The organism is Streptomyces sp. NPDC002566 (genome assembly GCF_042889585.1).
Classification (GTDB): Bacteria; Actinomycetota; Actinomycetes; order Streptomycetales; family Streptomycetaceae; genus Streptomyces.
Genome location: NZ_JBIARD010000001.1, coordinates 680936 through 737789, shown reverse-complemented (window position 1 = coordinate 737789; position 56854 = coordinate 680936). Strand labels below are relative to the sequence as shown.

47 protein-coding genes, 1 tRNA gene and 6 pseudogenes (2 of these 54 cut by a window edge) are annotated in these 56854 nt (G+C 72.2%); 25 read left to right on the top strand and 29 right to left on the bottom strand.

Annotated features, from left to right (window positions below; all coding sequences use genetic code 11):
* The 5 genes and pseudogenes from ACFYXA_RS03170 to ACFYXA_RS03150 form a co-directional block, all read left to right on the top strand.
* Window positions 1-443, top strand: partial view of a helix-turn-helix transcriptional regulator gene (locus tag ACFYXA_RS03170; protein ID WP_351093012.1) — the 3' portion only. It extends 1 nt beyond the left edge of the window; the window shows 443 of its 444 coding nt (coding positions 2-444); its start codon straddles the left edge of the window (only 2 of its three bases are visible, at window positions 1-2); its stop codon occupies window positions 441-443.
* 43 nt (window positions 444-486) lie between these two features.
* A pseudogene (locus tag ACFYXA_RS03165) lies at window positions 487-2875 on the top strand (ATP-binding cassette domain-containing protein).
* A 113-nt stretch (window positions 2876-2988) separates the two neighbouring features.
* On the top strand, window positions 2989-3579 hold the full coding sequence (locus ACFYXA_RS03160) for a TetR/AcrR family transcriptional regulator (RefSeq protein WP_352251067.1): 591 nt from the start codon (window positions 2989-2991) through the stop codon (window positions 3577-3579).
* A complete protein-coding gene (locus tag ACFYXA_RS03155; protein WP_389027734.1) occupies window positions 3576-5048 on the top strand; it encodes an MFS transporter in 1473 nt (490 codons plus the stop codon). The genes ACFYXA_RS03160 and ACFYXA_RS03155 overlap by 4 nt, the downstream gene beginning before the upstream one ends.
* Before the next feature lie 57 nt (window positions 5049-5105).
* Entirely contained in the window at window positions 5106-6335 is a 1230-nt protein-coding gene (locus tag ACFYXA_RS03150) for a serine hydrolase domain-containing protein (protein ID WP_389027732.1), read from the top strand.
* Window positions 6336-6446: 111 nt separating this feature from the next.
* Here the strand turns inward: ACFYXA_RS03150 and ribA are convergent, their stop codons facing one another.
* The gene (gene ribA, locus ACFYXA_RS03145) at window positions 6447-7106 is read right to left on the bottom strand and encodes a GTP cyclohydrolase II (protein ID WP_352250114.1); all 660 of its coding nucleotides are present in this window, start codon (window positions 7104-7106) and stop codon (window positions 6447-6449) included.
* Between the two features lie 38 nt (window positions 7107-7144).
* Between ribA and ACFYXA_RS03140 the strand changes: the two are divergent.
* Window positions 7145-7804: pseudogene (locus tag ACFYXA_RS03140) on the top strand (creatininase family protein); the annotation flags it as partial.
* On the opposite strand, the gene ACFYXA_RS03135 reads toward ACFYXA_RS03140, so the two are convergent.
* The 5 genes from ACFYXA_RS03135 to ACFYXA_RS03115 all read right to left on the bottom strand — a co-directional run bounded on the left by ACFYXA_RS03135 (window position 7777) and on the right by ACFYXA_RS03115 (window position 12920).
* Window positions 7777-9081 (bottom strand): YbhN family protein, encoded by a 1305-nt coding sequence (locus tag ACFYXA_RS03135; RefSeq protein ID WP_389027730.1) that lies wholly within the window; start codon window positions 9079-9081, stop codon window positions 7777-7779. The pseudogene ACFYXA_RS03140 and the gene ACFYXA_RS03135 sit on opposite strands and share 28 nt — an antisense overlap.
* Window positions 9081-10064 carry a hypothetical protein gene (locus tag ACFYXA_RS03130; protein ID WP_389027728.1) on the bottom strand — a complete coding sequence of 328 codons (984 nt, stop codon included), beginning with the start codon at window positions 10062-10064 and terminating at the stop codon, window positions 9081-9083. Before ACFYXA_RS03130 ends, ACFYXA_RS03135 begins: the two co-directional genes overlap by 1 nt.
* A gap of 101 nt (window positions 10065-10165) precedes the next feature.
* Window positions 10166-11404, bottom strand: coding sequence for a glycosyltransferase family 4 protein (locus ACFYXA_RS03125; RefSeq protein WP_389027726.1), 1239 nt, complete (start codon window positions 11402-11404; stop codon window positions 10166-10168).
* Complete coding sequence (locus tag ACFYXA_RS03120; RefSeq protein WP_130437707.1) at window positions 11401-11799, bottom strand: 6-carboxytetrahydropterin synthase; 399 nt, start codon at window positions 11797-11799, stop codon at window positions 11401-11403. Before ACFYXA_RS03120 ends, ACFYXA_RS03125 begins: the two co-directional genes overlap by 4 nt.
* Window positions 11800-11915: 116 nt before the next feature.
* Entirely contained in the window at window positions 11916-12920 is a 1005-nt protein-coding gene (locus ACFYXA_RS03115; RefSeq protein WP_389027723.1) for a zinc-binding alcohol dehydrogenase, read from the bottom strand.
* 108 nt (window positions 12921-13028) lie between these two features.
* On the opposite strand from ACFYXA_RS03115, the gene ACFYXA_RS03110 reads away from it, so the two are divergent.
* Window positions 13029-13790 carry a CDP-alcohol phosphatidyltransferase family protein gene (locus tag ACFYXA_RS03110; protein ID WP_352250122.1) on the top strand — a complete coding sequence of 254 codons (762 nt, stop codon included), beginning with the start codon at window positions 13029-13031 and terminating at the stop codon, window positions 13788-13790.
* 129 nt (window positions 13791-13919) lie between these two features.
* Here the strand turns inward: ACFYXA_RS03110 and ACFYXA_RS03105 are convergent, their stop codons facing one another.
* From ACFYXA_RS03105 to ACFYXA_RS03095, 3 genes are read right to left on the bottom strand one after another with little or no spacing between them, the layout of a single operon-like run.
* Window positions 13920-15722: an ABC transporter permease subunit gene (locus ACFYXA_RS03105; RefSeq protein ID WP_389027720.1), complete on the bottom strand. Its 1803-nt coding sequence runs from the start codon at window positions 15720-15722 to the stop codon at window positions 13920-13922.
* A 3-nt stretch (window positions 15723-15725) separates the two neighbouring features.
* Window positions 15726-17234, bottom strand: coding sequence for an ABC transporter substrate-binding protein (locus ACFYXA_RS03100; protein ID WP_389027718.1), 1509 nt, complete (start codon window positions 17232-17234; stop codon window positions 15726-15728).
* A 5-nt stretch (window positions 17235-17239) separates the two neighbouring features.
* Entirely contained in the window at window positions 17240-17755 is a 516-nt protein-coding gene (locus tag ACFYXA_RS03095; protein WP_389029023.1) for a GNAT family N-acetyltransferase, read from the bottom strand.
* A gap of 289 nt (window positions 17756-18044) precedes the next feature.
* Here ACFYXA_RS03095 and ACFYXA_RS03090 point away from each other — a divergent pair.
* Window positions 18045-18416, top strand: a pseudogene (locus ACFYXA_RS03090) (Tn3 family transposase); the annotation flags it as partial.
* A gap of 283 nt (window positions 18417-18699) precedes the next feature.
* Here ACFYXA_RS03090 and ACFYXA_RS03085 read toward each other — a convergent pair.
* Together ACFYXA_RS03085 and ACFYXA_RS03080 are read right to left on the bottom strand one after the other, a co-directional pair.
* Window positions 18700-19347, bottom strand: a complete 648-nt coding sequence (locus tag ACFYXA_RS03085) for a LuxR C-terminal-related transcriptional regulator (protein WP_389027716.1) — start codon at window positions 19345-19347, stop codon at window positions 18700-18702.
* Window positions 19332-20591 carry a histidine kinase gene (locus ACFYXA_RS03080; RefSeq protein WP_389027713.1) on the bottom strand — a complete coding sequence of 420 codons (1260 nt, stop codon included), beginning with the start codon at window positions 20589-20591 and terminating at the stop codon, window positions 19332-19334. The genes ACFYXA_RS03085 and ACFYXA_RS03080 overlap by 16 nt, the downstream gene beginning before the upstream one ends.
* Window positions 20592-20741: 150 nt before the next feature.
* On the opposite strand from ACFYXA_RS03080, the gene ACFYXA_RS03075 reads away from it, so the two are divergent.
* The 3 genes and pseudogenes from ACFYXA_RS03075 to ACFYXA_RS03065 form a co-directional block, all read left to right on the top strand.
* Window positions 20742-21182 (top strand): hypothetical protein, encoded by a 441-nt coding sequence (locus ACFYXA_RS03075; RefSeq protein WP_389027711.1) that lies wholly within the window; start codon window positions 20742-20744, stop codon window positions 21180-21182.
* A gap of 199 nt (window positions 21183-21381) precedes the next feature.
* Window positions 21382-22275, top strand: a complete 894-nt coding sequence (locus ACFYXA_RS03070; RefSeq protein ID WP_389027709.1) for an NAD(P)H-binding protein — start codon at window positions 21382-21384, stop codon at window positions 22273-22275.
* A 90-nt stretch (window positions 22276-22365) separates the two neighbouring features.
* Window positions 22366-22677 (top strand): annotated as a pseudogene (locus ACFYXA_RS03065) (LysR family transcriptional regulator); the annotation flags it as partial.
* Between the two features lie 44 nt (window positions 22678-22721).
* Here ACFYXA_RS03065 and ACFYXA_RS03060 read toward each other — a convergent pair.
* From ACFYXA_RS03060 to ACFYXA_RS03040, 5 genes and pseudogenes are all read right to left on the bottom strand, one after another.
* A pseudogene (locus ACFYXA_RS03060) lies at window positions 22722-22924 on the bottom strand (alpha/beta hydrolase); the annotation flags it as partial.
* A 128-nt stretch (window positions 22925-23052) separates the two neighbouring features.
* Window positions 23053-23256 carry a DUF397 domain-containing protein gene (locus tag ACFYXA_RS03055; RefSeq protein ID WP_352250132.1) on the bottom strand — a complete coding sequence of 68 codons (204 nt, stop codon included), beginning with the start codon at window positions 23254-23256 and terminating at the stop codon, window positions 23053-23055.
* Window positions 23253-24266 carry a helix-turn-helix domain-containing protein gene (locus ACFYXA_RS03050; protein WP_389027706.1) on the bottom strand — a complete coding sequence of 338 codons (1014 nt, stop codon included), beginning with the start codon at window positions 24264-24266 and terminating at the stop codon, window positions 23253-23255. The genes ACFYXA_RS03055 and ACFYXA_RS03050 overlap by 4 nt, the downstream gene beginning before the upstream one ends.
* 198 nt (window positions 24267-24464) lie before the next feature.
* Complete coding sequence (fusA, locus tag ACFYXA_RS03045; RefSeq protein ID WP_389027704.1) at window positions 24465-26510, bottom strand: elongation factor G; 2046 nt, start codon at window positions 26508-26510, stop codon at window positions 24465-24467.
* Window positions 26511-26869: 359 nt separating this feature from the next.
* Complete coding sequence (locus tag ACFYXA_RS03040; protein WP_389027702.1) at window positions 26870-27598, bottom strand: DNA polymerase beta superfamily protein; 729 nt, start codon at window positions 27596-27598, stop codon at window positions 26870-26872.
* Between the two features lie 314 nt (window positions 27599-27912).
* On the opposite strand from ACFYXA_RS03040, the gene ACFYXA_RS03035 reads away from it, so the two are divergent.
* The 8 genes from ACFYXA_RS03035 (at window position 27913) to ACFYXA_RS03000 (ending at window position 35909) form a co-directional block, all read left to right on the top strand.
* Window positions 27913-28845, top strand: a complete 933-nt coding sequence (locus ACFYXA_RS03035) for a hypothetical protein (RefSeq protein WP_352250140.1) — start codon at window positions 27913-27915, stop codon at window positions 28843-28845.
* 60 nt (window positions 28846-28905) lie between these two features.
* A complete protein-coding gene (locus ACFYXA_RS03030) occupies window positions 28906-30060 on the top strand; it encodes an NAD(P)/FAD-dependent oxidoreductase (RefSeq protein ID WP_389027699.1) in 1155 nt (384 codons plus the stop codon).
* Window positions 30057-30356 (top strand): (2Fe-2S)-binding protein, encoded by a 300-nt coding sequence (locus ACFYXA_RS03025; protein WP_352250144.1) that lies wholly within the window; start codon window positions 30057-30059, stop codon window positions 30354-30356. The genes ACFYXA_RS03030 and ACFYXA_RS03025 overlap by 4 nt, the downstream gene beginning before the upstream one ends.
* Complete coding sequence (locus ACFYXA_RS03020; protein ID WP_389027696.1) at window positions 30349-31776, top strand: FAD-dependent oxidoreductase; 1428 nt, start codon at window positions 30349-30351, stop codon at window positions 31774-31776. Before ACFYXA_RS03025 ends, ACFYXA_RS03020 begins: the two co-directional genes overlap by 8 nt.
* A gap of 95 nt (window positions 31777-31871) precedes the next feature.
* A complete protein-coding gene (locus ACFYXA_RS03015; RefSeq protein WP_389027694.1) occupies window positions 31872-32768 on the top strand; it encodes a dihydrodipicolinate synthase family protein in 897 nt (298 codons plus the stop codon).
* A 25-nt stretch (window positions 32769-32793) separates the two neighbouring features.
* On the top strand, window positions 32794-33795 hold the full coding sequence (locus ACFYXA_RS03010; RefSeq protein WP_351092967.1) for a proline racemase family protein: 1002 nt from the start codon (window positions 32794-32796) through the stop codon (window positions 33793-33795).
* A complete protein-coding gene (locus ACFYXA_RS03005) occupies window positions 33792-34490 on the top strand; it encodes a GntR family transcriptional regulator (protein WP_389027691.1) in 699 nt (232 codons plus the stop codon). The genes ACFYXA_RS03010 and ACFYXA_RS03005 overlap by 4 nt, the downstream gene beginning before the upstream one ends.
* A gap of 132 nt (window positions 34491-34622) precedes the next feature.
* Complete coding sequence (locus ACFYXA_RS03000; RefSeq protein ID WP_389027689.1) at window positions 34623-35909, top strand: flavin-containing monooxygenase; 1287 nt, start codon at window positions 34623-34625, stop codon at window positions 35907-35909.
* Window positions 35910-35977: 68 nt separating this feature from the next.
* On the opposite strand, the gene ACFYXA_RS02995 is transcribed toward ACFYXA_RS03000, so the two are convergent.
* From ACFYXA_RS02995 to ACFYXA_RS02960, 8 genes are all read right to left on the bottom strand, one after another.
* On the bottom strand, window positions 35978-37159 hold the full coding sequence (locus ACFYXA_RS02995; protein ID WP_389027687.1) for a tryptophan dimethylallyltransferase family protein: 1182 nt from the start codon (window positions 37157-37159) through the stop codon (window positions 35978-35980).
* Window positions 37160-37453: 294 nt separating this feature from the next.
* Window positions 37454-38797, bottom strand: coding sequence for a cytochrome P450 (locus tag ACFYXA_RS02990; protein WP_351092960.1), 1344 nt, complete (start codon window positions 38795-38797; stop codon window positions 37454-37456).
* Window positions 38798-38806: 9 nt separating this feature from the next.
* Window positions 38807-39400, bottom strand: coding sequence for an ATP/GTP-binding protein (locus ACFYXA_RS02985; RefSeq protein ID WP_130437729.1), 594 nt, complete (start codon window positions 39398-39400; stop codon window positions 38807-38809).
* Entirely contained in the window at window positions 39375-39752 is a 378-nt protein-coding gene (locus tag ACFYXA_RS02980; RefSeq protein WP_130437730.1) for a DUF742 domain-containing protein, read from the bottom strand. The genes ACFYXA_RS02985 and ACFYXA_RS02980 overlap by 26 nt, the downstream gene beginning before the upstream one ends.
* The gene (locus ACFYXA_RS02975) at window positions 39749-40150 is read right to left on the bottom strand and encodes a roadblock/LC7 domain-containing protein (RefSeq protein WP_130437731.1); all 402 of its coding nucleotides are present in this window, start codon (window positions 40148-40150) and stop codon (window positions 39749-39751) included. Before ACFYXA_RS02975 ends, ACFYXA_RS02980 begins: the two co-directional genes overlap by 4 nt.
* Window positions 40147-41328 (bottom strand): ATP-binding protein, encoded by a 1182-nt coding sequence (locus ACFYXA_RS02970; protein WP_352250159.1) that lies wholly within the window; start codon window positions 41326-41328, stop codon window positions 40147-40149. Before ACFYXA_RS02970 ends, ACFYXA_RS02975 begins: the two co-directional genes overlap by 4 nt.
* A gap of 439 nt (window positions 41329-41767) precedes the next feature.
* A tRNA-Leu gene (locus ACFYXA_RS02965) sits at window positions 41768-41852 on the bottom strand.
* 120 nt (window positions 41853-41972) lie between these two features.
* On the bottom strand, window positions 41973-42911 hold the full coding sequence (locus ACFYXA_RS02960) for a beta-ketoacyl-ACP synthase III (RefSeq protein ID WP_389027682.1): 939 nt from the start codon (window positions 42909-42911) through the stop codon (window positions 41973-41975).
* 199 nt (window positions 42912-43110) lie between these two features.
* Here ACFYXA_RS02960 and fdhD point away from each other — a divergent pair, with 199 nt between their 5' ends.
* Complete coding sequence (gene fdhD / locus ACFYXA_RS02955) at window positions 43111-43959, top strand: formate dehydrogenase accessory sulfurtransferase FdhD (RefSeq protein WP_351092951.1); 849 nt, start codon at window positions 43111-43113, stop codon at window positions 43957-43959.
* Between the two features lie 126 nt (window positions 43960-44085).
* On the opposite strand, the gene ACFYXA_RS02950 is transcribed toward fdhD, so the two are convergent.
* Entirely contained in the window at window positions 44086-44613 is a 528-nt protein-coding gene (locus tag ACFYXA_RS02950; RefSeq protein WP_351092949.1) for an isochorismatase family protein, read from the bottom strand.
* A gap of 19 nt (window positions 44614-44632) precedes the next feature.
* A complete protein-coding gene (locus ACFYXA_RS02945; RefSeq protein ID WP_352250164.1) occupies window positions 44633-45688 on the bottom strand; it encodes a bile acid:sodium symporter family protein in 1056 nt (351 codons plus the stop codon).
* A gap of 141 nt (window positions 45689-45829) precedes the next feature.
* Here ACFYXA_RS02945 and ACFYXA_RS02940 point away from each other — a divergent pair, with 141 nt between their 5' ends.
* From ACFYXA_RS02940 to ACFYXA_RS02930, 3 genes are all read left to right on the top strand, one after another.
* Complete coding sequence (locus ACFYXA_RS02940; RefSeq protein WP_352250166.1) at window positions 45830-46696, top strand: LysR substrate-binding domain-containing protein; 867 nt, start codon at window positions 45830-45832, stop codon at window positions 46694-46696.
* A gap of 321 nt (window positions 46697-47017) precedes the next feature.
* On the top strand, window positions 47018-48844 hold the full coding sequence (locus ACFYXA_RS02935) for an AMP-dependent synthetase/ligase (RefSeq protein ID WP_389027678.1): 1827 nt from the start codon (window positions 47018-47020) through the stop codon (window positions 48842-48844).
* A gap of 110 nt (window positions 48845-48954) precedes the next feature.
* On the top strand, window positions 48955-49791 hold the full coding sequence (locus tag ACFYXA_RS02930) for an aldo/keto reductase (protein WP_352250168.1): 837 nt from the start codon (window positions 48955-48957) through the stop codon (window positions 49789-49791).
* A 96-nt stretch (window positions 49792-49887) separates the two neighbouring features.
* Here ACFYXA_RS02930 and ACFYXA_RS02925 read toward each other — a convergent pair whose 3' ends face one another.
* The 3 genes and pseudogenes from ACFYXA_RS02925 to ACFYXA_RS02915 form a co-directional block, all read right to left on the bottom strand.
* Window positions 49888-50808, bottom strand: a complete 921-nt coding sequence (locus ACFYXA_RS02925) for a class I SAM-dependent methyltransferase (protein ID WP_389027675.1) — start codon at window positions 50806-50808, stop codon at window positions 49888-49890.
* Between the two features lie 162 nt (window positions 50809-50970).
* Complete coding sequence (locus ACFYXA_RS02920) at window positions 50971-52704, bottom strand: glycoside hydrolase family 6 protein (RefSeq protein WP_389027673.1); 1734 nt, start codon at window positions 52702-52704, stop codon at window positions 50971-50973.
* Between the two features lie 134 nt (window positions 52705-52838).
* A pseudogene (locus ACFYXA_RS02915) lies at window positions 52839-53396 on the bottom strand (cellulose binding domain-containing protein); the annotation flags it as partial.
* Between the two features lie 268 nt (window positions 53397-53664).
* Here ACFYXA_RS02915 and ACFYXA_RS02910 point away from each other — a divergent pair.
* Together ACFYXA_RS02910 and ACFYXA_RS02905 are read left to right on the top strand one after the other, a co-directional pair.
* Complete coding sequence (locus tag ACFYXA_RS02910; RefSeq protein ID WP_389027671.1) at window positions 53665-56580, top strand: glycoside hydrolase family 48 protein; 2916 nt, start codon at window positions 53665-53667, stop codon at window positions 56578-56580.
* Between the two features lie 258 nt (window positions 56581-56838).
* Window positions 56839-56854 carry the 5' portion of a cellulose binding domain-containing protein gene (locus ACFYXA_RS02905; protein ID WP_389027669.1) on the top strand. 2639 nt of this gene lie beyond the right edge of the window, so only the first 16 of its 2655 coding nucleotides appear in the window; its start codon is at window positions 56839-56841; its stop codon lies off the right edge, out of view.

Below are 56854 nucleotides of genomic sequence, written 5' to 3'. Positions count from 1 at the left end.
TGACGAGCAGACCCGACCCGGCGCGGCGGCTCAGTGACCTGGCGCTGCTGCGCCGGGTGCGTGACCGGATCGACCGGGAGTACGCCCAGCCGCTGGACGTGGAGGCCCTCGCGCGGGGCGTGCACATGTCGGCGGGACACCTCAGCCGCGCGTTCCGGCGCGCCTACGGCGAGTCGCCGTACTCGTACCTCATGACGCGCCGCATCGAGCGCGCGATGGCGCTGCTGCGGCGCGGCGACCTCAGCGTGACCGAGGTCTGCTTCGCCGTCGGCTGCTCGTCGCTGGGCACCTTCAGCACGCGTTTCACGGAGCTGGTGGGCGTGCCGCCCAGCGTGTACCGGCAGGATCCGGCGCGTGCGACCGCGGGCATCCCGTCCTGTGTCGCGAAACAGGTCACGCGACCGGTCAGAAATCGAGAAGCGCCGCCCCCCGGGCGCCCCTAGCGTGTGGCCCATGGACATCAGCACCCACGCGAGCCCGGACGACATGGGCACGAGCACCGGCACGGACGAGGGCACGGACTCCCCGGCGCACGCGGCCGACAGCCATGAGCTGATCCGCGTGCACGGGGCGCGCGAGAACAACCTGAAAGACGTCAGCATCGAGATCCCGAAGCGCCGGCTGACGGTGTTCACCGGCGTGTCCGGCTCGGGCAAGAGCTCGCTGGTGTTCGACACGATCGCCGCCGAGTCGCAGCGCCTGATCAACGAGACCTACAGCACCTTCGTGCAGGGCTTCATGCCGACGCTGGACCGGCCCGAGGTCGACGTCCTCGACGGACTCACCACCGCGATCATCGTCGACCAGCAGCGGATGGGCGCCGACCCCCGCTCCACCGTCGGCACCGCCACCGACGCCAACGCGATGCTGCGCATCCTCTTCAGCCGGCTCGGCCGGCCGCACATCGGCCCGCCGAGCGCGTATTCCTTCAACACGGCTTCCGTGCGCGGCAGCGGGGCGATCGCCGTCGGCGGCAAGAAGGCGGTCAAGGCGACGTACTCCCGCACCGGCGGCATGTGCACCCGCTGCGAGGGCCGGGGCACGGTCTCCGACATCGACCTCACCCAGCTCTACCGACTCCAAGTCGATCGCGGAGGGCGCGTTCACCATCCCCGGCTGGAAGTCGGACAACGTGTGGACGGTGGGGATCTACGCCGAGTCCGGTTTCCTCGACCCGAACAAGCCGATCCGGGAGTACACCGAGCGGGAGATGCGCGACTTCCTGCACGGTGAGCCGACCAAGGTGAAGGTCAACGGCGTCAACCTGACGTACGAGGGGCTGATCCCGAAGATCCAGAAGTCGTTCCTGTCCAAGGACAAGGAGGCGATGCAGCCGCACATCCGGGCGTTCGTGGAGCGGGCGGTCACCTTCACCACCTGTCCCGAGTGCGACGGCAGCCGGCTCAGCGAGGGCGCCCGCTCGTCGAAGATCGGCGAGGTCAGCATCGCCGACGCCTGCGCGATGGAGATCCGGGACCTGGCCGAATGGATCCGCGGTCTGCGCGAGCCCACGGTCGCGCCGCTGCTCACCGCGCTCCAGCACACCCTGGAGGCGTTCACGGAGATCGGCCTCGGCTATCTCTCGCTCGACCGGCCGGCGGGCACGCTGTCGGGCGGCGAGGCGCAGCGCGTCAAGATGATCCGCCACCTCGGCTCCTCCCTCACCGACGTGACCTACGTCTTCGACGAGCCGACGGTCGGTCTGCACCCCCATGACATCCAGCGGATGAACAACCTGCTGCTGCGGCTGCGGGACAAGGGGAACACCGTGCTCGTCGTGGAGCACAAGCCGGAGACGATCGCGATCGCCGACCATGTCGTCGACCTCGGCCCGGGCGCCGGCACGGCGGGCGGCACGGTCTGCTTCGAGGGCACCGTCGAGGGGCTGCGCGGCAGTGACACCGTCACCGGGCGGCATCTGGACGACCGGGCGGCGCTGAAGGGGTCGGTGCGCAAGCCGACCGGAACGCTGGAGATCCGCGGCGCGAGCGCGCACAACCTGAAGGGCGTGGACGTCGACGTCCCGCTCGGCGTGCTGTGCGTGGTGACGGGCGTGGCCGGGTCCGGCAAGAGCTCGCTGATCCACGGCTCGATCCCGGCCGGCGAGGGCGTGGTCTCGGTCGACCAGACGCCGATCCGCGGCTCGCGCCGCAGCAACCCGGCGACGTACACCGGTCTGCTGGAGCCGATCCGCAAGGCGTTCGCCAAGGCCAACGGCGTGAAGCCGGCCCTGTTCAGCGCCAACTCCGAGGGCGCCTGCCCCACGTGCAACGGCGCGGGCGTCCTGTACACCGACCTGGCGATGATGGCCGGCGTCAGCACGACCTGCGAGGAGTGCGAGGGCAAGCGGTTCCAGGCCTCGGTGCTGGAGTACCGGTTCGGCGGCCGGGACATCAGCGAGGTGCTGGCGATGTCGGTGACGGAGGCGGAGGAGTTCTTCGGCGCCGGCGAGGCGCGCACGCCGGCCGCGCACGCCGTGCTGACCCGGCTCGCCGACGTGGGCCTCGGCTATCTCACCCTCGGCCAGCCGCTCACCACCCTCTCGGGCGGCGAGCGGCAGCGGCTCAAGCTGGCCACGCACATGGCCGACAAGGGCGGCGTGTACGTCCTCGACGAGCCGACGACCGGGCTCCACCTCGCCGATGTCGAGCAGTTGCTCGCCCTGCTGGACCGGCTCGTGGACTCCGGGAAGTCCGTCATCGTGATCGAGCACCACCAGGCGGTCATGGCGCACGCCGACTGGATCATCGACCTCGGCCCGGGCGCCGGTCACGACGGCGGCCGGATCGTCTTCGAGGGCGCCCCGGCCGACCTGGTCGCGGCCCGCTCCACGCTCACCGGCGAGCATCTCGCGGCGTACGTCGGGCAGTTGTGAGGGGCTTCCACTGAGCGGCTGACGCCTGCCTGGGCGCCCAGGCAGGCGTAGACAGTGTCTACCGAGGCGTGGTAGACACTGTCTACAGCCGAGCCTTCCGGGAGTGAGCACCGGTGACACCGCCGCAGGAGAACGAGCCCGATCTGCGCACGCGACTCGTCGACGTCGGCGTGGAACTGCTGGCCGAGCAGGGCGTCGACGCGTTGACGCTGCGGGAGATCGCCCGCCGGGCGGGCGTGTCGCACGGGGCTCCGCGCCGCCACTTCCCCACCCATCTTGAGCTGTTGTCGGCCATCGCCCACCGGGGGTTCACCGCACTGGCCGGCCGGGTGTCCTCGGCCGTGGGCGACGGCGGCGCTCCCCCGCGCACCCAGCTCTCGCAACTGAGCCGCGTGTACCTGGAGTTCGCCTTCGAGCAGCCCGGTATGTACGAGCTGATGTTCCGTCACGACCTCCTGGAGAGCGGGCATCTGCGGCTGAGGGACACCAGCCTGCCCCTGTTCGGCGTGCTGGTGGAACTCGTGGCCGGTGTACGGCCCGAGGCAGACGCGCGGGCGGTCGCCGGCGCGCTGTGGGCCAACCTGCACGGCCTGGCCCAGCTGTGGCGCTGGGGCAGCCTCCAACTGGCCACCGGGAGCGAGGACTTCGCCCCGCTCCTGGGGACCGTGCTCGACGCCCACCTGGGACCGGAGGCCGGGCGGTGAAGCGCTCCCTCGCACTGGCGAGCAGTGTGGCGGGCGCCGCGGTCGTCGCTCTGGACGGCACCGTGCTGACCGTCGCCCAGCCCACGCTGCGGCACGACCTGGACGCGTCGTTCTCACAGGTGCAGTGGACGAGCACCGGGTATCTGGTGGCGGTGGCCAGCCTGTTGGTCTTCGCCGGCCGGCTCGGGGACCGCTACGGTCACCGCCGTGCCTTCGCCGTCGGCATGCTCGGCTTCGGCGCCGCCTCCGCGGGCATCGCACTGGCCCCCGACATCGGCTGGGTCATCGGACTCCGCGTGTTACAAGGCGTGTTCGGGGCGCTGTCGCAGCCCGCGACGCTCGGCATGCTGCGCGTCGCCTACCCGCCCGAGCGGCTGCGGCGGCCCATCGCCGTGCGCACGGCCGCGATCGGACTGGCGGCGGCCGCCGGGCCGGTGATCGGCGGGGCGCTGGCCACCTCGTACGGCTGGCGGGCGGTGTTCCTCGTCAACATCGTGCCCGCGCTGGTCTTCGGCGTGCTCGCTCTCGCCTCGCCGGGCGGGAGCGGGGAGCGCGTGCGCTCCGGGCCGGCGGGCCGTCCGGCGCTGGACGTCACGGGTGCGCTGCTGCTCGCGGTCGCGCTGGCGGGACTGGTGCACACCCTGGCCAGCCCTCTCGCCTCCCCCGGCACGAGCGGCCCGGGGACCGTCGTCACCGTGCTCGTCGCGCTCACCGCGGGCGCAGCGGGCGTCGCCTTCGTCCGGCACGAGCGCCGCACACCGGCTCCGCTGCTGCCGCCGGACGTGATCGGCTCCCCGACGGTGGGCGCGGCGCTCGCCCTGCTGGTCACCGCCTCCGCCACGCTCAACGGCGCGCTGTTCGCCTGCGTCCACCTCCTCCAGGACGACTTGGGCCTCACGCCGCTGCGCACCGCGCTGCTCAGTCTTCCGCTGGCCGTGCTGCTGGTGGCCGCGGCGCCCGCGTCCGCCGTCCTGCTGCGGCGGGCCGGCGCACGGGCGACCCTCGCCGCGGCGACGGCCGTCCTCACCGCGGGTCTGCTCGTCCTCGCGGGGGCCTCGGGAGCCGCGGCCTTCTGCGCCGGGTTCGCCCTGCTGGGCGCGGGTTTCGGCACGGTGATGGTCGCGGGGACCCATGTCGTCGTCCGGCGGGCTCCCGTGGAGTCGGCCGGGGTGGCGGGCGGTCTTCAGCAGACGGCGATGAACATCGGGCCGGCGCTCGGGGTGGCGGCCGCGGCGCTGCTGATGGACCTGGGCGGCTCGCGCCTCCCCCTCGCCGTCCTGGCCGCGGCGGCCGCGGCGGCGATCCGGGTGTGCCGCCGGCTGCCGGGCCGCGCCCCGGACACCCCGCGCCCGCGGCCCGCTCCACCGGAGACGGTCTCGCCCCGGGCCGGGCGGCGCGACACAGAGCACACAGGTCACGGCGTGGAAAGGGGCTCGTCGGCGCCGTCCCTGGGCGACGATGAGTGCTGAGGGCGTTCCGCGAGGTGTGCCGGAGCGCGCCTCGTACGAGCGCAACGGAGGCAAGCGATGGCACAACTGCGGCAAGAGGTCGACCCGCGCGAGGTCGGGCTCGACGAGAAGGCGCTGGACCGTCTGGACCGGCATGTCGCCCACCACGTCGACGAGGGCCGTCTGCCCGGCTTCCTCCTGGCCGTCGCCCGTGGCGGCCGGGTCGCCCACCTCACCACGCACGGCCGGCGGGACATCGCCGCGGGTCTCCCCGTCGAGGCCGACACCCTCTACCGCATCTACTCCATGACCAAGCCGGTCACCTCGGTCGCCGCGCTGACGCTGGTGGAGGACGGCTCCCTCTCCCTCGACGATCCGGTCGCCGACCACCTGCCCGCCTTCGCCGACCAGCGGGTGTACGTGTCCGGCTCCGGCGCGGACCTGACCACCCGGCCGGCCCGGCAGCCGCTCCTGGTGCGGCACCTGATGACCCACACCGCCGGTCTGACCTTCGCCTTCTACCACTGTCACCCGGTCGACGCCCTCTACCGCGAGGCCGGACTCGACTCGGCCGTGCTGCCGGGCTCGGACCTGGCCGGCACCGTCGAGGCGTACGCACGCCTCCCCCTGCAGTTCGAACCGGGCACGCAGTGGAACTACTCCGTGGCCACCAACGTCCTCGGCAGGATCATCGAGGTCGTCTCCGGCCGGCCCCTGGACGAGTTCCTCGCCGAGCGCGTCTTCCGGCCGCTCGGCATGCCCGACGCCGGTTTCCAGGTGACGGACGAACAGGCCGCGCGGCTGGCCGAGTTGTACGGGGACACCGACAGCGGCGCCATACAGCCGATCGCCGGGCTGCCGCTGTCCGGGCGGCCCCGGTTCCTGTCGGGCAGCGGCGGCATGGTGGCGAGCGCCTACGACATCCACCGCTTCATGGAGATGCTCCGCCGGCGCGGCGAGCTGGACGGCGTGCGGGTGCTGCGGCCGGAGACGGTGGACCTGATGACCCGCAACCACCTGCCCGGCGGCGCCGACCTGCGCACCGTCGGCAGCCGCCCCGCCCACGACGAGCCCGGCAACGACGGCGTGGGCTTCGGCCTGGGCGTCTCCGTCGTGATCGACCCGGCCCGCACCCAGGCTCCCGCGGGGCCGGGCACGTTCGGCTGGAGCGGGGTGGCCACGACCACGTTCTGGGTCGACCCGAGCCGGGACCTGACCGTGCAGTTCCTGACCCAGCTGCGGCCGAGGAAGTCCCTGAAGCTCTACCCCGAACTCAAGCGCCTGGTGCACGAGGCGGTCCTCGGCTGAACCGGGGCGCGGCCGTTCACGCGGGCGGCCTCGGCGCGAGTCGCCGAGGCCGAGGCCGTCGTGCCCCGGGGCCTCGCGTTCGGGACGACGCTCGCGCGACCGGGAGCGGGGTCAGGACCAGTGGGCCACCGCGTCCAGGTGCGGCAGGTGGTGGTCCAGCCGCTCACGCTTGGTGCGCAGGTAGGTGATGTTGTTCTCGCACGGCGGGATCAGCAGCGGCACCTCTTCGGCGACCTGGATGCCGTTGTCCACCAGCGCCTCGCGCTTGCGCGGGTTGTTCGACATCAGGCGGACCGAGCGCACGCCCAGGTCCTTGAGCATCTCGGCGGCCACGCGGTAGTCGCGGGCGTCCACCGGCAGGCCGAGGGCGAGGTTCGCCTCGACGGTGTCCAGGCCCTCCGCCTGCAGCGCCATGGCCCGCAGCTTGGCGAGCAGACCGATGCCGCGGCCCTCGTGACCGCGCAGGTAGACGACGATGCCGCGGCCCTCGGCGACGACGGCGCGCATCGCGGCGTCGAGCTGGTCGCCGCACTCGCAGTGCTGGGAACCGAAGGCGTCACCGGTCAGGCACTCCGAGTGCAGCCGGATCAGCACGTCCTCCGCGCCGATCTCGCCGTGGACGAGGGCCACTTGCTCGTCACCGCGGTCGTGGTCGAGGTATCCGACCGCCTGGAACTTCCCGTAGACGGTGGGCAGGGGCGCATTCACCACGCGTTCCACACCGGTGCGCTGCGAGGTCTTCTTGCCGAGCACGCCAATTTTTTCTGTCATGATCTGGTTCCTAAGCAGAGACGAAAGGCCGGGAAAAGATGAGTGGTTCGGACAAACGGTCGGCGGCGCACGGACTGTTGCCGGCGGACACCACGGAAGACGTACGAGGGCGGCTGTCGGGCGTCCCGGTCAAGGTGGCGGTCCTTCCGGTCGGAAGCTTCGAACAACACGGTCCGTACCTGCCGTTGGCCACCGACACGCTCGTCGCATGCGCCATAGCCGCGGAGGTCGCCGCAGCGTACCCGGTGCAGCTCCTCCCTCCGGTGACCATCGCCTGCTCGCACGAGCACGCTGCCTGGCCGGGAACCGTCAGCATCTCCTCGGTGACCCTTCACGCGGTGGTACGGGACATCGCGGCGTCACTGCGCCGCTCGGGCGTCGAGGCCCTGGTAGTGGTCAACGGACACGGGGGGAACTACGTCCTGGGCAACGTCGTCCAGGAGGCTTCCGCCCGCGGCGAGCGGATGGCGCTCTTCCCCGCCCCGGAGGACTGGGAGGAGGCGCTGGAGCGGTCCGGGGTGTCGACCTCTCTCCTCACCGACATGCACGCCGGGGAGATCGAGACCTCGATCCTGCTGCACACCCACCCCGAAGTCGTCCGGCCCGGTCACGAGTCGGCCGATTTCACGGCGGACGACCGTCGCCATCTGCTCACGCTGGGAATGTCCGCCTATACCGATTCGGGCGTCATCGGCCGTCCTTCCCTGGGGTCTGCGGAAAAGGGCAGGGAACTCCTGGCGAGCCTGACGGATTCCTTCGGCGCGTATTTCTCGCTGCTGACGGACCCGTCCGCGGATTCCGCGCGGACGCCTTCCTGGAGTTCGGCGGAAACGCCCGCGGAGGACGATCGCTGACCGCCCGCCGGGTCCGCGGTCCCGGTCGGGTCAGCGGTGGTCGCGGGCGCCTCCCGGCGGGCGCGCAGGGCGCTGCACCAGCGGACCAGCAGGACCACCGCGCCCGGCAGGGCCGCCGCGAAGGTGAGCACGCCGTAGACGACGGCCACGGAGAGGCCGGTGCCCGCGCCGAGGCCGGCCGCGCCGAACGCCCAGGCGGTGACGCCCTCCCGGGGCCCCCAGCCGCCGACGTTCAGCGGCAGCCCCATCGCCAGCAGGGCGAGGACGGCCAGCGGCAGCAGCGCCAGGACGGAGGCGCCGGACCCGGCGACCCGGGCGGCCACGACGAACGTGGCGATGTGCCCGGCGAGGACGACCAGCGACGACAGGGCGACGCCGGGCCCGTTGCGCCGGGACAGCAGCCCCTCGCGCGCCTCGGACAGCGCCGCCCGGATCCGGCCGCCCCTGCGCCGCGCCGGGGAGTTCATGCGCACGGCGAGGAGGACGGCGAGCGCGCCCACGGCGCCGAGGGCGACGAGCGGGACGACGTGCCGTACGTCCGCGCGCACCGGCGACGGCAGCGTCAGCAGCACCCCGGCCCCGGCGACGACCAGCGCGAGCTGTCCCGCCGTACGCTCCAGGACGACGGCCCGCACGCCGCGTCCGACGTCGCCGGCGCTCTGCCCGTGCCGCACGGCGCGGTGCACGTCGCCGAGGATGCCGCCGGGCAGGGCGGCGTTGAGGAAGAGGGAGCGGTAGTAGTCGGCGACCGCCGGGCCGAGCGGCAGCCGGATCCGCAGGCCGCGCGCCACCAGCGCCCAACGCCAGGCGCTGAACACCGTGGTGACCACGCCGATGCCGACCGCCGCCAGCAGCGTCGGCGCGTCGATCCGCCGCAGCCCGTCCAGGAAGACGCCGGTCCCCATCCGCCACAGCAGGACGGAGAGGATGACGACTCCGGCGAGCGTGCCGATGTGGGTGCGGAGAGCGGGGGACTTGAGACGCGCGAGGAAGGGCCGCGCCGGCCCGTCCGCCGTCACCGCGGCGGAGGGTCCGGACTGCCGCACGACCGCGGTCGTGTCCTCGCGCCGTCTCGTGCGCGCGGTGGGGGGCACCTGCGCGTCCGCCGTCTCCGCACCCATCAGGCGCCGCCCGTCGGCCGGGCGAGGGCCAGCAGGTCGCTGTGGTGGACGTCGACCCGCAGTTCGCCGGCCGAGCAGGCGGCAAGCCGGCGGGTCAGGTATTCGCCGGCGCGGGCGGCCAGTTCGGGGCGCTGCTCGACGGCGGCGCCGACCCAGCCGCGCAGCCACTGCGCGGTGAGGGCCGCCTGGTCCGGGCCGAGCCGCCATGCGCTGGGGTTGACCTTCACCGTCGCGCCGCGGTCGGCGAACGCCTCACAGGCCGCGGTCACCGCGTCGGGGCCGAGGAGGCCGCCGCGCCGCTGGTGGTCGTTGAACGCGGAGGCGATCTCGTCGTCCATCGGGTCGGCCTCGCCGAAGTCGACGCGCCCGGCGACCGACAGGGTGAGCAGCGCCGGGCAGCCCGCTCCGGTGCAGGCGGCGGCGAGAGCGTCGATCTCCTCGCGGGTGAGGACGTCGAGCAGCGCCGACGCGGTGACCAGCGAGGCGCCGACCAGGGCGTCCGGGGTGAGCCGGGCGACGTCCCCGCGCCGCGTCTCGACGGTGACCCGGCTGCCGTCGGCGGCGGCGCGCGGGGAGGCGACGGCCGCGAAGTGCAGGAGGTAGGGGTCGCGGTCGTGCAGGATCCAGTGCTGGGGGCCGTCGAGGCGGGGGGCCAGCCAGCGGCCCATCGAGCCGGTGCCGCAGCCCAGGTCGTGCACGACCAGCCCGCCGGGGCGGCCCGGCAGGTTGGCGAGCCGGATCCGCAGCGGGTCGAGCAGGTCCAGCGCGCGGGCGGCCGCGTCGGCGGGCTCGCGCAGTTGGAGCCACTCGGGGGCGTAGCGGGGCGGCTCCTCCGGTCCGGCGTCGTCGCGCAGCCGCACGGTGGGCCGCTCGCCGGGGCGGGTCACGGGGCCGGCGCCGGCGATGACGGCGGAGTCGTCGCCCGCCGGCTGCCCCGCCGGGATGTCCCGGTTGTCGACGCTGGTGCTGATGTCGGTGTCCAAGGACGCCTCCCGAGGCCCCGGCTGGGCCGGAACGGCCGATATGGCGGATGTGGCGGGCGTGGCCGCGGCGGGTCGCTCCGCGGGGGTCACCGTCGTCTTGCTCATGCGGCCCTCCGGGGTTCGCTGGGGAGCCGGCCGAGGACGCCGGCCAGGCTCTGGGCGGTGGACGCCCAGCCGTTCAGGGCGGCGCGGCGGCCGCGGGCGGCGGCCTTGAGCCGGCGGCGCACGTCGGCCTCGCCGAACCAGCCGCGCAGTTCGGCGGCGAGAGCGGCCGGGTCCTCCGGCGGGACGAGGATGCCGGGGACGCCGCCGTCGGGGGCGCGGCCGACGGCCTCGGGCAGTCCGCCGACGTCCGTGGCGAGGACGGGGATGCCGCGCGCGAGGGCCTCCGTGACCGCCATGCCGTAGGTCTCGGCGTAGGAGGTGAGGACCATCAGGTCGGCGCGGGCGTAGGCGGCGTCGAGCTCGGCGCCGGCCTTCGGGCCCGCGAGCTCCAGGCGGTCCTCGAGCCCGTACTTGGCGATGAGGCGGCGCAGGTGGTCGACGTACTCGGGGTCCTGGCCGAGGCCGCCCACGCAGGAGCAGGTCCACGGCAGGTCGGTGACCGCGGCGAGCGCCTCGATCAGCCGGTGCTGGCCCTTGCGCGGGGTCACGGCGGCCACGCACAGCAGGCGGGAGACGCCGTCGGTGCCGGAGGCGAGCGGCGCGATGTCGGCGCCGGGGGCGGCGACGTGCACCTTCTCGGGGGCCAGGCCGTGGTGGGAGACGAGGCGCCGGACGGCCCATTCGCTGGTGGCGACCACCGCGGGGACGGCGCGCAGCACCTCGCGCTCCTTGGCGTCGAGCTGGGCCGCCACCTCGGGGGCGATGCCCCGCTCGTCGCCGAGCGGCAGGTGCACGAGGATGACGAGCCGCAGCCGCTCCGCCTCCGGGACGACGATCTCGGGGACGCCGCAGGCGACCAGCCCGTCCATGAGGACGATGGTCCCGTCGGGCAGCTCGCGCAGGGTGCGGGCCAGTTCATGGCCGGCGGCGGCGCCGGGGCGGGGCCACTCGCCGGACACGAGGTGCTTGTGGACCTGCCAGCCGAAGCCGGGCAGGTCGAGGCAGAGCCGCCGGTCGTAGGCGTTTCCGCCGCTGGGGTTCGCCGGGTCGTCGACGCCGCCCGGCATGACGAAGTGCACGGTGCGCAGGGACATGGGGATGATCCCGCCGATCTTGGGAGCGTCCGTTCTCGTGGGCCCGGTCTGCGCCGGCCCGCTCTGCGCGGGCGCCGACTGCACGGGCACGTACGCGAGGGGGGCCTGGGGGACGGCCTTCTCCAGGGTCACGTCGGTCACAGCGCACGCTCGTAACTCGCCCAGGCGATGTGCGACTCGTGCAGGGTGACGGAGATGCCGGCGACACCGCGGGCGCCCTCGCCGAGCGCGCCCTTGTGGATCCGCTCGGCGAGCCGGTCGGCGATCACCTTGGCGAGGAACTCGGTGGAGGTGTTGACGCCGGCGAAGTCGGGCTCGTTGTCCAGGTTGCGGTAGTTGAGCTCGCTGACCACGGCTCCGAGCTCCTGGGTCGCCAGGCCGATGTCGACGACGATGTTGTCGTCGTCCAGCTGCTCGCGGCGGAACGTGGCGTCCACAAGGAACGTGGCCCCGTGGAGGCGCTGCGCGGGTCCGAAGACCTCGCCGCGGAAGCTGTGGGCGATCATGATGTGATCGCGGACGGTGACACTGAACAACGGACAACCCTCCAGGTGCGGCGCCTCTGGTCCTCCGGCCGTCGGGCGCCGGGGGATGCCGAGTAGTACGGCTCTTCGCTTCCCCGTGTTCAGCCGTCTCTCACTCTTTTCTCAGGTCAGGCGCTTTCGCCGTGGTCGCGGGCGGGATCGGCGTCGTACCTGACGCGGTGGCAGAGCGCGGGGATCTCCCCCGCGGCGAGCCTCGGCATGACCGCCGGCAACTCCTCGAAGGCGCTTTCTCCGGTGACGAGGGCGTCCAGCGCGGGGTCGGCCAGCAGATCGAGGGCGAGGGCGAGCCGGTCGGCGTAGGTACGGCCGGCGCGGCGCGGGGAGACGGTGCCGACCTGGCTGCTGCGGATGACGAGCCGGCGGGAGTGGAAGGCCTCGCCGAGCGGGAGGGTGACCTGCCGGTCGCCGTACCAGCTCAGTTCGATGACCGTGCCCTCGGGGCTGAGCAGTTCCAGGCAGCGGGCGAGGCCCTGTTCGGTGGCGCTGGCGTGGACGACGAGGTCGCAGCCGTCGAGGGCGTCCTCGGGGCGCGCGAAGCCGACGCCGAGCGCCTCGGCGATACCGGCGCGGGCCGGGTCGGCGTCCACCAGCTGGACGCGGACGCCGGGGAAGCGGGCGAGCAGCGCGGCCACCGAGCAGCCGACCATGCCGCCGCCGACGACCGCGATCCGGTCCCCGACGAGCGGCGCGGCGTCCCACAGCGCGTTGACGGCCGTCTCCACGGTGCCGGCGAGGACGGCCCGCGCGGCGGGCACGGAGTCCGGGACGACCGTGACCGCGCTCGCCGGGACGACGAAGCGGGTCTGGTGCGGGTAGAGGGAGAAGACGGTGCGGCCCGTCAGCTCGGCCGGGCCCTCCTCGACCACGCCCACGTTGAGGTAGCCGTACTTCACCGGCGCCGGGAAGTCGCCTTCCTGGAACGGCGCCCGCATCGCGGTGTGCTGGCTCTCGGGCACGCCGCCGCGGAAGACGAGGGTCTCCGTGCCACGGCTGACACCCGAGTACAGGGACCGGACGACGACCTCGTCGTGCGCCGGGTCCGGCAGGGTGAGGTCACGGATCTCGCCATGACCGGGCGAACCGATCCAGAACGCACGTGCGGTGCGGTTCATCGGCGTCCTCCTGAACGATCGGGAACTTGTTCACGTACCGAGGTGTGGCACAGGTCGCGCACAGTACGCGGCCTTGATCGACTCTGTCACCTGGCCGGAGGATGTGCGGTGGCCCTGAACAACACTTACGACGCGAGGCTGGTCCAGCAGGAGACCGCTGTGGGAGCGGGCGTGCAGGTCCTGTTGCTGACCTTCCTCGGCACGGCGATCGGCATGGGGCCGGCGGGCTGGGTGACCGGGCTCGTCTTCGCCGTCGCCACCTGGGCGGTGCTCTCCCGGGCGCTGCACCGTTCGCAGTTGCGCTCCTTCGGCCCGGCCAACCGGGTCACCCTCGGCCGCGCCACCCTGGTCGGCGGAGTCACCGCGCTGGTCGCGGACTCCTTCGTCAGCGCGCCGCCGGTCTCCCTGCTGGTCGGGCTGACCGCGGTCGCCCTGATCCTGGACGGCGTGGACGGCAAGGTCGCCCGCCGCACCGGCACCTCGACGGCGCTCGGCGCGCGGTTCGACATGGAGGTCGACGCGTTCCTGATCCTGGTGCTCAGCGTGTACGTGTCGATGGAGCTCGGCCCGTGGGTGCTGCTGATGGGCGGCATGCGCTACGCCTTCGTCGCCGCGGCCCGCGTCGCCCCGTGGCTGAACGCCCCGCTCCCGCCGAGCATGGCCCGCAAGACGGTCGCCGCGATGCAGGGCGTCTGCCTGCTGGTCGCCGGCGCGGACCTGCTCCCGTACGCCGCCAACTTCGGTGTCGCCCTGCTCGCGCTGACCCTGCTGGTGTGGTCCTTCGGCCGGGACGTCCTGTGGCTGTGGCGCACCTCCCGGGTCCTGCCCGCCGCCGCCCCGGAGCCCCGCCTGGAGCTCGCCACGCGCTGAACCCACAACCCCTGCCAGGGGGCCAGGACTTGACGGCGAAGGGCCCGAACCGGTCTCACGGTTCGGGCCCTTCGCCGTCGTCCGTGCCGCTCGTGCGCCCCGGCGTCGGCGGGTGCGCGGGGCGGGGCGTCATCGCGTCGCCGCCAACTCCCTTTCGGCGGTGACGCGTTCCGTCACAGGATCGGTCGTACGTCCCTGTCGTCGCCGTCGTCGCAGCCGCGGCAGTCGCACGCCGCCCGCCGCTGTCACGGCGAGCGCTCCGAGCAGGGCGAGGACGGCTGCCGGGGCGAGGACGGCCCAGGGAGCGCGTTCGGCGTAGGGCTGGTTCTCGGCGAGCAGCAACCCCCACTCGGGGGAAGGGGGTTGAGCGCCGAGGCCCAGGAAGCCGAGGGAGGCCAGGGCGAGGGCGACGCCGGGCAGGCGCAGCAGTGCGTGGCGGGCGACGGGCGGGAGGACGGCCGGCAGGAGTTCGCTGCGCAGCAGGTACCAGGGGCCGGCGCCGAGGGCCCGGGTCGCGGTGAGGTGGACGGTGGCGCGTTCCTGGCTGATGAGCGCCGAGGTGTGCGCGGCGAGCGGGGCCCAGGCGACGACGGCGACCGCGAGGACGGGCGTGCTCGCGCCGCTGCCGGAGACCGCGGTGACGAAGAGCGCGGCGAGGACGGGCGGCACGGCGTTGACGGTGTCGACGAGCGGTCCGGACAGCGCCGGCACCAGGCCGAGCAGCAGGCCGGCGATCAGTGCGAGGGCGGTGACGGCGAGGGCGAGGAGCAGGGTGTCGAGGGCGCCGTGGGCGACCCGGGCGAGGATGTCCCGGCCGAGGGAGTCGGTGCCGAACGGGTGGGCTGCCGACGGCGACTTCAGGCGGGCGCCGGTGTCGAGCGCGAGCGGGTCGCGGGGCAGGCCGAGGGCGACGACCCCGAGCAGGAGGGCGCCGTAGGCGAGGGGCAGGACCGTGCGGGCCGGTAGGGCCGGCCGGTGCAGGCTGTGCAGAGCGCCGTCGCGCAACGCGGGGCCGATGAGGCGGCGGGCGGCGAGGTGGGCGAGGCCGGCGGTGAGGGCGGCGAGGGCGACCAGGGCGAGGGCGCCGGCCTGGAGGACGGGCAGGTCCTGGGCGATCGCGGCCTGGAGGGTGGTGCGGCCGAGGCCGGGGATGTCGAAGATCTTCTCCACGGCGACGGATCCGCCGGTCAGGCCCACGACGAACAGGCCGAGGTTGGGCAGCAGTCCGGGGACGCACCGGCGCAGGGCCTGGCGGGCGATGCGGTGGCCGGGCAGTCCTCGGGCCGCCGCGGCCAGAGCCCACGATTCGCCGAAGGCGCCGGGGAGCTGGTCGTCGAGGAGCCGTCCGAGGATCGCGCCGGCGGGCAGGCCGAGGGCGAGCGCCGGCAGCACCGTCCACTGCGGGCCGTACCAGCCGAGGGCGGGCAGCCAGCCCCACTGGACGCCGACGACGGTGGCGAGTACGGACGCGGTGAGGAACTCGGGGAGCGCGGCCAGCATCGCGGAGCCCGAGCCGCCGGCCCGCCGCCCGTCGAGGCGTCGCGCCGCTCCGAGGCGCAGGGTGCGTGCGCAGACGGCCGCGGCGGTGACGAGGGCGACGAGGAGGGCCACCGTCACCAGCAGCAGCGAGACGCCGAGTGCCTGGAGCAGGCCGGGCATGACCTCGGCGCCGGAGATCCACGACCGTCCGGCGTCCCCGCGCGGCAGTCCGGCGAGCCACTGACCGAGCAGGTGCACCGGGCCTTCGTCCAGGCCGAGTCGGGCCCGGATGTGGGCGAGCGTCTCCGGGGTGGGGTCGCGGTCGGCGGACCGTGCCTTGAGGACCGTCAGCGCCGGGTCGGTACGCGAGAGCCAGGGCAGCAGCCCGATCCCGCACACCAGCAGCGCGGCCAGTGCGGCGCGCCAGAGCAGCGCGCCCAGCCTGCTCCCCATGGCTCAGCGCCGGGTGCCGGTGCCGACGAGGGTGCGCTCGTAGGGGTCGAGGATCACACCGCTCACCTCTGCTCCGACACCCGTGATGACGCGCTGGTGGACCAGCGGCACGACGGCGTCGGTGCCGAGGACGGCGGCCTCGGCGGCCATGGCCGCTTCCTGCCGCTTCGCCGTGTCGGCGACGCCCTGCGCCTTCGCGACGGCCTGGTCGACCTTCTTGTCGCAGAGCCGGGCGAGGTTGTAGCTCCCGGCGCAGGTGTAGTCGCTGCTGAGGACGGCGACGGGGTCGCCTGTGTCGAGGAGGCTGTTGCGCGCGCCGACGAAGGCGTCGAACTTCCCGGCGAGGGCGTCGCTCTCCAGGCGGGAGTACTCGCGCACCTCCAGCCTGACCTTGAAGCCGGCCTTCTCCAGCTGTTGCTTCAGCACCTGCGCCGCTTCGGGGAGTTCGGGCCGGTTGTCGTAGGTGGCGAGGGTGACGGGGGCGCCGGCGGGCCTGCCGGCCGGCACCGGGGCGGCGGACGGGACGCGCTTGCCCTCGGCCCAGTTCAGGGCGGGCCCGTAGATGCCGGCGCCGGCGTCGGCGTGACCTTCGTAGACGCCCTTGGCGAGGGCGGAGGTGTCGACGGCGGCGCGGGCGGCGGCGCGCAGCGAAGGGTCCTTGAAGACGCCGGACTTCGTGTTCAGCTGCAGGCTGGTGGTGCGGGTGGTGGCGGTCTCCCGGCGGGTGTCCGCGTCGAGCGTGGCGGCCTGGGACACGGGAATCGCCTCGGCGACGTCGACCTGTCCGGTGCGCAGGGCGTTGGCGCGGGCGGTGCCGTCGGCGATGAAGCGGGCGTCGATGCCGGACGCCTGGGCGCGGCCACCCCAGTAGTCGTCGAAGCGGTCGAGGTCGGCGCTGGTGCTGCCGTTGACCTTGGTGAGCCGGAAGGGGCCGGTGGCGGTGCCGACCGGGTCGGCGGCGCCCTTCGCGTCGTAGGCCTTGGGAGCGAGGACGGCGAGACTCGGGCTGGACAGGCGCAGCGGCAGGGCGGGGTCCGGGGCGGCGGTGGTGACGCGGACGCCGGTGGCGCCGTCGGCCTGGGCGGTGAGGGCGACGCCGGAGAGGGCGGCGGGGGCGGGCCGGGCCCGGGTGGCGTGGGTGAGGGAGGCGGCGACGGCGGCCGGGGTGAGTGCGGTGCCGTCCTGGAAGTCGGCCTCGCGCAGGGTGAACAGCCAGGTGCGGTCGTCCTCCCGGCGCCAGGAGGAGGCGAGCGCGGGGGCGGCCGCACCGTTGGCGTCGAGGGCGGTCAGGCCCTCGGTGACGCCGAGCCGGCTGAGGAGGGTGGCGTCGGCGCCGTACGGGGAGAGGTTCTCGGCGGGCGGGAAGGCGAGGGCGACGCGCAGCCGGGAGCCGTCCTTCGCGTCGGTGGCCTCACCGCCGCCGCCGGAGGCGAAGCAGCCGGACAGGAGCGGGGCGAGCGTCGGGGCGAGCACGAGGGCGGCGGCGAGCCGCCGTCGGCGGGGGAAGCGCATGGGATCTACCGGCCTATGACGTGGTGGGGTGCGGGTGCGTCGGAGAGGTGGGCGTCGAGGGGGACGTCGAAGTGCACGACCGCGTGGGCGGCGGCGGGGTCCTCGCGCTCGTCGTGCACGACGGTCCCGATCGAGCGCCAGAAGCCCTCGGCGCCTTCGACGGACGGGTCCGTGTGCAGGTAGACGGAGCGGTAGCCGCCGTCCGCCGCCGCGAAGGCGAGCAGGCCGGCGACCAGCCGCCGGGCGAGTCCGCGCCGGCGGTGCTCGCGGCGGACGTACACGCGACGCAACTGCGCGGTGGCGCCGGAGGGATAGCGCTCGGCGATGTGCCGGGGGTTCGGCGGATGCAGCGGACCGCGCGAGTCCAGCGCGCCCGTGGCGACGACCTCGCCGTCCGCGTCCAGCGCGACCAGCAGCGTGTGCCGGTCGGGGATCAGGTACGCGGCGGCGGGATCGATGATGTCGCCGTGCCAGCGCGGCACGTACCCGGTGCCGAAGTCGCGGTAGACGGTGTCGAGCATGAGGGCCCGGGCTCCGTCGAGGTCGCCGGGACGGGCGGTCTGGATGCAGTAGTCAGGCACTTGCGCATCATAGGCAACAAGCGGAACCCAGTTGATCACTTGCCCTCCTCCCCGCCGGCTCGACGCCCCTCACCTTAACCACATGATATTCATTTTCAAAAGAGGCGATGTTGGCCATCATCTCGGGGCCTGGGTGGGTTGTGACCTCGATCGAACGGACCGCGTATCCGCGGTTCAAGCGGCTGATCAGCGCGATGAGCTGCACCTGTTCTAGTTCGCCCTCTCCGTACGCGAGGGGGCGATCTCCTCGTCGACGCTGCTGAAGCGGTTGCGCTCGGGGGCGCGGAAGAACGCCACCTACACCGCGTCCCGCGAGGTCGGCCGCGTGATCCGCACCGTGCAGCTGCTGCGCTACCTCTCGGACGCGCCGCTGCGCCGGCGGGTGACCGCGGCGACGAACAAGATCGATGCGTTCAACGGCTCCTCCCAGTGGCTCGGCTTCGGCAACCGCGGCGTCATTGCCGACAACGACCCCGCCGAGCAGGAGAAGGCGATGAAGTTCAACGCGCTGCTCAGCAACGCGGTGGTCTTCCACAACGGCTGCTGGAGGAGGGCTGGACGATCGACCCGGAGGAGCTCGCCCGCATCTCGCCGTACCTGACCGAGCACATCAACCGGTTCGGCGAGTACTCCACGCACGAACTCGGCATCCAGCCCGAGGCGTACGACCCGAAGCTGGACGTGGACTTCACCCCTCTGCGCGAGCAGGATCTGGCCGCCGCCGGCTTCGGCACGGCCGCCTGACCCGCGGCCGGGCCGGCATCATGCGGGTCTGACGTAGCACGAGGCCGACGACCTGCTCGACGTCGACGACTGGGATGCAGGATGGAACGCGGACGACAAGTACGAGTGGGTACGGTGAGCGTGCCAGCGGCTGGATCAAGCTAAGGCTTGTTCAGGTAGGTGAGAACGGCGCGGACGCGGCGGTTGGTGTCGTCATCGTCTGAGATGCCCAGCTTGCCGAACATGGAGGTGGTGTGCTTGCTGATGGCGCTCTCGCTGAGAAAGAGGCGGCGGCCGATGGCCTGGTTGGACAGTCCCTCGGCCATGAGGGCCAACACGGAGTACTCGCGTTCGGTGAGCCGCTTGAGCCCCCGGTTCGGGGAACTGTTGGTCAGCAGTTTCGCGATGACAGCCGGGTCCATGGCGGTCCCGCCGCCCGCGACGCGTTCGAGGGCGCCGATGAACTGGTCGGCGTCGAACACGCTCTCCTTGAGGAGGTAGCCGACGCCGCCGGAGCCGTCGGCCAGGAGCTCGCGGGCGTACAACTGCTCGACGTGCTGGGAGAGGATGAGGACTGGCAGATCGGGCATCTCGCTGCGGGCGGCGAGGGCCGCCCGCAGGCCCTCGTCCGACTGGTCCGGTGGCATGCGGACGTCGATGACGGACACATCCGGGCGCCACGTCCGCAGCGCGTCGAGCGTTTCAGGTCCGGTGGTCGCTGTCGCCACCACCTGGTGCCCGTACGCCTCGATCAGGCGGACCATCCCGTCGCGCAGGAGGTAGAGATCTTCGGCTACAACGATTCGCATGGCAGCGCCATCCTGACACGGGTCGGGCCGCCCGGTGGGCTGGTGATCTCCAGGGTGCCGTCGAAGACCGCCAGGCGGCGGCGCAGACCGGCGAGCCCGCCGCCGGGTCGCTCGTCGGCCCCGCCCCGGCCGTCGTCCTCAACCTCGACAACGAGGTCGGCCTCGTCCCTGGCGAGGCAGACGCGCGCCCGCGACGCGTGGGCATGCCGGACCGCGTTGGTCAGCAACTCGGCGACGCCGAAGTAGACGGCCGACTCGATCGGCGCATCCAGGGTCAGCCGGACGTGAGCGCTGACGACCACGTCGAGCGGGATGTCCAGAGCGAGGGCGCGCACTGCGTCGACGAGCCCGCGCTCGTTCAGCACGGGTGGACTAATCCCACGGATCAGCTCGCGGAGCTCGGCCAGCGAGGCGGTGGCGCCGGCCCGCGCGTCCCGCATCAGTGCCTTGGCCCGCTCCGGGTCGGTCTCCATCAGCTTGTCCGCGGTCGCCAAGGAGAGCCCGAGTGCAACCAGGCGGCCCTGCGCCCCGTCGTGCAGGTCCCTTTCGATCCGGCGGATCTCGGCAGCCTGCGCGACCGTCGAGTCCGCGCGCTGGGCGGTCAACTCATCCACCCGGTCCGTCAGCACCATCGCAGGCGACGGACGCAGGAAGCGGACGGCCACCGGCTCGACGAGCCGCCAAGCGTACGGGGCGGAGGCGACAGCCACGACCAGGCCCAGCGCCCCGACGAGGCGCGTGGCGAGCCCCGGCCGGCCGAACCCGAGGACCGCCGCGGCCACCCCGGCCGGCGGCAGGGCGGCGACCACGCCTGCAGTGAGCGGCACGATCCCCGTGAACCGCAGGTCGCGCCAGTTGGCGGGGTCTTTCCACCGGAGCCGCCACTTCTGATCCAGGAGGGCGTCCCGGCGGGTGCGCTCGTAGGAGAAGCCGTTCCACCAGTACCCGGTGGACATCCGCGTCACCACTGCGGCCTGCCGGTATCCGCCGGGGATGACGGTGGCGGTCCACCTCGCGACGAGGAAGCGGACCATCCGGCAGATCGGGCGGGACAACGCGAGTGTCCCCCCACACACCAGCACGAGGGGCGCTACCCACGACCACGGGTTTCCCGGCCCCCACCAGATCCCCAGCGCCACGGCGGCAGCCCACACGGCCGGGGCCAGCATGCTGACGACCGCGACGACGCATCCCCGCACGAAACCCACGCCGACGCGTGCCACCCACGAACCCAGCTGCCTCATGACCCATCCTTCGCTTACCGTTCGGTGCTCCCACTGTGCACCGCGCAGAGCCCGCTACTTCCGTGTTCAGGCAGGGAGTGGGGCTACCCCCACCCGCCTGTGTGTCCAGGCGGATACCGCGTCAGCCAAGCACTTCATAGCGTCGTGAGCATGGAAACCAACGCGCACTCCACGGCCGAGGCAGCACTCCTCAACACCCCCCGCACCCAAGGGGCCTTCGACACAGCGAAGAGCAGCATCAAGGTTTACGGCGCACTGAGCGCCACCGCCCTCTTCGCGGTCATCGCGGTATCGGTCAGCGGTGACACGGCGAACACGTTCATGTGGATCCGGGCAGTCCTGCTGCCCGTAGTCGCCGTGCTGGTCTACCGGATGACCGGATCCGCTTCCCGGGGATCTCGACGGGCCTTCGAGCGCGTGAGGGCTCTCACCGTGGTCATGCCGATAGCGATCATCGGCGTCGACCTGATCCCGGGTGTCTGTCCGCCGTGGTACGCCGTGATGCAGGTCGTCTGCATGCTGCCCGTCATCCGAGTCGCGTTTGTGACCCGCGGCCCTGCACTGTGCGCCGCCTTCCCCAGGGGGCGCTGATCGGGCGTCGAGTGCCGCTCAGTGCGGCGTGCGACCGCAACCGCGCTCTTTGGCCCGTGAGCCTGAGTTGCTTCCGCTGAGCCTTGTTGTTGGCCGCTCGGCGGTGTCCGTCTCTCTCACCTGTGCCGATAGGACCTCACACAGAGCTGGCAGGCGCCGGATAGTGTGATGCTCGTCCACTGACAATGCGACGGGGGCAATGATGCGCATCGCGGTGACGGGGGCAGCCGGCCGCCTGGGCAGGCGGGTGGTGCAGCTGCTCGCGGGCCAGGACGGTGTGGACGTCGTAGCGATCACCAGGCGGAAGCTGCCTGCCGAGGCATTGCCGCCCCAGGCGAAGGTCGCTGTCGCCGACTACACCGATCCGCGCGCTCTTCGAGCGGCTCTGCAGGGTGTGGACACCCTGGTTTTCGTCTCCAGTGATGGCCCCGATGCACGGATGCTGGTGCACCACCGCAACGTTGTCGCCGCCGCGTCAGCCGAGCGCGTCAGCCATGTCGCAGCGCTGAGCAGCGTCGATGCCGACACGGCGTCCCCGTTCTGTTACGCCGTGGTCAACCAGCTCACCGAGGATCTGCTCCTGGCCTCCGGCGTCCCGTGCTCGTTCGCCAGGGCTTCGCTGTACATCGAGTTCTTCCAGGACTGGCTCACCAAGGCGCGCACGACCGGGCTGCTGCGACTTCCGGCCGCGGATGGCCGGATTTCCCTGGTAGCGCGCGACGACGTGGCCCGTGCCCTCGCCGCGCTCGCGGTGGGTGAGCCGACCGGGCGTCACCATGACATCACCGGACCCGAGTCGGCGGACCTGGCACGCATCGCCTCGGTCACGGCGGAGGCATGGAAGACGCCTGTCACCTACGTGGACATCCCGAACGATATGTACTGCGCCGAGACTGCGGAGACCGGCCTGGAGCCCTGGTGGCTTTACGCCTTCTCGTCCATGTTCGCCTCGGTGCGCGAGCAGCGCTGGGATCGAGTCTGCGACGACTACACCCGGCTGACCGGCCGTCTTCCCCTCAGTCTCCGCGACGTCCTATCGGCACAGGTGAAAGAGCCGGACACTGCCGTTTGCCCCCGATCTTCTTTCTCGTAAATTCTCGCAAAAGACCGCCCCCTCCAAGGCGTCTACGACCCGTCCGGGCACGGCGCCGCCCTGTTCGCATTCTTCGCAGGCATGGCCGAGTCCGCACGCAGGACCTTGTCCTTGGCCGAGGTCACGGAGATCCCCGACCTTCCGCTCGCCCGTTGGTCCCGCGACGGCGTCCCCTCCCCCGGCCCGGGTCCCGTGATCCACGACCAGACACAACTGGCCCAGCTGATCGCCCTCGGACGCACCGTGGTGGTCTTCCCCGAGTCCGCCCGCGCCTGGCTGTGGGCCGAGCACACCGCCGTCCCGCTGTCCGACGCGCCCCCTGTCGTCACCCATATCGCCTGGCCCGCGCACAGTCGCTCCCTGACCCTGGCGGGACTGATCCGCACGGCCACCCGGCTGTGAGCCGCCGCCCCCGCCGGCTGTGGCAGGGGCGGAGCGAGGGCCGGCTACCGGTTCCCGGCCAGGAACGGCAGGACGACGTCGGCCATCTCGTCGGGCACCTCCTCCGCGAGGTCGTGGCCCGCGTCGAAGACGTGTCCGGTGACGCATGGGCCGCGAACCGCGCCTGGGACTCGTTGCGTTCGCCGATGAAGGCGGAACCGCCGAGCGCGAGGATGGGGATGTCCAGCTTCTGCCGGGCGGCGGCACGGGCACGTCGCGGCCACGAAGGAGAAGTGGCCCCGGCCAAAGCCGCGTTCAACTCGCTCATGAGTCTCACACCCCCGACGGACCCGGCGGCGGCGCGTGATGCCGCGCGCCGCCGCCGGGACACATGGTTCAGGCCTGCGTGACGGGCCTCGCGGAGTCCAGGGTCCCCACGAAACGCGCCCAGCTCTCACGCCCGACGGCGAAGTGCGGTCGCGTCACGTCTTTGGAGTCCCGTACGCACACGGCCTGCCGGGTGACGGCGACCTCGACACAGCTGTCGCCCTGACTGCCGCTGTAGCTGGACTTGAACCACGCCAGTTCGGTCGCGCTCATAGTTCTCCTCGGAGTCGCTCCAGCAGGCGCCGCGAGTCCTTGGTGTTCAGGGCCTGCGAGCGCAGTGTGTCATAGCGCTGCCTGAGGAGCCTCACCTCTTTCGCACGGGAGATCAGACGGCCGTTCTGCTGCCCTTCGGAGTAGGCGAGCCACTGCCCCTTCGGCGTCTCCAGGATCTGCAACGGCCCGTCCAGGCAGGCGTGCAGCCCGGCCTCCAACGGCACGATCTGCAGCGACACGTTGCGCGGCGCGGTCAGCTCCAGCACATGGTCGAACATGCCGCGCATCTGCTCCGCGTCCCCGAACCGCCGCCGGAAGACGTGCTCTTCGACGATAAAGCCGTACGGCGTCGTGGGCCGCGCGGACAGCATCCGCTGCCGCTCCATCCGGCTTTCCATGTAGCTCTGCAACCGGCCGTCCGGCACGAGCGGGACGGTCCCCTCGAACACCGCCCGCGCGTACTCCGCCGACTGCAACAGGCCCGGCACCAGGCGGCATTCGTAGGTGCACAGGCTCACGGCCTTCCGCTCCAGCCGGGCCCACTCCCGGAACCAGGCCGCCAGGCCCACGTCGCCCCGCGTCACGAACTTCGCCGACGCGCGCAGCGCTCCGGTGTTCCCGGACACTTCCTCCGCCCGCTCGACGTACGCCTCGTCGGCCATGCGCCGCCCCAACTCCACCGACTCCACGGTGTGCTTGGAGAAGCGGACGAGCTCCGCGAACTCGGCCCGGCTGTACCCGGCGTGCTCGCGGAGCGCCCGGCTGACGGCGCCCCAGGTGCGCAGACTGTCCGAGGGGTCGGGCTCACGGGCCGGTTCGCAGTCGCCTGAACCGTCCTCGTCCCCCTCCTCGTCGTCCCCGTGGAGGAAGCCGCCGTCGTCCCCCTCGAAGCCGCCGTCGTCCCCCTCGAAGTCGTCGTCGACCGCGCCCCTTTCGGAGCCGCCGTCGCCGGCCGTACCCTCCTCGAAGCCTTCACCCTCGTCGTCCATGCTCATGCCGCTGAAGGTCATGTGCGGCCACCTCCCGTTCGCGTACGCGCTGTTCCTGGCCCCCACGCCTCGTCAGCACCAAGACTGGCGTGGAGATCCGCGTACCGTCTACAGAAAGTGCCCGTACGCTGACTCAGCGTACGGACCGCTCGGGGGCTCGGCCCTCGTCGCGGGGGCGGTGCCGAACCGTTCCCGGCTCGGCACCGCCCCCTTCACCGGCTACGGCGTAGCCGCCACCGTCGGCGCCGGGGCGTAGCCCGTGGGGCGGGCCGTGAAGGTGCCGCGGCCCTGGGTGCGGCTGCGCAGGCGCGTCGCGTAGCCGAACAGTTCGGCCAGCGGCACGGTCGCGGTCACCACGGCCGCTCCCCCGCGGACCTGCGAGTCGGTGACCCGGCCGCGGCGGGCCGCGAGGTCGCCGAGAACCCCGCCGACCGCGTCCTCGGGCACGGTCACCGTGACCTCGACGACCGGCTCCAGCAACCGCATCACGCAGCCGCGCAGGGCTTCCCTCAGGGCGAGCCGGCCCGCCGTGCGGAAGGCCATCTCGGAGGAGTCCTTCACATGGGTGGCGCCGTCGGTCAGGGTGACGCGCAGCCCGGTCACCGTGTGCCCGCCGAGGGGACCCTCGGCGAGCGCGTCACGGCAGCCGGCGTCGACCGCGCGGACGTACTCCTGCGGCACCCGCCCGCCCACGACGGCGGACCGGAAGTCGAACCCGTCCTCCAGCGGCTCCACATCGAGCACGACATGCGCGAACTGGCCCGCACCGCCGTCCTGTTTGACGTGCCGGAAGACCAGACCGGACACTCCGCGCGCCACCGTCTCGCGGTAAGTGACGCGTGGACGGCCGACGTTGATCTCCAGCCCGAGGGCGCGACGGATCTTCTCCACGGCGACCTCCAGGTGCAGTTCACCCATGCCGGACAGCACCGTCTGGCCGGTCTCGGCGTCGGTGCGGACCGTCAGCGACGGGTCCTCCTCGGCCAGCCGGGCCAGGGCCGTGACCAGCCGTTCGGTGTCCGTGCTCCGGCGCGGCTCGACCGCCACCGAGACGACCGGGTCGGCGACGCCGGGCGGCTCCAGGACGAGCGGGGCGTCCGGCGCGCACAGCGTGGAGCCGGCCCGCGCCGACTTCAGGCCCACCACGGCCACGATGTCCCCGGCGACCGCCCGCTCCAGTTGGGCGTGCCGGTCGGCCTGGACGCGCAGGATGCGGCCGATGCGTTCGGTGCGCCCAGCGGTCGCGTCCCACGCGGTGTCTCCCTTCCCGATCGTGCCGGAGTACACCCGCACGTAGGTGAGCCGGCCGGTGCTCGTGGCGCTGACCTTGAACGCGAGGGCCGCGAACGGCGCGCCCGGGTCCGCGGGCCTCCGCTCGTCGGCCCCGTCGTGGGTACCGTGCACGGCGGGCACGTCCAGGGGTGAGGGCAGGTAGTCGACGACGGCGTCGAGCAGCGGTTCGACGCCTCGGTTGCGGTAGGCCGAGCCGCACAGCACGACCACACCGTCACCGGTGCGCGTCAGGTCGCGCAGGGCCGAGGACAGCGTGCCCGCCGAGAGCGTCTCCCGGTCGCAGAACTCCTCCAGCGCGGCCGGATGCCGTTCCGCCACCGCCTCCTCCAGCAGCCGCCGCCGGCGCAGCGCCTCCTCCCGCAGTGCCTCGGGGACGGGCCCCTCGGTCATCGTTTCCGCGCCGTCCTCCCAGGTCAGCGCACGCATGCGGAGCAGGTCGACGACACCGGTGAAAGCGTCTTCCGCGCCGATCGGCAGCTGGACCACCAGCGGTACGGGGTGCAGGCGCTCGCGGATCGACGCCACGGCGGCGTCGAGGTCGGCGCCCGCGCGGTCCAGCTTGTTGACGAACGCGATCCTCGGCACGCCGTGCCGGTCGGCCTGCCGCCACACCGACTCGCTCTGCGGCTCCACGCCCGCGACGGCGTCGAACACCGCGACCGCCCCGTCGAGCACCCGCAGCGAACGCTCCACCTCGTCGGCGAAGTCGACGTGCCCCGGGGTGTCGATCAGGTTGACGCGATGGTCCCGCCAGGCGCAGCTGACGGCCGCCGCGAAGATGGTGATGCCGCGGTCGCGTTCCTGGGGGTCGAAGTCGGTGACGGTGGTGCCGTCGTGGACCTCGCCGCGCTTGTGCGTGGTCCCGGTGGCGTACAGGATCCGCTCGGTGACGGTGGTCTTGCCGGCGTCGACGTGGGCGAGGATGCCCAGGTTGCGCACGGCGGCGAGGTGACGGTCGAGGTTGTTGCGCACGGCCCTTGGCCTTTCAGGGTGTTCCGGGAGAACGGGCAGCGCGATTCGCCTGAGGGACGTGGTGCTGACGCACCGACAGAAGTGTTCCGGTGCGAAGGGTTTGGAGCGACGGTCCCGTCAGGCCGTCCGGTGCCGGCCGCGCAGCGGGCACCGGACGGACGGGGACACGAGGATCACCTCGAAGCGGGAGGGGGGAACGACGGCAGCGGTGCGCTCACGCATGGCCGGCTCCCCTCGCTTGTTCGTCTTCGTCCTGGTGACGCGCTCGCCCTCGCCGGGGCGGACGCGTGGTGTGTGGCGAGTGTAGGGAGGGACGGGCGGGCCCCGCACGGGGTTTTCCGCGCCCGTCCTCCGCTCTCTCAGGCCGCGTAGAAGTGCCGCCGCACGCGGCGCAGCCAGGCGTCGGCCGCCCTGTCGTCGGGGTGTTCGGGCAGGGCGCTGCGCGTCTCCGTGAACGCCTCCTCGTACCGGCGCAGCAGCGGCAGCGCCGCCTCGGGGTCGGCGGCCACCTGCTCGCCGAAGCGGTGGAAGCCGTCCGGGTCGTCGACGCGTATGGTCAACTCGCCTGTCGCGTACAGCTGGTAGCCCTGTTCGCACAGTCGCTTGAGGTGCCGGGCGTGCTTGGCGGTGCGTCTGCCGGTGGCGGAGCTGTCGGCGCCGGGTCCCGCCGCGCCGTTGCGGTTCTGCAGCTTGCGGAACTGCTGGGTGGCGTAACCGAGATAGGCGTCGCGGATCCGGCGTGCGCTGAGGAACGTCCCGCGGATGGCGATGAGTTCGTCGCCGAGCGGGGTGCGTGCCTCGTACAGGTCGTCGGGCAGCCAGACGAGTTCCATGACGGTCGGGTTGCCGCCGAGGGCGAGCCGGCACCACTTGGCGGCCTCGTGCAGGGTGCGGTCGGGCGCCGTGCTGACGTGGGACTCCTTCGGGCCGTGCAGGCCGAGCAGTTCCTCGGTGGGGGCCGCGAACATGCCGAGCCGGTCCACGTCGGATCCCGCGTGCGCGAGTCCGTAGGCGGTCGAGCCGACGACGCCGGACAACAGGACGTTCGGGACGGTCACGTCGTGGACGGTCCCGCTCTGGACGGTCATGGGAGCCCCCGGGTGGTGATCGGCCGCCCCGGCCCGGACGTGAACGGCGGGCCGGAGCGGCGGGCGACGGAACCGACATGATGCCCTGGCGACGGGCCCGTCCACCTGGCATTTACGCGCCGGGACGGCGGCTGCCCCGGCGAACGTCCACGCCAAAGCGCCCGGGCCCGCCCCGGGCGCTTTCCGTCACCCGGATGACCCAGTGCGCTGGTGACGCGGCCGGGCCGGTGGTGCGGTGGGAGGGCAGGGGGGCAGCCGCCGCGCCCGGCGCGCGCGGACGCGTCCGGCACCCGTTCCGTCTCCAGGAGGCACCTGTGACCACCTCTCGCCCGTCCCGTCCGTCACACCGGTCCCACCGGAGCGCGGCCCGAGCGGCCCGTCCCGCCCGTCTTCTGACCGGCGCCCTCGCCGCCGGGGCGCTGCTGGTCACGGCGGCCTGCTCCAGCGGCGGCGACGACACGACGGCCGAGTCGGACACCGCGGCCTCCGCCGTGGCGGAGCGGCCCGTCGCCGAGCAGCCGATCGCCCGGCAGACCAGCCCGACGGCCACCGGCACGCCGTCGGGCAAGCAGTCCGGGAGCCCGTCGCCCGCCGCGAGCCTCACCCAGTCCGGCGCGGAGACCGCGCTGATCACCGAGGCCGACCTGGAGGACGACTGGAACCAGGTGGACGACGCGCAGGACTGGCGCGACTCCCTCCTCATCGGCCAGGTGGACGTGAACGACTTCATCTCGGGCAAGGCGGACGCCTCCCAGTGCCAGCGCCTCATCGACACGCTCTACGACGAGGACCTGCTGGGCGACCCGTCCGGCGCGTCGGCGCTCAGAGGATTCCAGCAGGGGCAGTCCCGGCTGCTGTACCAGGTCGCCGCCTACGACCAGGCCGACCTGGAGAAGTCGATGGACTGGCTGGGTTCCCTGCCCGACGACTGCGACCAGTTCACCGTGACGGGCCGCGACGGCGGTGACCGTACCGTGCAGGTCGTCGAGGCCTCGGTGCCCAAGGTGGGCGACGACGTCAAGGCGCTGACGATGACCATGAAGGGGACGTCGGACGGCGACCCCGTCACACTCACTCTGGACGTCGCCGTGGTCCGGATCGGCGCCGACGCCATCACGGTCACCAACGGCGGACTCGCCGGCGTCGATCACGACAGCACGGTGGCCGCGGTCCAGCAGGGCACCCCGCGACTTCAGGACGTGCTGGCCGGCCGCAGCCCGCAGTCCACTCCGAGCGGGATCAACTGACCCCTCGCTTCGAGTCTCTGAGGCATTCCGGCGCGCGGAACCATGTGACATATTACTGGCGTGACCAACCATCCCAGGGGTGACGTCGTGGTCGTGGGCGCCGGCATGGTCGGCGCCGCCTGCGCGTTCTACGCGGCGCGCGCCGGCCTGGACGTCGTCGTGGTGGACCGGGGTCCGGTGGCCGGCGGTACGACGGGAGCGGGCGAGGGGAACCTCCTCGTCTCCGACAAGGAGCCCGGCCCGGAACTCGAACTGGCTTTTTTCTCCCTGAAGTTGTGGGGTGAGCTGGCCGAAGAGCTGGGCGCGGCGGTGGAGTACGAGCCGAAGGGCGGCCTGGTCGTCGCCTCCACGCCCGAGGCGCTGACGGCCCTCAAGGAACTGGCGGCCGGGCAGCGGGCTGCGGGGGTGCGGGCGACCGAGGTCGATGCCGGTGAACTCACGGACCTGGAACCTTGGTTGGCGGCGGGCCTGGCGGGCGGCGTGCTGTATCCGCAGGACGCGCAGGTCATGCCGACCCTGGCGGCGGCCCATCTGCTGCGGGCGTCGGGGGCCCGGCTGGAGACCGGCAGGACGGTGACGCGGGTGCTGCGCGGCCCTGACGGAGGCGTACGCGGCGTCGGGACGGACGGTGGCGATCTCCTCGCGCCGGTCGTGGTGAACGCGGCCGGCACCTGGGGCGGCGAGGTCGCCGCGCTCGCGGGCGTCGGACTGCCCGTGCTCCCCCGCCGCGGCTTCGTCCTGGTCACCGAGCCGCTGCCGCCCCGCGTCCGGCACAAGGTGTACGCCGCCGACTACGTGGCCGACGTCGCCAGCGACTCGGCCGCGCTCCAGACCTCGCCGGTCGTCGAGGGCACCGCGGCAGGGCCCGTGCTGATCGGCGCGAGCCGTGAACGGGTCGGGTTCGACCGGTCCTTCTCCCTCCCCGTGGTGCGGGCGCTGGCGGCGGGCGCGACCCGCCTCTTCCCGTTCCTCGCCGACGTCAGGGCGATGCGGACCTATCTCGGCTTCCGCCCCTACATGCCGGACCACCTGCCCGCCGTCGGACCGGACCCGCGCGTTCCCGGCCTCTTCCACGCCTGCGGTCATGAGGGCGCGGGGATCGGACTCGCCCCCGCCACCGGGCGGTTGATCGCCCAGGTGATGACCGGGAAGGCGCCCACCCTGGACCTGGCGCCGTTCCGCCCCGACCGCTTCGCAGAGGAGGCCGCCTCGTGAACCCGCTGGATCTGGTCCGGGCCCGGCCCGGCGCCCCGTTCACCGTGACCTTCGACGGCCGGGTCGTGGAGGCGCTGCCGGGACAGACGATCGCGGCGGCCCTGTGGTCGGCGGGCGTCACCTCGTGGCGCACGACCCGCCGTGAGGGGCGGCCCCGTGGTGTGTTCTGCGGGATCGGCGTGTGCTTCGACTGCCTGGTGACCGTGGACGGCCGCCCGGGTCAACGGGCGTGTGTGACACCGGCCTTGCCGGGCGCGGACATCCGCACGCAGGAGGGGACGGGTCACGATGGCTGAACGCGCCGTGGTGCTCGCGGTGATCGGGGCCGGACCGGCCGGGCTCGCCGCCGTGCTCGCGGCCGCCGCCCGGGGCGTCCAGGTGGTGCTGGTCGACTCCGCGGCCGAGGCGGGCGGGCAGTACTACCGGCAGCCCGCCCGCGCGCTCGGCGCCCGCCGCCCGCAGGCGCTGCACCACCAATGGGGCACCTGGGAGCGCCTGCGCGAAGGGCTCTCCGCCCACATCGCCGCCGGACGCGTCACGCATCTGAGTGACCATCATGTGTGGTGCGTGGAGCGGCAGTCGGCCGGCTTCGAGGTGCACGCGCTGGTCGGCGTACGGCAGGAGGAGTCGGTCGCCGTCCGCGCGGACGGGGTGCTGCTGGCGACGGGCGCCTACGAGAAGGTCCTGCCGTTCCCGGGGTGGACCCTGCCCGGCGTGGTCACCGCGGGCGGCGCCCAGGCCATGCTGAAGGGCGGGCTCGTGCTGCCCGGCCGTACGGCGGTCGTGGCCGGGACCGGCCCCCTGTTGCTGCCCGTCGCCACCGGCCTCGCGACGGCCGGCGCCCGGGTCGTGGGCCTGGTCGAGTCGGCCGACCCGAAGGACTTCGCCCGCCGGGCCCGCGCGCTGGGCGGCCAGGCCGCCAAGCTCGTCGAGGCGGCCGGATACGCGGTCCGGCTCGCGTCCCGGCGCGTGCCGGTGATGACGCGGCACGCCGTGCTGGAGGCGCACGGCCGAAATCGCCTGGAGGCCGTCACCGTCGCCCGACTCGACTCCTCGGGACGGGCCTTGCCCGGTTCCGGGCGGCGGCTGCCCTGCGACACCCTCGCCGTCGGCCACGGACTGCTCCCCCACACCGACCTCGCCGAAGGGCTCGGCTGCCGTCTCGACGGGCCGAACGTCCACGTTGACGACGAGCAGCGCACCGACGTCCCCGGTGTCTGGGCCGCCGGGGAGGCCACGGGCGTCGGCGGCGCGGCCCTGTCCCTCGCCGAGGGCCACCTCGCCGGACGGTCCGCCGCCGCCCGGCTCCAACGCGCCGCCCCCGACCTCCGGGGACGGGCCGCGCCCGCCCGGGCACGCGCTCGGCAGCGGTCCTTCGCGGCGGAGTTGGCGGGCGCGTACGCGGCGCCCGTGCGGTGGGAGGAGTCCGTGACCGACGCGACGGTCGTGTGCCGGTGCGAGGAGGTGACCGCCGGCGCGGTCCGCGAGGCCGTCGGCTCGCTCGGCGCGGGCGACCTGCGCACCGTGAAGCTGCTGACCAGGGCGGGCATGGGCTGGTGTCAGGGCAGGATGTGCGAGCCCGGGGTCGCGGGCGTCGCCGGCTGCGGACTCACGCCCGCGAGACGCCCGTTGGCCCGCCCGGTGCCCCTCGGAGTCCTCGCCGCGCCGCCGCCCCGCGCGGTCCCGCCGGACGGTACGGCGCCACCGCCCGGATGACCCTTCGCCGCCGCCCGATCGGCGCGCCCGTGCAGTCCCGACCGCAGCCCGATCGGCGAGCCCGTGCAGTCCCGACCGAGAAGAGAGGCCTCCGTATGACCGCCCCGACCGCCCGCCCCTGGCGCGGCGTCCTCGTCGCCACCGCGCTTCCCCTCGACGACGACCTCCGCGTCGACCACGACCGCTACGCCGAGCACTGCGCCTGGCTCGTCGCCAACGGGTGCGACGGCGTCGTGCCGAACGGCTCGCTCGGCGAGTACCAGGTGCTCACGCCCGAGGAGCGCGCGAAGGTGGTGGAGACCGCGGTCGCCGCCGTCGGCGGGGAGCGGGTGATGCCCGGCGTGGCCGCGTACGGCTCGGCGGAGGCGCGCCGCTGGGCCGAACAGGCGCGGAAGGCGGGCTGCGCGGCGGTGATGCTGCTGCCGCCCAACGCCTACCGCGCCGAAGAGCGGTCGGTGGTGGCGCACTACGCCGAGGTGGCGAAGGCGGGCCTGCCCGTGGTGGCGTACAACAACCCGATCGACACCAAGGTCGACCTCGTGCCCGAACTTCTCGCCCGGCTGCACGGGGAGGGACTGATCCACGGGGTGAAGGAGTTCTCGGGCGATGTGCGCCGCGCCTACCGCATCGCCGAACTCGCCCCGGAACTCGACTTGCTGATCGGCGCGGACGATGTGCTGCTGGAGCTGGCGGTGGCCGGGGCGAAGGGCTGGGTGGCCGGGTACCCCAACGCGCTCCCCCGCGCCTCGGTCGAGCTGTACCGGTCGGCCGTGGCCGGGGACCTCACCGCGGCGCTGCCCCTGTACCGGCAGCTGCACCCGCTGCTGCGCTGGGACTCACGGGTGGAGTTCGTGCAGGCCATCAAGATGTCGATGGACGTCGTGGGCCGGTACGGCGGCCCCTGCCGGCCGCCGCGGGTCCCGCTGCCGCCGGAGCAGGAGGCGGCCGTACGGGCGGCCACCGAGAAGGCCGTCGCCGCCGGGCTCGCTTGACCGCCGTTCCCAGAGGGGAGTTCCCATGCGCAGCAGACTCGTCCTGCACGCCGTCGACTCGCACACCGAGGGCATGCCCACCCGGGTGATCACCGGCGGGATCGGCACGATCCCCGGGGCCACGATGAACGAGCGGCGGTTGTACTTCCGTGAACACCGGGACGACATCAAGCAGTTGCTGATGAACGAGCCGCGCGGCCACTCGGCGATGAGCGGTGCGGTCCTCCAGCCGCCCACCCGGGCGGACTGCGACTGGGGCGTGGTCTACATCGAGGTCTCCGGCTATCTGCCGATGTGCGGTCACGGCACGATCGGGGTGGCGACCGTGCTCGTCGAGACGGGCATGGTGGAGGTCGTCGAGCCGGTGACCACCATCCGTCTGGACACCCCGGCGGGACCGGTCGTCGCCGAGGTGGCGGTCGAGGACGGGGCGGCCCGCGCGGTGACGCTGCGCAACGTGCCCTCCTTCGCCGTCGGCCTGGACAGGAAGGCGACGCTGGCCGACGGTCGTACGGTGACCTACGACCTCGCGTACGGCGGGAACTTCTACGCGATCCTTCCGCTGGAGGAGTTCGGGCTGCCCTTCGACCGGGCACGCAAGGACGACATCCTGCGGGCCGGGCTGGCGTTGATGGAGGCGATCAACTCCGAGGCGGAGCCGGTGCATCCGGAGGACCCGTCGATCCGGGGCTGCCACCATGTGCACCTCTACGCGCCCGGCGCCACCGCCCGTCACTCCCGGCACGCGATGGCCATCCACCCGGGCTGGTTCGACCGCTCGCCCTGCGGTACGGGGACCAGCGCGCGCATGGCGCAACTGCACGCGCGCGGTGAACTCCCCCTGCACACCGAGTTCGTGAACGAGTCGTTCATCGGCACGCGGTTCACCGGGCGGCTGCTCGGGACGACGGAGGTGGCCGGGCGTCCGGCGGTGCTGCCCAGCTTCACGGGCCGCGCCTGGATCACCGGCACGGCCCAGTACCTGCTGGATCCGACCGACCCGTTCCCCGCCGGGTTCGTGCTGTGACCGGCGGGGCCTCCGGCGCCGCAGATCCCGCCGCACCGCGGCTGCCCGTGCTCGGGGGGCGTCGCAGCAGCTACCGCGAGCGGGTCGCCGAGGCGCTGCGGGCGGCGCTGATCGCCGGCGAACTGCGTCCCGGTCAGGTGTACTCGGCGCCGGCGCTGGCCGCCCGGTTCGGCGTGTCGGCGACGCCCGTGCGGGAGGCGCTGCTCGACCTCGCCAAGGAGGGCCTGGTCGACGCGGTCCCCAACAAGGGGTTCCGGGTCACCGACGTCTCCGAGCGGCAGCTCGACGAGTACACGCACGTCCGGGCGCTCATCGAGATCCCCACGGTGGCCGCGCTGGCGACGAGCGCCGACCCGGTGGCGCTGGAGGCCCTGCGTCCGGCCGCCCGGGAGATCGTCGCAGCGGCCGCGGCGGGCGACCTCATCGCCTACGTCGAGGCCGACACCCGCTTCCATCTGGGCCTGCTCGCCCTCGCCGGCAACGCCCACCTGGTCGAGGTGGTCCGCGACCTGCGCGGCCGGGCCCGGCTGTACGGCCTGACCTCGCTCTCCGCGTCGGGCCGTCTGCCGGCCTCGGCGGAGGAACACCTGGAGCTGCTGGACGCGTTGATCGCCCGGGACGAACGGGCCGTGCGCGAGGTCATGACACGGCACCTGGGACATGTACGGGGCATGTGGGCGTCCGCAGAGTCCTGACCGCGCGAATCGCCCCGCTCCCCGGCCGCCACCCCCAACTCCTGTGATCTTTCTCGCGGGTTGCTGTAGACAGGGGATGGGCAGGCACTGCGCGTGTCCGGTGAAGGCGGTGTCGTTCCAGTGGGGGAAGTCGTGCGTGTGTGTCTCATCGGTGCGGGTCTGTCGGGGCTGGCGACGGCACACGCGCTCAAGTCCGCGGGCATCGAGTTCGTCTGCCTGGAGCAGGCGCCCGACGTCGGCGGCATCTGGCGGCGGCCGCAGGCCGGGGAGCGCGGCCCGGGCTATCTGTCGCTGCACCTCAACACCGCCAAGGACCTGACCGGTTACGCCGGTTTCCCGATGCCGGCCTCCTACCCCACCTACCCCCGCCACAGCGACGTCGCCGCGTACCTGCGCTCCTTCGCCGAGTGGGCCGGCGTCCTGGACCACGTCGAGACGGGGACGACCGTGGAGTCCGTACGGCAGGAGGAGGACGGGACGTGGACCGTCGACAGCCTCGACGCCGGCGGCGCGCGCGCCTCGCGGAGCTTCACCCACGTGGTCGTCGCGTCGGGGCACAACTCCGAGCCGTCCCTGCCCGCTCCGCCGCCCGGCTCCGCCACGTTCACCGGCCGGATCCTGCACGCCCTCGACTACCACGACGGCGCCGAGTTCGCGGGCCAAGACGTCGTCGTCGTGGGGCTCGGCGCGTCGGCGGTGGACATCGCCGCGGACCTCTCCCGGCACGCCGCGCGGACCCTGCTCTCCGTGCGCCGCGGGCTGCACGTCCTGCCCAAGCAGCTGTTCGGGATGCCTCTGGACGAGATCGCCCGCGCGCCCTGGTGGTCCGCCATGTCCCTGGCCGAGCAACGGCGTTTCGTCGAGCAGGCGCTGCTCGTCATCCGCGGCCGGCTCGCCGACTACGGGCTGCCCGAGCCCGACCACCCGCTCTTCGCCTCGGCCGTCACCATCTCGGACGAGCTCCTCAGCCGTATCCGCCACGGCGCGATCACGCCCAAGCCCGCGATCGAGCGTTTCGACGGCGACCGGGTGGTCTTCGCCGACGGCACCTCGGAGCGGGCCGACGCCGTCGTCCACTGCACCGGCTACCGCATGTCCTTCCCGTTCCTGCCGGCCGGCTGCCCCGTCGGCCCGCAGGGGTCGGTCGAGCTGTACAAGCGGGTCGTGGCCGCCGACCGGCCCGGGCTCTACTTCGTGGGCCTGGTAAGGCCGTTGGGCTCCATCACCCGGCTCGTGGAGGCCCAGTCGCGGTGGATCGCGCGCCTCGTCACGGGCGACGCCGTCCTCCCCGAACCGGAGGTCATGCACAAGGAGATCGCCACCCACCTCGCGGGCATCGCCGGCCAGTACGGCCAGACGGAGGGCGCGTCGATCCAGGTCAACGTGGAGCCCTACCTGCGGGAGCTGGGCGAGGTGTGAGGGGGTGAGGCGGTGAGGGGAGCGGTGCGGCGGTGTACGGCTCCCCTCCGGGCCCTGCGCTGCGTGCGTCAGCCGGTCGCCGTGGCGGCGGTGACGGGGCGGGGGGCGGCGGGCGGGCGGACGTCGTACGCCTCCGAGGAGATGTACGTGGTCACGCGCGGGGGGCGACCCTGCTGGTGGGCCAGCGCCAGGTAGGCGACGAGTCCCACCCCGTCCTTCAGGGGACGCGAGGTGACGGCGGCCAGGGCCCTGGGCAGCGGAGCGGGGTCCATGCCGTAGGCGCGCAGGAGCTCGGTGGCCCGGGAGAGGGACTCGCCGTCGTGCGCCGCGTAGTCCCGGACGGGGACGTGGAGGGTGAAGCCGGTGGGACGTCCGACGCTCGTTTTGGTGAAGGCATGACATGTCAGGACGGGACGGCCGGTGAGCCGTTCCTCTCCGTCGGGGCCGGTCTCGAAGACGTCTAAGAGGTCGCCGCCGAAGACGCTCTCCCCGAGTCCCGAAGCCGTGCGCAGGAACCGCTCGATCTCCGCCGGGCCGGGACCGGCGTCCATCCGGGACAGGCCGGCCGCCTCGGCGACGGAGAGGCGGTCGTGACGCAGGTAGACCTTGACCCGCGGGCTCTCCCAGTCGCCCAGGTCCAGGGCGAGGAACGGGTAGCCGTCGGCCGGGGGCAGTGAGGCGAACGCCTGCCCGTGACCGAGCCGGTCCAGGGCCTCGCGCACCGTCTCGGCGCAGTGCTCGGCCCCGTTGGCGGCCGGGTTCAGGTACACCTTCAGCATGGGAACGCCGCCGGGGCGCAGCTCCAGGGCGCACCACAGGGCGAGGGCTCCCTGCGGCGCGGGCGGCAGGAAGAGGTCCTCCAGCTCGTCGAGCCGGTCGGTGGAGAAGCCCCAGCGGTAGGCCATGTCGCGGATGACGTCGAGTCCGACGCGGCCGTTTCGCGCCAGGTCGGGGGCCGCGCAGCCGGGTTCGACGAGGACGCGCAGGGCGCAGGCGCCGTCCGGGAGGAAGGAGAGCGAGTACTCGACCGGCGTGTGGTCGTCGGAGAGGAAGGTCCGCGAGGGCGGCGGAAGGTGCAGCGGCCGCTCGGCGACCGGTCCCAGCGCCTCGGCGAGCACGGCGGCGTAGGTCTTCGCGTCGACGGGGCTCAGCCCGGCGACGCGGCACAGGCGGGCGAGTTGGGCGGAGGTGAGGGAGCCGAGCGTAGAAGTGTCCGTGCCACGGGACTCGTCGAGCGTGGGGGCGGTCACCGCGCCTCCCCGTGGGCGAGGGGGCGGGCATGAAGATACCCGCCGGTCGGGGCGGGTATCTTGCTGTCCTGCGTGTGGAGTTGAGCCCGGCGGGTGGGGGCGGCGACGCGCCCCCAGGTTATGTGGGGCGCGGGCTGGGGCCGTCCGGCGTCGGGTCTGACGGCTTCGGCGTCGAGGCACATGAGGTCCACGACACCTCCTTCTTCTCGTGAGCAACACGGGTTCCGCGTTGCTCACTACCCTCGCCGTTGAAACTTCATGCAGTTGTCGGGAAGGCTGTGGATGTCGTGTGAATCACTTCGTCAGCCAGTTGAGGAACTGGCTCCACATGCCTCCTCGTTCACCCCTGCGGCCGGTGCCCGCCCTGGGAGCCGAGGGCGCCTCCGTGCGGGTCTGCGCGGCCGGCCGGCGCACCGGCTGGACCGGGGTGAACCGCGCGGGCAGAGTGGTCAGACCGCGACTGAACGCCCCCGGACGCCACGTCAGACTGTCCTCGGGAACGGAGAGTTCGACGTCCGGCAGCTGGTTGAGCAGGTTCTCGATGGCGGCGACGGCGATGTGCCGGGCGGGGTCCTTGGAGGGGCAGGCGTGCGGGCCCGCGCTCCACGCCAGGTGCGCCCGGTTGCTGCCCGCCTGGCGGGCCGCCGTCAGCGCCGGGCCGGTGTTGGCGGCGGCGAAGCTCACCAGCACCAGGTCGCCCGCCGAGAGCTTCTGGCCGGCGAACTCCATGTCGGCCACCGGGTAGTGGGCCGCGTAGTTCGTCATCGGCGGGTTCTCCCACAGCGTGTCGTCCAGCGCCTCCTCGATCAGTCCGCCCTTGTAGGCGTACCGGTCGTCGGTGAGCAGCCGGTGCAGGGTGTTGCCGATGAGGTTGACCAGCGCCTCGGCGCCCGCCCCGAGCAGCAGGGCCAGCTGGTGGACCATCTCCTCGTCGGTGAGCGCGGACTGATGCTGCATCAGCCAGGAGGTGACGTCGTCGCCGGGCTTGGCCCGCTTGAGCGCGATCAGCTCGCCGACCGCCTCGAACAGCACGGCGATCGCCTTCTCGGCGTTGACCCCGTCGAACATGCCGGAGATGCCGAAGAACACGCGGTCGCCGATGTCGGCGGTGCAGCCGAACAGCTCGTTGAACACGAACAGCGGCAGCTGCCGGGCGTAGCCGCCGACCAGGTCGGCCGAACCGCGGGCGCTGAACTGGGAGATGAGGAAGTCGGAGATCCGCTCGGTGGACTGGCTCAGCCGGCGCGAGTCGATGCGCGCCATGCTGTCCGTGATCGCCTGACGCAGCCTCAGGTGTTCGGCGCCGTCGCTGAACATGCAGTTCGGCCGGTACGACAGGAGGGGCACCACGGGGCTGTCCGGGGCGATCTTGCCGTCGTTGAAGTCACGCCAGCGGCGGGAGTCCTTGCGGAACGAGGCCGAGTCCTGCAGGAGGTGCAGCGCGGTGGCGTAGTCGGTGACGAGGGTGGCCTCGACGCCGGGGGCGAGCTCGACGGGCGCGGTGGGCCCGAAGTGCCGCAGGTAGGCGTAGTACGCCTGCGGGTCGGCGGCGAACTCCGGCCCGTGCAGCGGCACTGCGCCGCCGCTGTTGTGCGCCGGGCACCCGGGCGGGGGCGCCGGAGCGGTGGGTCGGTCCATGTGTTGCTCCTAGTGGGCACGGTCCTGCAGATGGCGGACGAGAGTGATCAGCGCTTCGGCCGACGACTGCTCGTCCCGCGCGTCGCAGGTGACGACGGGGGTGTCGTCGAGCAGGTCCAGCGCCTCGCGCAGGGCGTTCTCGTCCCGCAGGGGGCTGCCGTCGAAGTGGTTGACGGCGATGGCGTAGTCGAGGCCGTACTGCTCGATGAGGTCGATCACGGCGAAGGAGTCCGCGAGCCGCTCGGGGTCGACCAGCACCAGCGCGCCGAGCGCGCCCCGGGCCATGTCCTCCCACATCTGCACGAAGCGCTGCTGGCCCGGCGTTCCGAACAGGTAGAGCACGACGCGGTCGCTGATGGTGAGACGGCCGAAGTCCATGGCGACCGTGGTGGTGGTCTTGCCCTGGACGCCCTTGAGGTCGTCCACGGACTCGGCGGCCCGTGTCATCGTCTCCTCGGTGGACAGCGGCTCGATCTCGGAGATCGCGCCGATGAACGTGGTCTTGCCCACCGCGAAGTGGCCGACGACGAGGATCTTCACGGCGGTCTGCGTCGCGCCGCCGCGGACGTACGCCTGCTCATCCAAACTTGGCCCTGAGACCATTCAGCACCTCCTCCAGGATCTCCCGGTCGGCGAGGGGCGCCCGCTGCACGGGCGGGCGGGTGACGAGGTAGCCGCCCTCGGTGAGGGCGGCGAGCAGGATCTTCACCACGCCGAGGGGCAGTTGGGTGTGCCCCGCGATCTCGGCGACCGAGAGGTAGCCGGCGGAGCACAGGTCGAGCAGCTTCTGCTCCTCCGGGGACAGCCGGGTGGGCCGCTGCCGGTGGTCTGCGGTCGCCGTGACCAGGGTGATGAGGGAGAGCTTCTCCTCGTCGGGCAGTCCGCGTCCTTTGGTGATGACGTACGGACGCACTAACTCCGGCGTCTGCGGCTCGAGTTCACCGAAACCCGTCATGAGCGGGCGCCGAGGTTCTCGCGCGGCGGTGTCGTCAGGGCCTTGCCGAGCTGGCCGACGAGCTGCTGCATCCGGAAGGTGATGTCCGCCATGTCGACGTCCGGGGAGGCCGAGACGCCGAGGTAGGCGCCCTCGCCGGCGGAGATGAGGAAGACCCAGCCCCCGTCGAACTCGACCAGGGTCTGCCGCCACCTCTGGGTGGTGTCCTCGCAGAAGAAGGCGAGGGAGCGGCTGAGCGACTGCACGCCGCTCATCGCGGCGGCGACCCGGTCCGCGTCGTCCTTGCCGAAGTCCTGCGTCCGGGCCATCAGCAGCCCGTCGGCGGAGATCAGGACGGCGTGCAGGGCCCCGGGAATCTCCAGGGCGCTGTCAAGCATCCATGACAGATCGTCGTTCACGAGAACTCATGCCCTTCGTTTCTCGTACCGCGTGTGCTGCTCGTCTGTTCCGCGTTGTCGGCAGGGGTAGCCCGTCGGCCCGACTGGGTGCCGCGCTGGAACGCGCCCATGATCGCCGCCGTCTCCGCGCCCGAGCGGGCGGAGGAGGGGGCGTTCGACGCGCTGCCGGGGACGATGGCCATCGGCCTCTTGCGACGCCGCTTGGGCAGTCCGTCGGCGGTGGTGCCGGTCGCGGTGGGTACGGGTTCCGGCCCGCCGCGGGTGGGGACGGGGGCGGGGGCCGCGGTGACGGCCGGGGCCGGCTCCTTCTGCTCGGGCGCGCTGGTGAGCAGGTCGTGCGGCAGGAGGAGGACCGCCCGTACGCCGCCGTAGGGCGATGAGGAGTCGACCGACACCTCGAAGCCGAAGCGTTCGGCGAGGACTCCGATCACCGCGAATCCGAACTGGGGCGGGTTTCCGAGCCCCGAGACGCCGGAGACGCGTTCGCTCGACAGGAGTTTCTCCGCGCGGGCCCGCTCCTCGTCGTTCATTCCGACACCCGCGTCGTCCACGACGATGCAGATTCCCTTGGGGACGGTGCGGATGTTGATTTCGACGACGGTGTCCGGGCTGGAATAGCTGGTGGCGTTGTCGAGCATTTCGGCGAGGGCCAGCGCCACCGGTTCGACGGCGCGGCTCGTGATGCCGAAATCGACCTGCGAGAGGATTTCCACCCGCCGGTAGTGGCGGATCCTGCCCTGTGCGCTGCGGACCACGTCGTACACCGAGGCCACTTCGCGCTGGCGGCCGAGCCAACCGTCGCAGAGCACCGCGATGGACTGGGCCCGGCGGCCGAACTGGGAGTTGGTGTGGTCGATCTCCAGGAGGTCCTGGAGGATGACCGACTCGCCGTATTTGTTCTGCAGCCGGGAAACGATCAACTGCTGTTCCGCGGCGAGGCCCTGAAGGGTCCGCATCGCGGACTTCAGGACGGTTTTCGTTGCCTCTTCGGCTCGGTCCTGGGCTGCCTCGACGGATTTCGCGTACCCGTTCTCCAGCTCGGTGTGCTGAGCCCTGAGATCTGCGAACTCCTGCCTTAACGCGCGCGTGGCCCTCCGCTGGCGAACAAGGAGGGCGACTGCGACGATCACGGCGACGAGGAGAGCCCAGAATACCGGGTTCTGTATGTAATCAGTCATAAGACTCTCTTCAGGCGACTGACGGCCAGTGCTGAATTCCCGTCAACGCGGGTGGACCGGCGGACCGCCCGCAGCGGGGTCAACGCCCGGACCGTCCCCGTAGTCGAGGATGTCGTCTTCCACCCATCCGCCCGCTCTACAAGCGCCGTGATCGTATCACCACAGGATGCGATCAACGACCGCCAACATACGGCCCCTTGACGCTCATTGACGGTCCGTCAGACAGCCCGCCGACAGCTCCGCGACAGGCCGCGCCGGCCCGAAGCGATAAACGGGGTTCCGCGGCATAACAGCGCTCTGCGGCGTAACGGTGTTCTGCGACGTAACAGCGCTCTGCGGCATAACAGTGTTCCGCGGCATTCGAGGGGATCGGCGGTGGGCGGCGTGCGCACACGACAAAACCCGCACCGGATGCACCCCGATGCGGGTTTGTGATGAGTGTCCGAGGGGGGACTTGAACCCCCACGCCCGATAAAGGGCACTAGCACCTCAAGCTAGCGCGTCTGCCATTCCGCCACCCGGACAAGGTGTCTGCCGCCCGTGCGGGGTGGTCCCCGCGGCGACGAGGACAACCATACCAAGCTTTGGGAGTGCGTTTCACCTGCGTATTCACCGGCCCGGGGCCCCGCCCCGCCGGGGCCCGATCAGGGGCAGCGGACGACCTGTCCCGCGTACGACAGGTTCCCGCCGAAGCCGAACAGCAGGACCGGGTCGCCGGTGGAGAGCACGCCCTGCTCGACCAGCTTGGAGAAGGCGAGCGGGATGCTCGCGGCGGAGGTGTTCCCCGAATCGGTCACATCGCGCGCGACCACCGCGTTGACGGCGCCGATCTTCTGCGCGAGGGGTTCGATGATCCGCAGGTTCGCCTGGTGGAGGATGACGGCGGCGAGGTCCTCGGGGGTGAGGCCCGCACGCTCGCACGCCTGCCGGGCGAGCGGCGGCAGCCGGGTCGTCGCCCAGCGGTAGACGCTCTGCCCCTCCTGCGCGAACCGGGCGGGCTGCCCCTCGATGCGCACCGCGTTCCCCATCTCGGGCACCGAGCCCCACAGCACCGGCGCGATGCCCGGCTCCTCGGACGCCTCGACGACGGCGGCACCCGCGCCGTCGCCGACGAGGACGCAGGTGGTGCGGTCGTTCCAGTCGGTCACCTCGGACATCTTGTCGGCCCCGATCACCAGGGCGCGGCGCGCGGCCCCGGCCCGGACGGTGTGGTCGGCGGTGGCCAGTGCGTGGGTGAAGCCGGCGCACACCACGTTGAGGTCGATCACCGCCGGGCCCGGGATGCCGAGGCGGGCGGCGACCCGGGCGGCCATGTTGGGCGAGCGGTCGACGGCCGTGGAGGTGGCCACCAGCACGAGGTCGATGTCGGCGGGGGTGAGCCCGGCCGTCGCGAGGGCCTTGGCGGCGGCGTGCGCGGCCAGCTCGTCCACGGGCTCGTCGGGGCCCGCGATGTGCCGCGTGCGGATGCCCACCCGGCTCGTGATCCACTCGTCACTGGTGTCGACCATGCCCGCCAGTTCCTCGTTGGTGAGCACCTTGGCGGGCTGGTAGTGGCCGATGGCGGTGATGCGCGAGCCGTTCATGAGCGGGTCCCCCTCGTTGCCTTGGGTAGCGGGATCCACCAGTCTGGTGAGTGACTCGCGGGTACGAGGACGCGACAAGCGACAGGAAACACGAGCCGGGCTTGTCGGCTTCCCGCTAACCTCCGGGCCGCGACCCGCGCTCGGCGTGCAGGACAATGAGATCGTCAGGGTCACGTACAGAACCGGGGCTGATCACGCCATGGGACGAGTCACCGAACGACGCAAGGTGCTCCGCATACGGGACGGGGCGCTCTCCACCCGGCCGGACACGCTCGTCGCGGAGGAGCCGCTGGAGATCCGGCTCGACGGCCGGCCGCTCGCCATCACCATGCGCACGCCCGGCGACGACTTCGCGCTGGCCGCCGGCTTCCTGGTCAGCGAGGGCGTCCTGGCCGAGGCGTCCGATCTGCTGAACATCGTGTACTGCGCCGGGGCGACCGCGGACGGGACGAACACGTACAACGTGGTGGACGTGAGGACGGCGCCGCATGTCGTCGTCCCCGACATCACCCTGGAGCGCAACGTCTACACCACCTCCTCCTGCGGCCTGTGCGGCAAGGCGAGCCTGGACGCGGTCCGTACGACGGCCCGCTGGCCCATCGCCGACACGCCGCCGCTGCGGGTGGAGCCGGAGCTGCTGTCGGCCCTGCCGGACCGGCTGCGCGCGGCCCAGCGGGTCTTCGACCGGACCGGCGGGCTGCACGCGGCGGCGCTGTTCTCGGAGGACGGGGAGCTGCTGGACGTGCGGGAGGACGTCGGGCGGCACAACGCGGTCGACAAGCTGGTGGGCCGGGCCCTGCGGGACGGCGCGCTGCCGCTGTCCCGCACCATCCTGCTGGTGTCCGGCCGGGCCTCGTTCGAGCTGGCCCAGAAGGCCGTGATGGCGGGCATCCCGGTGCTCGCGGCGGTCTCGGCGCCGTCCTCGCTGGCGGTGGACCTCGCGGCGGAGACCGGGCTGACGCTGGTGGGCTTCCTGCGGGGCTCCTCCATGAACGTGTACGCGGGTGAGGACCGCATCGCCCTGCGGAGCACGGCCGCCCGGGGCTAGGGCCCGCCGTTCGGATCACGCCGAAGACGCGGGGCAGGGCACCGTATCTGTATGAGCACCGCCGATTCCCTGCGGCCTGATCCGAACGGCAGGCCCCGGCACCCCCGGAGGGTCCTCGCGCCGTCGTCACCCCGTCCCGAACGTCACCTGCCCCGCCGAGGTCACCGTGCCCAGACGGGGGAAGTCGAGCCGTACCGACGCCTCGTGCTCCGGTTCGGTGAGGGCGGACATGGCGTCCTCGACGAAGACGAGGTCGTAGCCGAGGTCGCTCGCGGCGCGGGCCGTGGACTCCACGCCGAGGTTGGTGGCGATGCCGCCGAACACCAGCGTGGCGACACCGCGCCGGCGCAGCCGCTCGTCCAGGCCCGTGGCGTGGAAGCCGCCCAGGGTCTGCTTGACGACCTCGATGTCGCCGTCGCGCGGCAGCCCTTGGGCCAGCGAACTGCCGGGCGGCTGCTCGGCGACGCCGGGCCGTTCGACGCGGACGAGGACGACGGGAGCCCCGGCCGCACGGAACCTGCCCGCCAATTCCTCGGCGGTGGCGAGCACTTCGGCGCCCTTGCGGGGCGCCAGGGGCAGCGCGAGGATCCGGTCCATCAGGTCGACGAGGACGAGGGCGGTGCGCGCGGGGTCGAGCACGAGGGGTGCGGTCATGACGGAACGTTATCCGTCGTCAGCCGTCCGTACCGGAAATCCCGGTCAACGGCTGTGTGAACTGGTCGCGTTCGGGTTCCGGCCGCGGGTCGCGGGCCCGGCGCTTGGCGATCACCGCGCAGACCATGAGCTGCATCTGGTGGAAGAGCATCAGCGGCAGCACCGCCAGTGAGGCGTGCGCCCCGAACAGCACGCTCGCCATGGGCAGCCCCGAGGCGAGGGACTTCTTGGAGCCGGCGAACTGGATCGTGATCCGGTCCTCGCGGCCGAACCGCAGCGCCTTCGCGCCGTACCAGGTCAGCGCGAGCATCACGGCGAGGAGAACGGCCTCGACGACCACCAGAGCGCCCAGCCGGCCCACGCCGACCTGGGTCCAGATGCCCTGGACCATGCCCTCGCTGAACGCGGTGTAGACGACGAGCAGGATGGAGCCCCGGTCGACGTATCCGAGGACCTTCTTGTGCCGGGTGACGAAACCCCCGATCCAGCGCCGCAGCACCTGCCCCGCGGCGAACGGCACGAGCAGTTGCAGCACGATCTCGACGATCGAGTCCGCCGAGAAGCCGCCGCCGGTGCCTCCGAGCACCGCGGCGGCCAGCAGCGGGGTGACGACGATCCCGGCGAGCGAGGAGAAGGACCCGGCGCAGATCGCCGCGGGGACGTTGCCGCGGGCGATGGAGGTGAAGGCGATCGACGACTGGACGGTCGACGGGACGAGGGTCAGGAAGAGCAGACCCTGGTAGAGCGGGTCGGTCAGGACCACCGGGACCAGTCCGCGGGCGGCCAGGCCGAGCACCGGGAACACGACGAACGTGCAGGCCAGGACGGTGACGTGCAGTCGCCAGTGCTTCAGTCCTTCCAGCGCCTCACGGGTGGACAGCCGGGCGCCGTACAGGAAGAAGAGGAAGGCGATCGCGGCCGTGGAGGCGCCGGAGGCCACGTCGGCGGCCGTCCCGCGCGCCGGGAGGAGCGCGGCGAGGCCCACGGTCCCCAGCAGCAGGAGGATGTACGGATCGATCGGCAGACGGCTCGGCAGTCGGCTCGGCCGGCGCAGGCGTTTCACGGTGCTCCACATGCTCTACGTGCTCTTGCTCTTCTTGCTCTTCTTTCCCTGACCATCGTGCCCGCAGCTGCCGTGATCGGGAATCCGGCATACCCCTCTGACTGTCATCGCCGTTCGTGATGACCACTGCCGGCCGGGGGTACCGTGACCGGTATGTACGACCCGTCCCAGCTGCGCACCTTCCTCGCGGTGGCCCAGACGCTGAGCTTCACGCAGGCCGCTCGCCGGCTGGGGCTGCGCCAGTCCACCGTGAGCCAGCACGTGCGCCGGCTGGAGGAGGCGGCCGGGCGGACGCTGTTCTCCCGGGACACGCACTCCGTGCTCCTGACCGAGGACGGTGAGGCGATGCTCGGCTTCGCCCGCCGGATCCTGGAGGTGCACGAGCAGGCGACGGCGTTCTTCACCGGCACCCGGCTGCGCGGCCGGCTCCGCTTCGGCGCCTCCGAGGACTTCGTGCTGACGCGGCTGCCGGAGATCCTGGAGGGCTTCCGACACGACCACCCGGAGGTGGACCTGGAGCTCACCGTGGAGCTGTCCGGCACCCTCCACGAGCAGCTGGCCGCCGGGAAACTGGACCTGATGCTGGCCAAGCGGCGTCCCGAGGACGGCCGGGGCGAGCTGGTCCACCACGACGAGCTGGTGTGGATCGGCGCGGAGCGGCTGCGCCTGGACCCCGACCGCCCGGTCCCGCTCATCGTCTACCCGCCGCCCGGCATCACCCGGGCGCTCGCCCTGGAGGCGCTGGAGCGGCAGGGCCGGGCGTGGCGGATCGCGTGCACGAGCGGCAGCCTCAACGGGCTGATCGCGGCGGCCCTGGCCGGGCTGGGCGTGATGGCGCACTCACGGGGCCTGATCCCGCCCGGGCTGGTCCGCGTCCCCGAGCGGTCGGGGCTGCCGGAGCTGGGCCGGGTGGACTTCGTCCTGGTGCACGGCCGCCGCCGCCCCTCGGCGCAGGGCGCGGCGGACGCCCTGGCGGCGGCGATCCTCGCGGCCGGCGACCGGCTGCGCCGCCGCACCTGAGACGGGATCCTCAGGGCCGTACGGGGAGCCGTGCAGTGCCGTATGAGAAGCGCATGGGCCTACGCGGAGCCGTGCAGGGCCGCACGAGCCGCTCGAAGGGGTCGGACGGCGTGACCGGAACGGGAAGATTCGGTGGAGGTTACGGCACCGAAACTTACTCGGACGTCAGCTTCCTGTCCGACCCTTCCCCATGTGGGCCCTTTTTCCGGCACCGACCGGCGCAGACGAGAGCAACGCTCGCTTTTCCACCCCCTCCCGCACCCGTCGGGGGTGGGGTAGCTTTCACGGCGCTGTGGGGCATTGAGAAGCGGGGTGCGGGATTTGCGCGAGTTCTCCAACCCTCCCTTGGCGCTGGCGCCGCCGGTGGGCGGACTGGCCGACGTCGTCTTCCAGCACGCCCAGGACGACCCGCAGCACATCGCGCTCGGCCGCAAGGACGAACGGGGCGAGTGGCGGGACGTCACCTCCGCCGAGTTCCGCGACGAGGTGCTCGCGCTCGCCAAGGGCCTGCTCTCGCAGGGCGTCCGCTTCGGCGACCGCGTCGCGATCATGTCGCGCACCCGGTACGAGTGGACCCTCTTCGACTTCGCCCTGTGGGCCATCGGCGCCCAGGTGGTGCCGGTATATCCGACGTCCTCCGCCGAGCAGTGCTTCTGGATGCTGTACGACGCGGAGGTCACGGCCGCCGTCGTGGAGCACGAGGACCACGCGATGACGATCGCCACCGTCATCGACCGCCTCCCCGCGCTGCGCAGACTCTGGCAGCTCGACTCCGGCTGTGTGCAGGAGCTCTACGAGGCCGGCGCCGGGCTGGACGACGACGTGGTGCACCGGCACCGGGAGGCGGTCACGCCCGACTCGGTCGCCACGATCATCTACACCTCCGGCACCACCGGCCGCCCCAAGGGCTGCGTCATCTCGCACGGCAACTTCATGTTCGAGGCGGACACGGTCATCGAGCGCTGGGAGCCGGTGTTCCACTCCCGCCGGGGCGACGAGGCGGCCACCCTGCTGTTCCTGCCGCTCGCGCACGTCTTCGGGCGGATGGTGGAGATCGCCGCGATCCGCGGCCGGGTCCGCTTCGGCCACCAGCCGCAACTGCACGCCGCCGCCCTGCTGCCCGACCTCGCCGCCTTCCAGCCGACCTTCTTCCTGGCCGTGCCGTACATCTTCGAGAAGGTCTTCAACGCGGCCCGCCGCAAGGCGGAGCGGGAGGGGAAGGCCGGGCCGTTCGAGAAGGCGGTCGGGGTGGCCGTGCAGTACGCGGAGGCCGTGGAGGCGAAGGCGTGGGGCACCGGGCCGGGACCGTCGGCGGGTCTGCGGATGCAGCACCAGCTGTTCGACAAGCTCGTCTACTCCAAGGTGCGCGCCGCGATGGGCGGCCGGGTACGGCACGCCATGTCCGGCGGCTCGGCGATGGACCGCAGACTGGGGCTGTTCTTCGCCGGCGCGGGCGTGCAGATCTACGAGGGCTACGGCCTGACCGAGTCGACGGCGGCCGCGACCGCCAACCCGCCCGGGCGCACCCGGTACGGCACCGTCGGCCAGGCCATCCCCGGCATGACCGTGCATCTCGCGGACGACGGGGAGATCTGGCTGCGCGGGGGGAACGTCTTCCAGGGATACCTGAACAATCCCAAGGCCACCGACGAGACGCTGCACGACGGCTGGCTGGCCACCGGCGACCTGGGCTCCCTCGACGAGGACGGCTACCTCACCATCACCGGCCGCAAGAAGGAGATCCTCGTCACTTCCGGCGGCAAGAGCGTTTCCCCCGGGCTGCTGGAGGAACGTGTCCGGGACCATCCGCTGGTGAACCAGTGCATCGTCGTCGGCAACGACCGGCCGTTCGTCGCCGCTCTGGTCACCCTCGATCAGGAGGCCGTCGAACACTGGCTGCAGATGCGGGCCAAGCCGCAGCTGGCTCCGGCCGATCTGGTGCGCGACGCGGACCTGGAGGCCGAGGTGCGCCGGGCCGTCGTCGCCGCCAACACGCTGGTGTCGCAGGCGGAGTCCATCCGCACCTTCCGCATCCTCGCCCAGCCGTTCACCGAGGAGCACGGCCTGCTGACGCCGTCGCTGAAGCTGAAGCGCAAAGCCATCGAAAACATGTACGCCGACGAGGTCGACGCGCTGTACCGCACCTGAGGCTCCCCGGAGACCCGCCGAAGCGGATTCCGGAGTCAGGAATGCATCACGCCTCGTGATCGTTGACGATGGGAGACACTTTTGACGGACAACCGAAGGATCAAGGGCTCGTGAGCAGCAAGGTATCCCCGATCACCCTGAACAACGGCGTCGAGATGCCCCAGCTGGGCTTCGGCGTCTGGCAGGTGCCGGACGACGAGGCCGCCCAGGCGGTCAGCACCGCGCTGGAGGCCGGGTACCGCAGCATCGACACAGCGGCGATCTACGGCAACGAAGAGGGCACCGGCAAGGCGATCGCCGACTCCGGCCTGCCCCGCGAGGACATCTTCGTCACCACCAAGCTCTGGAACAGCGACCAGGGGTACGACGCGACGCTCCGCGCGTTCGACGCCTCCCTCGACAAGCTGGGTCTGGACTACGTCGACCTGTACCTGATCCACTGGCCGCTGCCGGCCAAGGACACCTACGTCGACACGTACAAGGCGTTCGAGAAGCTGCTCGCGGACGGCCGCGCGCGGGCGATCGGCGTCTCCAACTTCCTGCCGGAGCACCTGGAGCGGCTGATCGAGCAGACGTCGGTCGTCCCGGCGGTCAACCAGATCGAGCTGCACCCGCACCTGCAGCAGCAGGCCTCGCGCGACTTCCACGCCAAGCGGGGCATCGCCACCGAGGCCTGGTCGCCGCTCGGCCAGGGCAAGGGCCTGCTGGAGGTCCCGGCGATCGTCGCCATCGCGCGGAAGCACGAGCGCACCCCGGCCCAGGTCGTGCTGCGCTGGCACCTCCAGCTCGGCAACGTCGTGATCCCGAAGTCCGTGACGCCGTCGCGGATCAAGGAGAACATCGAGGTCTTCGACTTCAGCCTGGACGACGAGGACCTGGCCGCGATCAGCGCCCTCAACGAGGACCGGCGCATCGGCCCAGACCCGGCCACGTTCGACGTGGTCTGAGACCGGCCGCCGGCGCCAGGCCGCCGGCACGGGAAGCACCACCGATGGCCGGCCCGGAAGCATCCGGACCGGCCATCGGCGCGTCCGGGAGTGGCGCTAGCCGGCCTTGACCGCCGTGTGGACGGTGTGGGCCGCCAGGAGGAACACGTCCGGCCGCTGGTGCAGGCTCGCCGGGTCGCCCGGGTCGAGGAGCCGGTCCAGCGCGGCCCGGTCCTCGGGGGCGAGAGCCTCCTCGGAGGCGTCGCGCCAGCGCTCGAACTGCGCGACGGCGTAGGCGCGGACCGGTTCGGAGGCGGGGGCGGGCAGGTCGAGGAGGAAGCTGCGGCTGCGGGCGTGCTTCAGGCCCGCCCCGCCGAGCAGCGCCGGCCAGTCCTCGACCTCGCCGACGGCGCCGGGCAGGTCGGCCCGCATCCGGGCGAACCACTCCTCCTGCACGGCGTCGAGCCGCGCCTCCAGACCGGGGCGCCCGAAGCCGAGGTCGCGGGGCAGGAAGCGGGACGGCAGCCCACCCTCCATGATCGCCAGAATGCCGCCGGGCGCCAGCCGCTCGGCGAACGCGGTGAGGGCGGCCCGCTGGTCCCCGAGGTGGTGCAGACTGCGGCCGGCCCAGATCAGATCGGCCGGGTAGTCCAGCTCGTCGAGCACCCCGGGGAGTTCACCGGCCACGGTGTCGAACCGGTCGCCGTGTCCGAGGCGTTCGGCGCGTGCCCTGGCCCGCTGGAGGAGCGGCTCGGAACCGTCGACGGCCAGGACGCGCGCGCCGGGGAAGGTCTCGGCGAACAGGCAGGAGACCACCCCGGGACCGCTGCCCACGTCGACGATCAGCCCCGGCTCGGTCACCTCCGTGCCCAGCCAGGACAGCGCCCGCTCGTACAGGGGCGTGAACAGCTCGGCCTGGGCCTCCAGATGGGGGGCCATCACCGCCCAGTCGATCTCGGTGCCGCTCCCCGGCCCGGCGGGCCCGTGCCGGTGCCCCTGAAGGCCGTGGTCGTGCTGGTGGTGCTGCTGGTGCGCCATGGTGGTCAGCCTCTCGTCCGCTGTGCCGACAGCGTGCGCCGACGCACCGGGGGAAGGCCACCTGTGTTGCCGTTACGGCAAAAACGGGGGTCCGGAACGCACCGTCCGCGCCCGGCCGTTCCCGGAGAGGGGAACGGCCGGGCGCGGACGGCGCTCAGGCGGCTACGGCAGAGGCGGGTACGCGTTCTGCATCAGCTGCTGGAACTGCGCCGAGAACCACTTCCCGGACAGCGGGGCGTTGGGCAGGGCGCCCGACATGTTGTGGTTGTTGCGCGGGTTGCCCGTGTACGTCGGGTCGCACATGCGGTCGAAGCCCTTGCCCTCGTCGTTCGGGATGAGCGAGCTCGCCCCGTCGGACTCACCCGGCGGCTTCATCCACACGTAGGCGTCGATCCCGGCGGCCGGGGCCGCCTTCGGGCGCTCGCCGAGGCCGGCGCCGGCCTGGTTGCACCAGTTGCCGGTGTTGAGACGGCGGTCGTAGCGGCCGCCGTCGACGTAGGCGTCGACGTCGGTCGTCGGCCCCGGTCCGGCGGGCCGGGCGGAGCCGCCCCAGCCGTTGCGGGAGGTGTCGATCAGCATGCCGATGCCGGAGTTGAAGCCCGCCGTCACCAACTGGTTGCGGAACGCCTGGGCGTAGGACAGCTCGTCGACGTAGCGGTTCCAGTCGACCCACTTGGACTCACGGACCGACTTGCCGCCCGCGTTGTCGTTGACGGTGAAGTTGTTCTCCTTCAGGGCGCTGTAGTTGGCCGTGTTGGTGATGAAGCCGTGGACGTCGCCCACCGTGGCGCCCTCGGTGGTCGCCGCCTCCTTCATCACGGCCGCGCTGGGTGCGAAGTTGTCGTCCCAGCCGAGCCAGCCGTGGTGGCCGGCGTCGATGTAGTTGTAGACGTTGGGCACGTCGCCGAGCTTGTTCAGGGCGTAGCCGACGCCCTTCTGGTAGTTGCCGTTGGCCTTCATCACGTCGCACTGCGGGGTGGCCGTGGCCCGGCTCCCGGTGTTGGTGACGAGGTTGGGCAGCGAGTCGATCTCGACGGTGGTGACGATCCGCAGCGAGGCGTACTTGGAGTCCGCGAGGATCGCCTTGATCGGGTCGATGTACTGCGTCTTGTACTTGTCGATCTCCGTCGGGCCGAGCTCGCCGTTGGAGGCGAGGGCGGAGCAGTCGCGTCCGGGCAGGTTGTAGATGACGAGCTGGACGACCATCTCGCCCGAGCCCTTCTGCCGCAGTGCCTCGTCGAGATGGGCGCGCAGGCCCATCTTGCCGCCTGCGCCGTTGATCGCGGCGATGCGGTCGAGCCAGATGCCGGTGGGCTGGTTGGAGATGCGGCTGCCGCCCGGTTCGGCGGCGGCGTTGGCGGCCCACTCGGGGTTCACGTACACCTTGGCGCCGGCGTAGGGGTTGTCGACCCTGTTGCCAGGGGTGCCTGGGCCGGTGGGGCCCGGGTCGGTCGGGCCCGGGTCGGTGGGGCCGCCGCCGTCGACGTTGCAGGTGACGCCGTCCAGGGTGAACGTGGCGGGGACGGCGTTGCCGCCGCTGTAAGTGCCCTGGAAACCGAAGCTGACCGAAGCGCCGGTCCCCAGCGAGCCGTTGTAGGTCTCGTTGGCCGCGGTGACCGCCGCACCGGACTGGGTGACCTTCGCGTTCCAGGCGTTGGTGACCCTCTGGTTCCCGGCGTACGACCACTTCACCGCCCAACTCGACTTGGGGGCCGAGTTGTTGGTGACGGTGACGTTGGTGGTGAAGCCGCTTCCCCAGTCGTTCTGCACCTTGTAGTCGACGGTGCAGGGCACGGCGGCGAGGCCCGAGTCGCCGGGGACGACCGCGAGCGCCGTCCCGGAGGCTCCGGCGACCAGTGCCAGCGCGGCGAGTATCGCTGTTCTGCTACGGCTCATGAGTGCGGGTTTCCTTCTCTCGTTCCGGGGGGTGTGGGGTGGTGGTGCGGGTCATCGGTTCAGGGCGCGACGTCGTTGGACCAGGTGAGCCCGCCCGCGAGGACGACGTTCCGGGCGCCGGTGGACCGTACGGCGTCGACGGGGCCGTCGAAGATGCCACGGCCCTGGACGCACATGAACTCGCCGCCGCTGCGGTTGACGCCGAGCAGCCGGCGGGTGGCTCCGCTCGCGTCCACGCACCGGGACGTTGTCGGGGTGGGGATGGGCGTCGGGTGGGTGTCGACGTCGCAGGTCGCGCCGTTCAGCCGGAAGGTCACGGGTAGGGCGTCGGCTCCCGCCCGGGAGGCGACGAAGCCGGCGGTGTCGCTCGCGCCGGTGCCGAGCGCGCCGGTGCAGCTCTCGTGCGCCGCCGTGACGGTGACGCCGGACCGGGACCACTCTGCGTTCCAGCCCTGGGTGACCTTCTGTCCGTTCGCGAGGTCGAAGCTCAGGCTCCGACCGTTCACCGCCGCCGCGTCGTCGGTGACTCTCACGGACGCCTGGAAGCCGGCGTCCCACTGCCCGGTGACCGAGTACTCCACCGTGCGGACGGGCGCGGCTCCCTGCGCCGTCACGACCGGCAGCAGGGCGCCCGCGACGAGGGCGACCGTGCCGGCGACGGCTAAAAGTACTGAACGCGGGGGGTGTCGCATGAGCGACTCCTCACAGTTCGGGCGCGTCGTGACGGACGCGTCGACTGATGGAATCGCTCCCACTGGTGTCACCGAAGCTAGCGCCAAGCGTCGGCAAAGAACAGGGCAGCCGCTGACTTTCCCTCAAACTTTCCGGGTCGAATCTTTTCGACTCTTCAAGCACCTTGACCGCACTCCAGGGTCTCCCCACTATGGGAGCGCTCCCACTGGTTCAAGGCTTGTTGCTCCTCCCCCCACCTTCTCCGAGCCGCAAGGAGGAACCAGCACCATGGATCCCGCACGCGGACGCCGTGGGACGCGGCGCCTGTGGACCGCCCTGGCGGCGGCTTTCGCACTCCCCCTGGCCATGCTGAGCACCGGTACGACTCCCGCCCGGGCGGCGGCTCTCCAGTGCAGCGTGGACTACAAGGCCAACGACTGGGGCTCCGGATTCACCGCGGAGCTCACCCTCACCAACCGGGGCACGGACCCCATCAACGGCTGGTCCCTGGCGTACTCCTACACGGGCAACCAGAAGCTGACGAACGGCTGGAACGGCACCTGGTCGCAGTCGGGCCAGACGGTCACCGTGGTCAACGCCCCCTACAACGCGACGGTCGCGGCCGGAGCGGCCGTCAGCGCCGGCGCGCAGTTCACCTACAGCGGCGCCAACGCCGCCCCCACCTCGTTCTCGGTCAACGGCACGCCGTGCACCGGCGCCCACCAGCCCCCCGTCGCCGTGCTGACCAGCCCGGCGCCGGGCGCGGTCTACACGCAGGGGGCCGCGGTGCCGCTCGCGGCGACCGCCGCGGCCGCCGACAACGCGACGATCACCAAGATGGAGTTCTACGACGACACCACCCTGCTCGGCACCGACACCAGCGCCCCGTACACGCTGTCGGCCTCCGGGCTGACCGTAGGCAGTCACTCCCTGGTGGCGAAGGCCTACGACAGCCTGGGCGCGTCCGGGACGTCCACCCCGGTGGGCATCACGGTCGCCTCGGGACCGGCCGTGGTGGCCTCCGCCGGCCAGCTGGCCGTGCAGCAGGGCGGGACGGGGTCCTACGACCTCAAGCTGTCGACGCAGCCGTCGGCCAACGTGACCGTCACGACCGCCCGGACGAGCGGGAACACCGGTCTCACCGTCACGGGCGGCGCGAGCCTCACCTTCACCCCGTCGAACTGGAACACCGCGCAGCGGGTGACGATCGCCGGCAACGCCACCGGCACCGGTTCGGCGACCTTCGAGTCGACGGCGACCGGACACGCCAAGGCGTCCGTCACGGTCACCCAGATCGCCGGCTCCAAGGTGTACGACGCCCGCTTCCTGGAGCTCTACGGCAAGATCACCAACCCGGCGAACGGCTACTTCTCCCCCGAGGGCATCCCGTACCACTCGGTGGAGACGCTGATCGTCGAGGCGCCCGACCACGGTCACGAGACCACGTCGGAGGCCTACAGCTACCTGCTGTGGCTGCAGGCGATGTACGGCAAGGTGACGGGCGACTGGACCAAGTTCAACGGCGCCTGGGACATCATGGAGAAGTACATGATCCCCACCCACGCCGACCAGCCGACCAATTCCTTCTACAACGCCTCCAAGCCGGCGACCTACGCGCCCGAGCTGGACACCCCGAACGAGTACCCGGCGAAGCTGGACTCCGGCGTCTCCGTGGGCTCGGACCCCATCGCCGGTGAGCTGAAGAGCGCGTACGGCACGGACGACGTCTACGGCATGCACTGGCTCCAGGACGTCGACAACGTCTACGGCTACGGCAACTCGCCCGGCAAGTGCGAGGCGGGTCCGTCGGACACCGGCCCTTCGTACATCAACACCTTCCAGCGGGGTGCCGAGGAGTCCGTGTGGGAGACGATCCCGCAGCCGACCTGTGACGCCTTCAAGTACGGCGGCAGGAACGGCTACCTGGACCTGTTCACCGGTGACTCCTCCTACGCCAAGCAGTGGAAGTTCACCAACGCGCCGGACGCCGACGCGCGTGCCGTGCAGGCCGCGTACTGGGCGGACGTCTGGGCCAAGGAGCAGAACAAGGGGTCGGAGGTCTCGGCGACCGTGGGCAAGGCCGCGAAGATGGGCGACTACCTGCGCTACGCCATGTACGACAAGTACTTCAAGAAGGTCGGCAACTGCGTCGGCCCGGCCGCCTGCCCGGCCGGCACCGGCAAGGACGCCTCGTTCTACCTGCTGTCCTGGTACTACGCCTGGGGCGGCGCGACCGACACCAACGCCGGCTGGTCCTGGCGCATCGGCTCCAGCCACGCCCACGGCGGCTACCAGAACCCCCTTGCGGCCTACGCGCTCAGTAGCTACGCCCCGCTGAAGCCCAAGTCGGCGACCGGACAGGCGGACTGGACCAAGTCCCTCCAGCGGCAGATCGAGTTCTACCGCTGGCTGCAGTCGAACGAGGGCGCGATCGCGGGCGGCGCGACCAACAGCTGGGCGGGCCGGTACGCGACACCTCCGGCCGGCAAGTCGACCTTCTACGGCATGTACTACGACCAGCAGCCCGTCTACCACGACCCGCCGTCCAACCAGTGGTTCGGCTTCCAGGCGTGGTCGATGGAGCGGGTCGCCGAGTACTACCAGCAGACGGGGAACGCGGCCGCCAAGGCGGTCCTCGACAAGTGGGTCGACTGGGCGCTGTCCAAGACCACGATCAACCCGGACGGCACCTACCGGATCCCCTCGACGCTCCAGTGGTCGGGCCAGCCCGACACCTGGAACGCCTCGAGTCCCGGCGCCAACAGCGGGCTCCACGTCACCGTCGCCGACTACACCGACGACGTCGGGGTGGCCGCCTCGTACGCCAAGACCCTGACGTACTACGCCGACCGCTCCGGTGACACGGAGGCGAAGACGACGGCGAAGGCGCTGCTTGACGGCATGTGGACCAAGCACCAGGACGCGCTCGGGATCGCCGTCCCGGAGACCCGCACCGACTACAACCGCTTCGACGACGGCGTGTACGTCCCGAGCGGCTTCAACGGCAAGATGCCGAACGGCGACACGATCAACTCCTCGTCCACCTTCACCTCACTGAGGTCCTTCTACAAGAACGACCCCAACTGGTCGAAGGTCGAGGCCTATCTGGCGGGCGGGGCGGCGCCCTCGTTCACGTACCACCGGTTCTGGGCCCAGGCCGACATCGCACTGGCCATGGGCTCGTACGCGGAGCTCCTCGAATAGTCCCCGCCGAGCGCTCCGCGGGTGGAGCGGTGGTTCAAAACTGCCGGCCCGCAGTGGCTGGTCGCGCAGTTCCCCGCGCCCCTTTCCGGGCGCGGGGTCCACACCGCCCTTCCACGGAACCGCTTGAGAGCTGCGCGTACGCGGTCTCGTCACCGGACGACGAGGCCACCTGGCCGGGCGGCCCCCACCCGCACTGGGGACCGTCCGGCCCTCGCACGTTCCCCTCCTCCACGAAGGCACCCAGGAAGGACCCCCACCGTGCGAAGAACCCGCG

Coding starts and splice junctions, on each gene's coding strand:
- ACFYXA_RS03150 (WP_389027732.1), top strand. CDS start 5,106: ATGGCACAACTGCGGCAAGAGGTCGACCCGCGCGAGGTCGGGCTCGAC.
- ribA (WP_352250114.1), bottom strand. CDS start 7,106: ATGACAGAAAAAATTGGCGTGCTCGGCAAGAAGACCTCGCAGCGCACC.
- ACFYXA_RS03135 (WP_389027730.1), bottom strand. CDS start 9,081: ATGGGTGCGGAGACGGCGGACGCGCAGGTGCCCCCCACCGCGCGCACG.
- ACFYXA_RS03115 (WP_389027723.1), bottom strand. CDS start 12,920: ATGAACCGCACCGCACGTGCGTTCTGGATCGGTTCGCCCGGTCATGGC.
- ACFYXA_RS03105 (WP_389027720.1), bottom strand. CDS start 15,722: ATGGGGAGCAGGCTGGGCGCGCTGCTCTGGCGCGCCGCACTGGCCGCG.
- ACFYXA_RS03100 (WP_389027718.1), bottom strand. CDS start 17,234: ATGCGCTTCCCCCGCCGACGGCGGCTCGCCGCCGCCCTCGTGCTCGCC.
- ACFYXA_RS03095 (WP_389029023.1), bottom strand. CDS start 17,755: ATGCTCGACACCGTCTACCGCGACTTCGGCACCGGGTACGTGCCGCGC.
- ACFYXA_RS03085 (WP_389027716.1), bottom strand. CDS start 19,347: ATGCGAATCGTTGTAGCCGAAGATCTCTACCTCCTGCGCGACGGGATG.
- ACFYXA_RS03080 (WP_389027713.1), bottom strand. CDS start 20,591: ATGAGGCAGCTGGGTTCGTGGGTGGCACGCGTCGGCGTGGGTTTCGTG.
- ACFYXA_RS03075 (WP_389027711.1), top strand. CDS start 20,742: ATGGAAACCAACGCGCACTCCACGGCCGAGGCAGCACTCCTCAACACC.
- ACFYXA_RS03070 (WP_389027709.1), top strand. CDS start 21,382: ATGATGCGCATCGCGGTGACGGGGGCAGCCGGCCGCCTGGGCAGGCGG.
- ACFYXA_RS03055 (WP_352250132.1), bottom strand. CDS start 23,256: ATGAGCGCGACCGAACTGGCGTGGTTCAAGTCCAGCTACAGCGGCAGT.
- ACFYXA_RS03050 (WP_389027706.1), bottom strand. CDS start 24,266: ATGACCTTCAGCGGCATGAGCATGGACGACGAGGGTGAAGGCTTCGAG.
- ACFYXA_RS03040 (WP_389027702.1), bottom strand. CDS start 27,598: ATGACCGTCCAGAGCGGGACCGTCCACGACGTGACCGTCCCGAACGTC.
- ACFYXA_RS03020 (WP_389027696.1), top strand. CDS start 30,349: ATGGCTGAACGCGCCGTGGTGCTCGCGGTGATCGGGGCCGGACCGGCC.
- ACFYXA_RS03015 (WP_389027694.1), top strand. CDS start 31,872: ATGACCGCCCCGACCGCCCGCCCCTGGCGCGGCGTCCTCGTCGCCACC.
- ACFYXA_RS03010 (WP_351092967.1), top strand. CDS start 32,794: ATGCGCAGCAGACTCGTCCTGCACGCCGTCGACTCGCACACCGAGGGC.
- ACFYXA_RS02990 (WP_351092960.1), bottom strand. CDS start 38,797: ATGGACCGACCCACCGCTCCGGCGCCCCCGCCCGGGTGCCCGGCGCAC.
- ACFYXA_RS02985 (WP_130437729.1), bottom strand. CDS start 39,400: ATGGTCTCAGGGCCAAGTTTGGATGAGCAGGCGTACGTCCGCGGCGGC.
- ACFYXA_RS02980 (WP_130437730.1), bottom strand. CDS start 39,752: ATGACGGGTTTCGGTGAACTCGAGCCGCAGACGCCGGAGTTAGTGCGT.
- ACFYXA_RS02970 (WP_352250159.1), bottom strand. CDS start 41,328: ATGACTGATTACATACAGAACCCGGTATTCTGGGCTCTCCTCGTCGCC.
- ACFYXA_RS02960 (WP_389027682.1), bottom strand. CDS start 42,911: ATGAACGGCTCGCGCATCACCGCCATCGGCCACTACCAGCCCGCCAAG.
- fdhD (WP_351092951.1), top strand. CDS start 43,111: ATGGGACGAGTCACCGAACGACGCAAGGTGCTCCGCATACGGGACGGG.
- ACFYXA_RS02950 (WP_351092949.1), bottom strand. CDS start 44,613: ATGACCGCACCCCTCGTGCTCGACCCCGCGCGCACCGCCCTCGTCCTC.
- ACFYXA_RS02945 (WP_352250164.1), bottom strand. CDS start 45,688: ATGTGGAGCACCGTGAAACGCCTGCGCCGGCCGAGCCGACTGCCGAGC.
- ACFYXA_RS02940 (WP_352250166.1), top strand. CDS start 45,830: ATGTACGACCCGTCCCAGCTGCGCACCTTCCTCGCGGTGGCCCAGACG.
- ACFYXA_RS02925 (WP_389027675.1), bottom strand. CDS start 50,808: ATGGCGCACCAGCAGCACCACCAGCACGACCACGGCCTTCAGGGGCAC.
- ACFYXA_RS02920 (WP_389027673.1), bottom strand. CDS start 52,704: ATGAGCCGTAGCAGAACAGCGATACTCGCCGCGCTGGCACTGGTCGCC.
- ACFYXA_RS02910 (WP_389027671.1), top strand. CDS start 53,665: ATGGATCCCGCACGCGGACGCCGTGGGACGCGGCGCCTGTGGACCGCC.